Origin of the sequence: Bradyrhizobium sp. 613_E4_N2_2 (assembly GCF_052075995.1) — a bacterium.
In the GTDB taxonomy this organism is placed as follows: domain Bacteria; phylum Pseudomonadota; class Alphaproteobacteria; order Rhizobiales; family Xanthobacteraceae; genus Bradyrhizobium; species Bradyrhizobium barranii.
In genome coordinates this window covers 8165001-8221527 of record NZ_CP197234.1, presented here as the reverse complement: position 1 = coordinate 8221527, position 56527 = coordinate 8165001, and the positions used below count along the sequence as shown (strand labels likewise).

General features: G+C 64.7%; 49 protein-coding genes, 1 tRNA gene, 1 rRNA gene, 1 pseudogene and 1 riboswitch (1 of these 53 running past the window's edge). Of the genes and pseudogenes, 28 read left to right on the top strand and 24 right to left on the bottom strand.

Features of this window, described 5'->3' with window-relative positions; translation table 11 throughout:
• The first annotated feature begins 123 nt into the window (after positions 1 to 123).
• On the top strand, positions 124 to 1125 hold the full coding sequence (locus AB7290_RS38945) for a glycoside hydrolase family 16 protein (protein ID WP_085401919.1): 1002 nt from the start codon (positions 124 to 126) through the stop codon (positions 1123 to 1125).
• A 2-nt stretch (positions 1126 to 1127) separates the two neighbouring features.
• On the top strand, positions 1128 to 2621 hold the full coding sequence (locus AB7290_RS38940; protein ID WP_085401920.1) for a GH1 family beta-glucosidase: 1494 nt from the start codon (positions 1128 to 1130) through the stop codon (positions 2619 to 2621).
• A gap of 42 nt (positions 2622 to 2663) precedes the next feature.
• Here the strand turns inward: AB7290_RS38940 and AB7290_RS38935 are convergent, their stop codons facing one another.
• Positions 2664 to 4805, bottom strand: a complete 2142-nt coding sequence (locus tag AB7290_RS38935) for a WG repeat-containing protein (protein ID WP_085401921.1) — start codon at positions 4803 to 4805, stop codon at positions 2664 to 2666.
• 56 nt (positions 4806 to 4861) lie between these two features.
• Here AB7290_RS38935 and AB7290_RS38930 point away from each other — a divergent pair, with 56 nt between their 5' ends.
• Positions 4862 to 6253, top strand: coding sequence for an FAD-dependent oxidoreductase (locus AB7290_RS38930; protein ID WP_244623343.1), 1392 nt, complete (start codon positions 4862 to 4864; stop codon positions 6251 to 6253).
• 90 nt (positions 6254 to 6343) lie between these two features.
• Here AB7290_RS38930 and AB7290_RS38925 read toward each other — a convergent pair whose 3' ends face one another.
• The 7 genes from AB7290_RS38925 to AB7290_RS38895 all read right to left on the bottom strand — a co-directional run bounded on the left by AB7290_RS38925 (position 6344) and on the right by AB7290_RS38895 (position 15005).
• On the bottom strand, positions 6344 to 6901 hold the full coding sequence (locus tag AB7290_RS38925; RefSeq protein ID WP_063985805.1) for an HNH endonuclease: 558 nt from the start codon (positions 6899 to 6901) through the stop codon (positions 6344 to 6346).
• A gap of 221 nt (positions 6902 to 7122) precedes the next feature.
• Complete coding sequence (locus AB7290_RS38920) at positions 7123 to 8100, bottom strand: peptidyl-alpha-hydroxyglycine alpha-amidating lyase family protein (protein WP_085401923.1); 978 nt, start codon at positions 8098 to 8100, stop codon at positions 7123 to 7125.
• A gap of 129 nt (positions 8101 to 8229) precedes the next feature.
• Complete coding sequence (locus AB7290_RS38915) at positions 8230 to 10005, bottom strand: flavin-containing monooxygenase (RefSeq protein ID WP_085401924.1); 1776 nt, start codon at positions 10003 to 10005, stop codon at positions 8230 to 8232.
• Between the two features lie 77 nt (positions 10006 to 10082).
• A complete protein-coding gene (locus AB7290_RS38910; protein WP_085401925.1) occupies positions 10083 to 11168 on the bottom strand; it encodes a DUF2855 family protein in 1086 nt (361 codons plus the stop codon).
• Between the two features lie 98 nt (positions 11169 to 11266).
• A complete protein-coding gene (locus AB7290_RS38905) occupies positions 11267 to 12793 on the bottom strand; it encodes an acyl-CoA synthetase (protein WP_085401926.1) in 1527 nt (508 codons plus the stop codon).
• A 10-nt stretch (positions 12794 to 12803) separates the two neighbouring features.
• A complete protein-coding gene (locus tag AB7290_RS38900; RefSeq protein WP_085401927.1) occupies positions 12804 to 13979 on the bottom strand; it encodes an ABC transporter substrate-binding protein in 1176 nt (391 codons plus the stop codon).
• A gap of 51 nt (positions 13980 to 14030) precedes the next feature.
• Positions 14031 to 15005: an NAD(P)H-dependent flavin oxidoreductase gene (locus AB7290_RS38895; protein ID WP_085401928.1), complete on the bottom strand. Its 975-nt coding sequence runs from the start codon at positions 15003 to 15005 to the stop codon at positions 14031 to 14033.
• 180 nt (positions 15006 to 15185) lie between these two features.
• On the opposite strand from AB7290_RS38895, the gene AB7290_RS38890 reads away from it, so the two are divergent.
• Positions 15186 to 16073 carry a LysR family transcriptional regulator gene (locus AB7290_RS38890; RefSeq protein ID WP_085401929.1) on the top strand — a complete coding sequence of 296 codons (888 nt, stop codon included), beginning with the start codon at positions 15186 to 15188 and terminating at the stop codon, positions 16071 to 16073.
• A 149-nt stretch (positions 16074 to 16222) separates the two neighbouring features.
• Here AB7290_RS38890 and AB7290_RS38885 read toward each other — a convergent pair whose 3' ends face one another.
• Positions 16223 to 16876 (bottom strand): DNA-3-methyladenine glycosylase family protein, encoded by a 654-nt coding sequence (locus AB7290_RS38885; protein WP_085401930.1) that lies wholly within the window; start codon positions 16874 to 16876, stop codon positions 16223 to 16225.
• Positions 16877 to 17100: 224 nt separating this feature from the next.
• Here AB7290_RS38885 and gluQRS point away from each other — a divergent pair, with 224 nt between their 5' ends.
• Positions 17101 to 17973 (top strand): tRNA glutamyl-Q(34) synthetase GluQRS, encoded by an 873-nt coding sequence (gluQRS, locus tag AB7290_RS38880; protein WP_085401959.1) that lies wholly within the window; start codon positions 17101 to 17103, stop codon positions 17971 to 17973.
• 103 nt (positions 17974 to 18076) lie between these two features.
• Positions 18077 to 19351 (top strand): ATP-binding protein, encoded by a 1275-nt coding sequence (locus AB7290_RS38875; protein WP_085401931.1) that lies wholly within the window; start codon positions 18077 to 18079, stop codon positions 19349 to 19351.
• On the opposite strand, the gene AB7290_RS38870 is transcribed toward AB7290_RS38875, so the two are convergent.
• Positions 19278 to 20171, bottom strand: a complete 894-nt coding sequence (locus tag AB7290_RS38870; RefSeq protein WP_085401932.1) for a YihY/virulence factor BrkB family protein — start codon at positions 20169 to 20171, stop codon at positions 19278 to 19280. The two genes, AB7290_RS38875 and AB7290_RS38870, sit on opposite strands and share 74 nt — an antisense overlap.
• A gap of 241 nt (positions 20172 to 20412) precedes the next feature.
• Here AB7290_RS38870 and AB7290_RS38865 point away from each other — a divergent pair, with 241 nt between their 5' ends.
• From AB7290_RS38865 to AB7290_RS38840, 6 genes are all read left to right on the top strand, one after another.
• Positions 20413 to 20607 carry a twin transmembrane helix small protein gene (locus tag AB7290_RS38865; RefSeq protein WP_085401933.1) on the top strand — a complete coding sequence of 65 codons (195 nt, stop codon included), beginning with the start codon at positions 20413 to 20415 and terminating at the stop codon, positions 20605 to 20607.
• 2 nt (positions 20608 to 20609) lie between these two features.
• Positions 20610 to 21182, top strand: coding sequence for a cob(I)yrinic acid a,c-diamide adenosyltransferase (locus AB7290_RS38860; protein WP_085401934.1), 573 nt, complete (start codon positions 20610 to 20612; stop codon positions 21180 to 21182).
• Between the two features lie 125 nt (positions 21183 to 21307).
• A complete protein-coding gene (locus AB7290_RS38855; protein WP_071909337.1) occupies positions 21308 to 22057 on the top strand; it encodes an electron transfer flavoprotein subunit beta/FixA family protein in 750 nt (249 codons plus the stop codon).
• On the top strand, positions 22057 to 23001 hold the full coding sequence (locus AB7290_RS38850) for an electron transfer flavoprotein subunit alpha/FixB family protein (RefSeq protein ID WP_063985793.1): 945 nt from the start codon (positions 22057 to 22059) through the stop codon (positions 22999 to 23001). The genes AB7290_RS38855 and AB7290_RS38850 overlap by 1 nt, the downstream gene beginning before the upstream one ends.
• 210 nt (positions 23002 to 23211) lie before the next feature.
• A complete protein-coding gene (locus AB7290_RS38845) occupies positions 23212 to 24093 on the top strand; it encodes a 3-hydroxybutyryl-CoA dehydrogenase (protein ID WP_063985792.1) in 882 nt (293 codons plus the stop codon).
• Positions 24094 to 24330: 237 nt separating this feature from the next.
• Entirely contained in the window at positions 24331 to 24525 is a 195-nt protein-coding gene (locus tag AB7290_RS38840; RefSeq protein WP_014491648.1) for a hypothetical protein, read from the top strand.
• A 10-nt stretch (positions 24526 to 24535) separates the two neighbouring features.
• Here AB7290_RS38840 and tlpA read toward each other — a convergent pair whose 3' ends face one another.
• Positions 24536 to 25201, bottom strand: a complete 666-nt coding sequence (gene tlpA / locus AB7290_RS38835) for a thiol:disulfide interchange protein TlpA (RefSeq protein ID WP_063985791.1) — start codon at positions 25199 to 25201, stop codon at positions 24536 to 24538.
• A 109-nt stretch (positions 25202 to 25310) separates the two neighbouring features.
• On the opposite strand from tlpA, the gene argH reads away from it, so the two are divergent.
• From argH to lysA, 3 genes are all read left to right on the top strand, one after another.
• A complete protein-coding gene (argH, locus tag AB7290_RS38830; RefSeq protein WP_135216224.1) occupies positions 25311 to 26708 on the top strand; it encodes an argininosuccinate lyase in 1398 nt (465 codons plus the stop codon).
• Between the two features lie 93 nt (positions 26709 to 26801).
• Entirely contained in the window at positions 26802 to 27095 is a 294-nt protein-coding gene (lptM, locus tag AB7290_RS38825; RefSeq protein ID WP_063985789.1) for an LPS translocon maturation chaperone LptM, read from the top strand.
• Positions 27096 to 27118: 23 nt separating this feature from the next.
• Positions 27119 to 28384 (top strand): diaminopimelate decarboxylase, encoded by a 1266-nt coding sequence (gene lysA / locus AB7290_RS38820; RefSeq protein ID WP_085401935.1) that lies wholly within the window; start codon positions 27119 to 27121, stop codon positions 28382 to 28384.
• Positions 28385 to 28593: 209 nt separating this feature from the next.
• On the opposite strand, the gene AB7290_RS38815 is transcribed toward lysA, so the two are convergent.
• Together AB7290_RS38815 and AB7290_RS38810 are read right to left on the bottom strand one after the other, a co-directional pair.
• Complete coding sequence (locus tag AB7290_RS38815) at positions 28594 to 29502, bottom strand: NAD(P)-dependent oxidoreductase (protein ID WP_085401936.1); 909 nt, start codon at positions 29500 to 29502, stop codon at positions 28594 to 28596.
• 117 nt (positions 29503 to 29619) lie between these two features.
• Positions 29620 to 30003 (bottom strand): carboxymuconolactone decarboxylase family protein, encoded by a 384-nt coding sequence (locus AB7290_RS38810; protein WP_014491654.1) that lies wholly within the window; start codon positions 30001 to 30003, stop codon positions 29620 to 29622.
• A 178-nt stretch (positions 30004 to 30181) separates the two neighbouring features.
• On the opposite strand from AB7290_RS38810, the gene AB7290_RS38805 reads away from it, so the two are divergent.
• Together AB7290_RS38805 and AB7290_RS38800 are read left to right on the top strand one after the other, a co-directional pair.
• A complete protein-coding gene (locus AB7290_RS38805; protein ID WP_085401937.1) occupies positions 30182 to 32299 on the top strand; it encodes a TIGR02302 family protein in 2118 nt (705 codons plus the stop codon).
• Between the two features lie 3 nt (positions 32300 to 32302).
• Positions 32303 to 33208, top strand: a complete 906-nt coding sequence (locus AB7290_RS38800; protein ID WP_071909343.1) for a DUF4175 family protein — start codon at positions 32303 to 32305, stop codon at positions 33206 to 33208.
• Positions 33209 to 33342: 134 nt separating this feature from the next.
• Here AB7290_RS38800 and AB7290_RS38795 read toward each other — a convergent pair whose 3' ends face one another.
• Complete coding sequence (locus AB7290_RS38795) at positions 33343 to 33717, bottom strand: response regulator (RefSeq protein ID WP_028147294.1); 375 nt, start codon at positions 33715 to 33717, stop codon at positions 33343 to 33345.
• Between the two features lie 59 nt (positions 33718 to 33776).
• Positions 33777 to 34655, bottom strand: coding sequence for an MJ0042-type zinc finger domain-containing protein (locus AB7290_RS38790; RefSeq protein WP_085401938.1), 879 nt, complete (start codon positions 34653 to 34655; stop codon positions 33777 to 33779).
• A gap of 181 nt (positions 34656 to 34836) precedes the next feature.
• Between AB7290_RS38790 and ftsE the strand changes: the two genes are divergently transcribed.
• The 4 genes from ftsE to AB7290_RS38770 all read left to right on the top strand — a co-directional run bounded on the left by ftsE (position 34837) and on the right by AB7290_RS38770 (position 38019).
• The gene (ftsE, locus tag AB7290_RS38785; protein WP_014491659.1) at positions 34837 to 35496 is read left to right on the top strand and encodes a cell division ATP-binding protein FtsE; all 660 of its coding nucleotides are present in this window, start codon (positions 34837 to 34839) and stop codon (positions 35494 to 35496) included.
• Positions 35489 to 36457, top strand: coding sequence for a cell division protein FtsX (locus tag AB7290_RS38780; protein ID WP_063985782.1), 969 nt, complete (start codon positions 35489 to 35491; stop codon positions 36455 to 36457). Before ftsE ends, AB7290_RS38780 begins: the two co-directional genes overlap by 8 nt.
• 72 nt (positions 36458 to 36529) lie before the next feature.
• On the top strand, positions 36530 to 37234 hold the full coding sequence (locus AB7290_RS38775; RefSeq protein WP_085401939.1) for a YdcF family protein: 705 nt from the start codon (positions 36530 to 36532) through the stop codon (positions 37232 to 37234).
• An 11-nt stretch (positions 37235 to 37245) separates the two neighbouring features.
• Entirely contained in the window at positions 37246 to 38019 is a 774-nt protein-coding gene (locus tag AB7290_RS38770) for a lysophospholipid acyltransferase family protein (RefSeq protein ID WP_085401940.1), read from the top strand.
• Here AB7290_RS38770 and AB7290_RS38765 read toward each other — a convergent pair.
• Positions 38016 to 38627, bottom strand: coding sequence for a gamma-glutamylcyclotransferase (locus AB7290_RS38765; protein WP_028147288.1), 612 nt, complete (start codon positions 38625 to 38627; stop codon positions 38016 to 38018). The two genes, AB7290_RS38770 and AB7290_RS38765, sit on opposite strands and share 4 nt — an antisense overlap.
• A 110-nt stretch (positions 38628 to 38737) precedes the next feature.
• Between AB7290_RS38765 and AB7290_RS38760 the strand changes: the two genes are divergently transcribed.
• Complete coding sequence (locus AB7290_RS38760) at positions 38738 to 39922, top strand: DUF2125 domain-containing protein (RefSeq protein ID WP_085401941.1); 1185 nt, start codon at positions 38738 to 38740, stop codon at positions 39920 to 39922.
• A gap of 108 nt (positions 39923 to 40030) precedes the next feature.
• Here AB7290_RS38760 and AB7290_RS38755 read toward each other — a convergent pair whose 3' ends face one another.
• The 3 genes from AB7290_RS38755 to AB7290_RS38745 are packed head-to-tail and all read right to left on the bottom strand — an operon-like array spanning position 40031 to position 42945.
• Entirely contained in the window at positions 40031 to 40969 is a 939-nt protein-coding gene (locus AB7290_RS38755; protein WP_014491665.1) for a prephenate/arogenate dehydrogenase family protein, read from the bottom strand.
• A complete protein-coding gene (locus AB7290_RS38750; protein ID WP_063986730.1) occupies positions 40966 to 42060 on the bottom strand; it encodes a pyridoxal phosphate-dependent aminotransferase in 1095 nt (364 codons plus the stop codon). Before AB7290_RS38750 ends, AB7290_RS38755 begins: the two co-directional genes overlap by 4 nt.
• A gap of 36 nt (positions 42061 to 42096) precedes the next feature.
• Complete coding sequence (locus tag AB7290_RS38745; RefSeq protein ID WP_085401942.1) at positions 42097 to 42945, bottom strand: chorismate mutase; 849 nt, start codon at positions 42943 to 42945, stop codon at positions 42097 to 42099.
• A 204-nt stretch (positions 42946 to 43149) separates the two neighbouring features.
• A riboswitch (SAM riboswitch) is annotated at positions 43150 to 43229 on the top strand.
• A 91-nt stretch (positions 43230 to 43320) separates the two neighbouring features.
• Between AB7290_RS38745 and metX the strand changes: the two genes are divergently transcribed.
• Together metX and metW are read left to right on the top strand one after the other, a co-directional pair.
• The gene (gene metX / locus AB7290_RS38740) at positions 43321 to 44523 is read left to right on the top strand and encodes a homoserine O-acetyltransferase MetX (RefSeq protein WP_085401943.1); all 1203 of its coding nucleotides are present in this window, start codon (positions 43321 to 43323) and stop codon (positions 44521 to 44523) included.
• Positions 44524 to 44538: 15 nt separating this feature from the next.
• Entirely contained in the window at positions 44539 to 45201 is a 663-nt protein-coding gene (metW, locus tag AB7290_RS38735) for a methionine biosynthesis protein MetW (protein ID WP_014491669.1), read from the top strand.
• A gap of 59 nt (positions 45202 to 45260) precedes the next feature.
• On the opposite strand, the gene AB7290_RS38730 is transcribed toward metW, so the two are convergent.
• Positions 45261 to 46124, bottom strand: coding sequence for an alpha/beta fold hydrolase (locus AB7290_RS38730; RefSeq protein WP_085401944.1), 864 nt, complete (start codon positions 46122 to 46124; stop codon positions 45261 to 45263).
• 215 nt (positions 46125 to 46339) lie between these two features.
• Between AB7290_RS38730 and AB7290_RS38725 the strand changes: the two genes are divergently transcribed.
• Positions 46340 to 47026, top strand: a complete 687-nt coding sequence (locus AB7290_RS38725; RefSeq protein WP_063985774.1) for an NlpC/P60 family protein — start codon at positions 46340 to 46342, stop codon at positions 47024 to 47026.
• Between the two features lie 125 nt (positions 47027 to 47151).
• Here the strand turns inward: AB7290_RS38725 and AB7290_RS38720 are convergent, their stop codons facing one another.
• Complete coding sequence (locus tag AB7290_RS38720; protein WP_085401945.1) at positions 47152 to 47940, bottom strand: MOSC domain-containing protein; 789 nt, start codon at positions 47938 to 47940, stop codon at positions 47152 to 47154.
• Positions 47941 to 48181: 241 nt separating this feature from the next.
• Between AB7290_RS38720 and clpB the strand changes: the two genes are divergently transcribed.
• The gene (gene clpB, locus AB7290_RS38715; protein WP_085401946.1) at positions 48182 to 50821 is read left to right on the top strand and encodes an ATP-dependent chaperone ClpB; all 2640 of its coding nucleotides are present in this window, start codon (positions 48182 to 48184) and stop codon (positions 50819 to 50821) included.
• Between the two features lie 79 nt (positions 50822 to 50900).
• Here the strand turns inward: clpB and AB7290_RS38710 are convergent, their stop codons facing one another.
• The 3 genes and pseudogenes from AB7290_RS38710 to AB7290_RS38700 all read right to left on the bottom strand — a co-directional run bounded on the left by AB7290_RS38710 (position 50901) and on the right by AB7290_RS38700 (position 53664).
• Positions 50901 to 51167, bottom strand: coding sequence for a hypothetical protein (locus AB7290_RS38710; RefSeq protein WP_071909352.1), 267 nt, complete (start codon positions 51165 to 51167; stop codon positions 50901 to 50903).
• A gap of 83 nt (positions 51168 to 51250) precedes the next feature.
• A pseudogene (locus AB7290_RS38705) lies at positions 51251 to 51505 on the bottom strand (hypothetical protein); the annotation flags it as partial.
• A gap of 95 nt (positions 51506 to 51600) precedes the next feature.
• Complete coding sequence (locus AB7290_RS38700; protein ID WP_085401948.1) at positions 51601 to 53664, bottom strand: M23 family metallopeptidase; 2064 nt, start codon at positions 53662 to 53664, stop codon at positions 51601 to 51603.
• A gap of 1133 nt (positions 53665 to 54797) precedes the next feature.
• Between AB7290_RS38700 and AB7290_RS38695 the strand changes: the two genes are divergently transcribed.
• Both AB7290_RS38695 and AB7290_RS38690 read left to right on the top strand, forming a co-directional pair.
• Positions 54798 to 56286 (top strand): 16S ribosomal RNA (locus AB7290_RS38695).
• 188 nt (positions 56287 to 56474) lie between these two features.
• Positions 56475 to 56527 (top strand) — tRNA-Ile (locus AB7290_RS38690); it runs 24 nt beyond the window's last position.

Below are 56527 nucleotides of genomic sequence, written 5' to 3'. Positions count from 1 at the left end.
GATGTCGAGATGACCATTTCGAAATCGCCCGCCGGCACAGATGGCCGTGCTTGCCCGCTCGAAGACAGGCGAGCTAACCTGCGCATATCCTGCGAAGCTTTCTGCCAAGTTCGATGTGCGGTGATGATCGACAGTTGGACGAAGGGCGCTCTGGTTGCGATCGGCCTGTCTGCCGTGCCTGCGCCGGGCGTCGCGCAGGACGATCTCGATGCTGCGCCCGGCACGATGACGCTGCAAGTGACCACCGATCCCTCCATGATCGAGTGCCGCAAGCTTGAGACGGTCAATCCCGCCTTGCTCGCGTTCCTGCCGCTGCGCCGGACTTTCAACGATGACTTTGACGAGCATCCGCTTGCGACAGGTCGCTGGGTGCCGCATTACGCCGGCGGTGCGGCGTGGCCGGAAGCGCGCTATTGGGGCGGTGACGGCTCCGACTTCAAGCGCAAGACCAGCGCCAATGGCGAGCAGCAGATCTACGTCGATCCGCGCTATTCGGGGCGTGCGGGGATGCCGCTTGGGCTCGATCCGTTCAAGGTGAAAGACGGTGTGCTCTCGATCGTCGCCAGCCGCACGCCGCCGGAACTGAAGTCCGTTCTGTTCAACAACGAGTACATCTCGGGAATCCTGACCACGCAGGGCACGTTCGCGCAGAAGCACGGCTATTTCGAAATCCGCGCCAAGGTGCCGGTCGGTCACGCCGTGTGGCCGGCGTTCTGGATGCTGGCGGACGACGGCGGCTGGCCGCCGGAGGTCGACGTGCTGGAAGGCCGGGGCGAACGGCCCGGCGATCTCGTGATGACGACGCATTGGCGGATTCCGTCGACCCAGAAGATTCAGTCCTGCGGCTTTGACTATGCGGTCGGCGATGCCTCCAGCGTGTTCCACAATTACGGTGTGCTGTGGGAGGAGGATCGCCTGGTCTATTTCATCGACCGCAAGCCGGTCTCCGACATCAAGGTGCCGATCGGCTTCGACGATCCCATGTACATGATCGTCAATCTCGCGATCGGATCGAAATTCTTTCTCGGTGTCGGTCCGGTCGATGCGGAATCACCGCCCACCGTCGCATTCGAGATCGACCGGATTTCCGCCTATCAGATCGACATGGAGCAGGCTCGGAGATAGCGATGTCAGCTGATGTCTCGCGGCGCGATCTTGCGAAGCTCGCGGGGCTCGCCGCGCTTGGTGCAGCGGCGGGTGCCAAAGCTGCAGATAACAAGGCTGCGGATAACAAGGCTGCAGATAATGAGACGCCCGCATCGGCCGATCGCCACGCGCCCTTTCCCAAGGACTTTTTGTGGGGCACAGCGACCTCGTCCTACCAGATCGAAGGCGCCGTCGATGAGGACGGCCGCGGCCAATCGATCTGGGATGTCTTCAGCCACACGCCCGGCAAGATCGAGGACGGCTCGACTGGCGACCGCGCCAACGAGCATTATCACCGCTACAAGGACGACGTCGCGCTGATTAAGGCGCTCGGCGTCAAGGCCTACCGCTTCTCGATTGCGTGGCCGCGGGTGTTTCCGGATGGATCGGGCCAGCCCAATCCGAAGGGGCTCGATTTCTACAACCGGCTCGTTGACGAGCTGCTCGCGAACGGCATCGAGCCCTATGCGACGCTCTATCATTGGGACCTGCCACAGGTGCTCCAGGATCGCGTCGGCGGCTGGCAGTCGAGCGACACGTCGAAGGCTTTTGCAGATTACGCCGCCTATGTCGCCGCGCGCCTGACCGATCGCGTCAAAACCATCTTCACCGTGAATGAGGTCGGGCGCTTCGTAAATTTCGGCTATGGCTGGGGCATCGACGCGCCCGGCCTCAAGCTGCCGGCGGCGCAGCTCAACCAGGCGCGCCATCACGTCGCGCTGGCGCATGGGCTTGCCGTGCAGGCGATCCGCGCGTCGGGCCGCGCCGGCACCCGCGTCGGTGCCGCCGAAAACATCGCGGCCTGCGTGCCCGCGATCGCAACGCCGGAAAATATCCGCGCCGCCGAGATCGCGACGCGTGAGCTCAACGCCGGCTTTCTTGGCGTGGTGCTGGAGGGCAAGTACACCGACGGCTTCCTCGCCTATGCCGGCGCGGATGCGCCGAAATTCACCCCTGAGGAATTGAAGATCATCGGCACGCCCAACGATTTCGTCGGGCTCAACATCTACGCGCCGCAATACTACGTCACGGCCTCTGATCGCGCGCCGGGCGTCCGCGTGCTGCCGTTCCCAACCTCGTTCCCGCACATGAACTCGGAATGGCTGCGGGTCGGCCCTGAGGTGATCTACTGGGCCCCGCGTCTCGCCGCAAAAATCTGGAACATCGAGACCATCTATATCAGCGAGAACGGCACCTCGTCCGAGGACAAGATTTCCGCCGACGGCCAGGTCTACGATCTCGACCGCATCATGTTCCTGCGCAATTACCTGACCCAGATGCAGCGTGCGATCGCCGAGGGCGTGCCGATTCGCGGCTATTTCCTGTGGAGCCTGATGGACAATTTCGAGTGGATCTACGGCTACGGCAAGCGCTTCGGCCTCTACCGGGTCGACTTCGAGACCCAAGCGCGCGTGCCGAAGCTGAGCGCGGCGTTCTATCGCGACGTGGTGATGCGGAATGCGATCGGGGTGTGAGCCGAAGGCGACGCTTCTATCGTCGTCTTGCGCACATCGAACTTACGGCTCGATCTTGCATTCGAACGGGGGCGCCAGGGATGGCGCGGGATTGACATCGGAGCATGCGATCCCCGGGACCGAATGGTTGCGCCGGTCGATCGGGCACCATCTACCTTCTTGCCTGGCCCAGGCGATGCCACGATTGCGTGGCGCGAAATAGACGGGTTCGTCATATTGCGGCTCGACCATCACGTGTCCTGCCGTGTCGACCAGCCCCCATTTGCCGTTTCTCAAGAACGTCAGAAGTCCGAAGTCGAGATTGGCGCCGACGCGCTCGGCATCGGCGTCGATCCAAACCTCGCCGGCGGGAGACAGGATCACGCGCTTTCCGCCAGCCTGCGACATGAGCGCGCTGCTGATATCGCACATGACGCCCGGGCGAGGTTGCATGACCCAGGATTGATCCTTGAGCCGCATGATGCCTGTCGCTCCGTCGGTCGAAGCAAAGACGGTGCCGTCTTGTCGGATTCGAACGGCGTCGAATTTGGGCTCGATCAGCCATGTCCCATCCGATTTCATGACGCCGCGCTTACCGTCAATGGACGCGACAAAGGGATCGGGATTGGTCGAAAGGTAGTCGAATCGGGGCTCGACGAGCCAACTCCCGTCGGACCTGATGCGTCCCCATTTGCCATCGACTTTGGCATTCCTGGCATCCCGTCCAATTCGCACGACTGCCTCGAACTGCATCGGCGCGATAGGCTGCAAGCGTGCGTCAACAAGCTGGAACGTGTCTCCGGTTTGCAGGGTGTACGGCGGTGCGGCGCCGCATGTCGCATCGATCAACCGGCTTCCAGGAGGTTGCAGAGGATTTCCGCCTTCCGTGAAATACAGCCATTGCTTGTTCTTGTAGGCGATCAGCCGCTTGTCTTCACAATGCTGGACGGGTTGATCGAACGCTGCGTCGAGCACAGTACGGCCGTCGAGGTCCAGAAGACCCCAGTGGTCCGCCTGCTTGAAGTGCCATCCGTACGGCACCTCGGAGGAGCCTTCGTTACGGGCAATCGCCAGATAAATTTGCTGGTGACTGGTTTGGAATATCCAGGATCCGGACTTGTCAATCACGCCGAAGCTGCCGTCTCGTTCTGCCGATGTGCGCCCAACGCCGAGCCTGAACGGCCAGGCCGTGTCGAAGACGGGCTCGATGGCGAATTTCCCTGTGCCATCAATGAAGCCAACCTTGCTGCTGAGAGTCACGCGCGCCAGGCCGTCACTTAGGGCTTCCGCCCGCTGAAACTTCGGCTCGACCAGCCAGCTTCCATCGGCTTGCAACAACCCCCACAATCCGCCTCTTTCGACCCAGCGAACTGATGGACTTGTCTTGTCGAATTCGCGCGATGGCGGCGCCGCCGGTTCTATCCATTGTCCGGAGAGATCGATCACGCCATTCGTCTTGAATTCGAAGGGGGCGGAGACACTGACGCTGTTTGAGGTGTAGGTGGTCTTTATCCCCGAGAAATCCTCGGCGCCAATGGTTCCGCCGCGTCGCGGAAAATCCGACACGCGGAGGCGGTCGGGACCGATCGCCTCGATGAAGCCGTATGTCGGCGCGAAGATCATCTTGCCGTCACGATCGATCAGGCCCGACTTGCCCCCGACCTCGACTTGCGCAAAGCCAAACTTGTAGTCGTCCACGAGGCCGTATTGCGGTGCGGCGACCTCGTGCCCCTCGTCGTCGACGAAGCCGTACAGTCCTCCGCTGCGAACTGCGGCGCGTTTGTCCGAGAAGTCGCCGACCCAATCGTATCGCGGCGGCACGGCCACCGAACCGTCAGGCCGAACCGCGCCGCACAGGCCGCCCGGGAAGGTGCACACGGCCAACGGAGAGTCCACCGGCTTGCCGGATCCCGAGCGGTCCTTGGCCGCGATCTCGGCTTGAAGGACGGCCTTGCCGACAGGCGTAAGCTCCGACGGCATGTCCTGTGCAGTCGCGCCATTCGTGAACGCGAGAACAAACAATGCGACTCTGAACCAGCTGCATGCACCCATCGCGACTTTCCCGGTATTCCGATTTTGGTCGAATACCGATGATCCGTGGCGAGAACGTGTCAGAACATGGTGTTGCAACCTAAGAGATTGCGCCGCATCGAGTCTGGCGAGTACCGCAGCTGAACGCGGCGTTCTGTCGTAACGCTTGGGCATCGCGGCCGCTCCGTTGCAATCGAAACAAAGATCCCGCGATTGGAAACATTCCCGTAGTGCGGTCCACGCACAGAAAGGTGGTGAATCGAACCAAAGGAATAAGTATGAGCCGTCATTTTGGGCAACGCGCGGTTGTCATCGGAGCGGGGATTGGAGGATTGTCTGCCGCCGGTGCGCTTTCTTCCGCCTTCCAGGAAGTCGTCATTCTCGAACGCGATGTCCTGCCGGCTTCGATCATGTCCCGCGCCGGCGTTCCCCAGGATCGGCATCCGCATCTTCTTCTGGCCGGTGGGCTGCAGGCCCTCGACTCCCTTTTCCCGGGTTTCGCGCAGGATCTTGCCGCCGCCGGTGCAGTTCCCGTGAATGTCTTCAAGGACGTCCAGTACGAGCGGCCAGATGTCGGCGCGCTGCCAAGGCGCGACTGCGGGACGTCGCTGCTGTGCGGCTCGCGGCCGCTGATCGAGCATACGCTGCGCCGAAAGGTGACTGCGATCGCCAATGTCAAAGTGCAATCGCAGAGCCGCGTGATGGAGATTGTGCCGGCTGCAACCCGGCCGATGGTGAAGTTCGAGAACGACGCAGGCGTTGGTGCGGCGATCGAGGCGGATCTCGTGGTGGACGCATCCGGCCGCGGCGCGCCGACGCTCGGCCTGCTCGATGTGCTTGGCTGGGAGCGGCCGCAGGAGACCGTCGTGGGCGTCGACATCAGCTACACCACCGCGGTTCTGCGGCCGGGGCGAACCTCGTTCGACTGGCAAAATCTGGTCACGTTGCCCGATCCCGCCGCGTCGGCGACAGCCGGCTTGATCATTCCTCTCGAAGGCGGGCGCTGGTTTACATCGATCTCCCATCACGGCGCGACGAATTGCCCCGGCACGTGGGAGGACTATCTTGCGGCTGCGCGCCAATTGAAGACGCCGGCGATCTACAACGCAGTCTACAAGCTCTTGCCACCCGGAGGCCTCCGGCATTTCGTGTTTGACGCGAGCCGCTGGCGGCATTTTGAACGGCTCAAGCGGCTGCCGCGCGGGATTCTCCCCGTGGCGGACTCGCTGTGCCGGTTCAATCCGGTCTACGGGCAGGGCATGACGGTCGCCGCGCGAGAGGCAAAGTTGCTGCGCGAGATCCTGGATCGCGTCGCCGGGGAGGCGGACCCGATCGAGGCCCTCCAGGCTGGGTTCATGTCCGAAGTGGGCGCGCTGCTTCAGGCACCCTGGAACATGGGCGTGAACGCTGACTTCGCCTATCCAACCACGCGCGGCGAGCGCCCGGAGCGGTACGAGGAAAGCCGGCAGTTCGAAGCCGCTCTATTCCGGGCTGTCGTGGCCGATCCGGTGGTCCAGCGCGCGTTCTCGGATGTCGTGCAACTCATGGAGCCGTTCGACCTGATCAATTCGCCCGATATCCGCCAACGAATCGAGGCTCATTCGCTGGCGCAGAATGCGTGACGTTCGATAAAACGAACCGAGGACCCGACGGGTCCTCGATCTTTCGATTTCAGCAGGTCGCACGAACGGCCGAGCGCGAACAGCGTCGCCCTACGGATCCAGCTCCGTATCCCAGTAGAGATAATCCAGCCAGCTGTCGTGCAGATAGTTCGGCGGGAACAGGCGGCCGTTGCGGTGGAGCTGGTGCACGGTCGGCGCGAACGCGCTCTGGCGCGGAAACATTTTTGCCTGCGCCGGCGTCAGATTACCCTTGCGCAGATTACAGGGCGAGCACGCCGCGACCACGTTCTCCCAGGTGGTCTGGCCGCCTTTGCTGCGCGGGACGATGTGGTCGAAGGTGAGGTCTTCGGGCGAGCCGCAATATTGGCAGGCAAAACGATCGCGCAGGAAGACGTTGAATCGGGTGAACGCGGGATGCGTGGTCGGCTTGACGAAGGATTTGAGCGAGACGACGCTGGGCAGCTGCATTTGCAGCGTGGGACTGTGGACCGCCTGATCGTAATGCGCGACGATGTTGACGCGGTCGAGGAACACCGCCTTGATCGCGTCCTGCCACGACCAGAGAGACAGCGGGTAGTAACTCAGCGGCCGGAAGTCCGCATTCAGCACCAACACCGGCCAACTGCCTTGCGAGACATGTGCGTTCAAGTAACGCTCCTGGCCTCCAATATACGCTGCGAAGCAGCATGTACTGACATACTACATGCAGCGTGACGGGATTGTGAAGCCCGTTGAGCGACTTATTCAGATGCACGCAATGCGGCGGCGGGGTGGCAAAGCGCTCAAAACCGCCGTGATTTGGGGGGCGAGGACGACGCCGGGGGGAGGCAGGGTCGGCCCGACAGCGCATCGCGGCTTCGCCCGCCCAACTATTCCCGCACCCGCTCCAGCTTCTGCAAGCACCGCGTGGCGCGCACCACGGCCGGCATCTCCTGGTCCGGAAAACTCGTCTTCCAGTCGGTGACGCCGACCTCGCCGACATAGATGTCGCCCTTCGAATCCAGCGCGATGCCGTGCGGAGCCAGGAATTTTCCGCTGGCGACACCCGGCCCTTCTTCGCCGCCGAGCCGCGCGATGCGTTTGCCTTGTGCGTCCACGATCGACAGCCGCGGGCCGAGATTGGGCACCTTGCGGTTGACGGCGAGGCCCGGGCCGAGCTCGCCGATTACGAATGTCGGGCTCTTGCCGCCACCACAGCAGCACAGTGCGCAGGGCCGGTGCAGGTTGTTCCACTGCGTCTCGTACCTGCCCTCCCCATCGAACACCTGCACGCGATGGTTCTCGCGGTCGGCGACATAGACAAAACCGTCGGCGTCGGCGGCGATGTTGTGCACGATGTTGAACTGGCCGGGATCGGTGCCGGGCTCGCCCCAGCTCTTGAGCAGCTTGCCGTCCGGCGTGAACTTGTGCACGCGCGCATTGCCATAGCCGTCGGAGACGTAGATATCGCCCTTCGGCGACAGCGCGGTATGGGTGCAGCGATGGAACGGATCGCCGCTCATGAACGGCGACGGCTTCTCGGGGATGCCGATCGTCAGCAGGACCTTGCCGTCGGTGGTGCATTTGCGCACGGTGTGGTCGCCGTCATCGGTGCAGTAGAGATTGTCGTCGGCATCGATGTGCAGGCCGTGCGCGCGGGAGAACAGGCCTTCACCCCAGCTTCGGAGGAAATTGCCCTCGCGATCCAGCACCACCATCGGATGGCCCCCCCGGTTGAAGACGTAGACGCGGTCCTTGCTGTCGACGGCGACCGAGGCGACGTCGGTCAGCGTCCAGCCGTCGGGCAGCTTCGCAAAATTGTCGACGACGCGGTAGCGGTGCTCGCCGGTGCCGAGAATGGCAGGCATTTGTTTTTCCTCTTCTTCGTTTCAGCGGCGCGATCGTCTCTACACTGTCATTGCGAGCGCAGCGAAGCAATCCAGACTGTCTTCGCGGAAAGATCCTGGATTGCTTCGCTGCGCTCGCAATGACGAGGCTTAAGCGGCGCCCGCCTCACGCCCCAAAATCCCTTCCTCGATCGCCTTGATCTGGAGCGCGAGATATTTCGAGTTGATCCGGCACTGCGCGAGGCTGCCGGCGATGAACCACAGGCCGGGCTGCTTCGTCCGCGCGTACATGTTGCGCAGCTCCAGGCCGTCGCCAAAGCCCCAGACCGGGCCGACGCGGTCGGCGACGCCGTCGCCGAACAGTTTTCGCACCAGATATTCCTGCGGCTTGTAGCCGGTGGAGAGCACGATGAGGTCGGCCGGAATGGTCGCGCCGTCCTTCATCCGTGCGCCTTCGGCCGTGAAGCTCTCGACGTCTGCAAACTGCCTGAGCCCGATCGCGCCCTCGACGATCAGGTTGGAGCAGCCGACATTGAAATAATAGCCACCACCGCGGGTGAGGTATTTGAACTGCCAGCCGGTGCCGGCCTCGCCGAAGTCGAGCTTGAATCCGACTTTGCGCAGGCCGTCGAGCAGCTCCTTGTCGAGCTCCTTCGACTGCTCGGTCAGCATCACATGGGTTTTCTTCGCGAGCGGCGTCGGCATCGAGGTCGCGATCAGGTCGTTGTCCTCGAGCGTGCCTTCGTTGTAGGTCGCATAGGCGAGCTGGGCCGACGGCTCGATATTGGTGACCAGCGTCGGCGAGCGCTGCACCAGTGTCACCTCGGCGCCGCTGGAGCAGAGATCCTGCGCGATGTCATGGCCGCTGTTGCCGGTGCCGATCACGATGGCGCGCTTGCCGGTCCAGTTCTCGCCGTCCTCGTAGCGGCTCGAATGCAGCAGCGTGCCTTTGAAATTGGCGAGGGTCGGAATATCAGGCACATTCGCGATGCCGCTGACGCCAGTCGCCATCACCACATGGCGCGGCCGCATGGTGCGCTTGCTGCCGTCGGCGCGCCGCAGCGTGACGGTCCAGCAGCCCTTCGCGTCGTCATAGCTGCCGCCCTCGAACTCGGCGCCGGTCCAGAAATCCAGCTCCATCGCGTCGACATAGGCTTCGAACCAGTTGGCGAGCTTGTCCTTCGGGATGTAGGTCGGCCAGTTCGGCGGGAACGGCATGTAGGGCAAATGATTGACCTGCACCTGGTTATGCAGGGTCAGCGCGTGATAGCGCTTGCGCCAATTGTCGCCGATCCGCGTCTCGCGATCGACGATCAGCGTGTCGATCTTCAATTGCTTCAGCCGTGCTGCAATCGCAAGGCCGGCCTGGCCGCCGCCGACCACCAGCACGGCAGGATCGCGATCGGCGTAGTCGCGGGCTGCGTTACGCAAATCGAGCCAGTTCGGCCCGCGGAAATCGCGTGAATAGGCCTGCCCCCGCGGACGCGACGTGCCGAGTTGCTCCTCGAAGCCTTTGAGCTCATCGAGCGCGGTGAGCAGCGTCCACGCCTTCAGCCGGTCGCCATCGGCGGTATCGGGCACGAGCCGGACGATGCCGCTGCCGCGACCGATCACGGTCTCGAAATTGAAGATGATCTCGATATTGCTGGTGCCGGCGCGCGTAACCCAGCGCGGCGCCGCGCGGTTGGGCGCGATCGTGAAGCTGGTCGGCGCCGCCCGTGGCGCGAGCGCCCTCAGCGCTTGGGCAATCCGGTCGTGGCCCGCGATCGTTTGCAGGTTCCAGCTCAGCGCCAGCACATCGCGCCAAAAACTGTCGGCGAGGAAGAGATGGTCCAGTGCGGCCGGATCAGGCTTGCCGAGCGAGCGCTCGAACTCATCGAGCCAGGCTTGCGCCGAGACGGAAATATCCTTCGTCTTGTCCAGCATGCGCGACCTCGTGGCCGTCTTCGCGGCGTTTCCTCTGAGGTTGACGCTATACCGGTTCGAGGAGCCTCGAAAGCGGTTTACCCGAGCAGAGAGAGCATGTGGCCCTGCTCCGGCGGAATACGCCCTTTCAGCGTATCGAGAAACACCTGCCGCACCGCGTCGGGTCCGCGGCTCTCGACCACGGTCAGGCTTCTCTCCAGGAGCGGCGCAAAGCCGGACCATGCCGCGCCAAAGCGCTGCTCGATGCCGCCCGGGCCCCATTCCTTGGCGCGCTTGCGGATCTGGTCGGGCGCGAAGAACCAGCGCGGCTTTGCACCGGGCAGCTCGCCTTCGTCGGGCTCGGTGGCGCGATGCGTCAATCCGACGCGTACGGAGCATTTCATCCGGTCGCCGAAGTGCCGATGCAATCCGGCGCGCAGCGCACTGTTGCCGGCCATGTCAACGAAGGCGATCGGCGCGCCCGATGGCAACGACGCAATGCGGTCATAGGTGACGACCTCGTCACAGCAACCGAGCGACGAGACAAAGTCGACATTGCCGGCGGACGTCAGCCCGATCACCTTGCGGCCGCGCGCGTGCAACAGATGCGCAAGGCCGAACGCGGTCTTGCTCGAGGCGCTGGAGAGCAGCACGGTGCGGGCGCCGAAATCGTCGTTCTCGGCCAGAAAGTCGTCGACCAGGAACGACAGCATGAATAGCGGCCGCAGCAGCGCCTGGTAATCGCCCTTCCGGCCGGCGTAAGCGGGATCGCCGCTGACGCGGGCATAGGCGTTGTAGACCGGCGCCACGCCCTGCCGGTGTGCGGCACCGTCGCGAAGGCCGCGCTTGCTCACGTCGGTCGCCTCGATGACGAGATGCGTCGCCATCGGGAAATAGCCGAACAGGCGCTCGCCCACGGCGATGTTCGGATGACTGGACGCGAGCACCTCGCCAAAGCCCCATACCGGAATGTTGCCAAAACCGTTCGGCGCGGGAAAGAGCTGCCAGTATTTCAACTCGTCGCCCATCACCGCATAGGTGATGTTGTTGGCGGTGAAGGCGAAGCGGTCGACCTTCACGAGCAGGGCGTCAGGCGGCAGCGTATCCGCGCCGGGAAGCTCGGTCGTGACCACCTTGCACTGGTCGAGGTTATCTTTCGCAACGACGAAGTCGATCGATGTCATGGCTTTGATCCGGGCTCTGTCTGCGCCGGCATTTCATCGTTCACCCATGATCTTTTTGCAACAGCAACATAGTTTAAAACGCCGTTCGCAGCCGTTCGTTACGCGCCGGCGCGTGCGTGGCCCGCCCAATAGGGCTCACGCAGCTTGCGCTTGAAGATCTTTCCCGTCGCCTCGCGCGGCAGCGCGTCGCGGAATTCGACGTCCTTCGGCACCTTGAAATTGGCAAGCCGCTCGCGCAGGAACGACTGGACCGCCGCGGACGAGAGCGCTGCGCCCGGCTCCGGCTCGACATAGGCGCAGAGCCGCTCGCCAAATTCCGCGTCGGGAATACCGAACACCGCGCAATCGCGCACGCCGGGCATTCCGATCAGCGCATTCTCGATCTCCGCCGGATAGATGTTGACGCCGCCGGAGATCACCATGTCGCGCTTGCGGTCGCACAGGAACAGATAGCCGTCCTCGTCGAGATAGCCGACGTCGCCGACGCTGACGAGACCGTCGCGGCCCGCCTCGGCGCGGGCCTCGGCCTTGCCGTGATAGTCGAAATCCGGCACCGAGGCCTGCCGCATGTAGATTTCACCGGGTTCGTTGACGTCGCACGGGCTGCCGTCGGCGCGGAAGATCTTGACGACACCGCCCTCGATGGCGCGGCCGACGGTGCCGGGCTTCTTCAGCGCCTCCGCCGCGGAGTGCCACACCGGAATTCCGGTCTCGGTCGAGCCGAAATATTCGTTGATGACGCCACCCCACCAATCGATCATCGCCTTCTTCACGTCGGGCGGGCAGGGCGCCGCGCCATGAACGACAAAGCGCAGCGACGACAGGTCGTAACGCCGCTTCACGTCGTCGGGCAGCCGCAGCAAGCGGACGAACATCGTCGGAACCATATGCATGTGCGTGACGCGATGGCGCTCGATCAGTTGCAGCAGGTCTTCGGGATCGAAGCGCGGCTCCAGCACGATGGTGCAGCCACTGCGATAGGCTAGCATGCCGTAGGAGTGCGGAGCGGAATGGTACATCGGGCCGTTCATCAGCACGACCTGATCCTCGTTCGGCTTCACACCGTAGGCGATCGCCCCGACGCGCTCGGAGGCTGCGACCTGCTCGGGGCGCATCGGCATGCGCCGCACCCCCTTCGGCATGCCCGTCGTGCCCGACGTGTAGAACATCGGCGCGCTGCGGCGTGGCGGCTGGGTGAGTTCCGCCTGGCTGTCCCGCCATTTGTCCCAATCGGTCAATCCGTCCGGCACCTTTGCGAGTGCAGCGGGGATGTCGAACGCGCCGGCGATCTCCGGCGGCGTCGGCACGACCATCAGCGCCAGTTCCTCCGGCAGGCCGTCGCGAATCTGCGGCAGCAGGTCGGCATGGCAGATCAGGATGTCGGCGCCGCTGTCGGCCAGGATATAGCGGACTTCGGCAGCCTTCAGATGCCAGTTGATCGGCACCACCGGTCGGCCGAGCGCGGCGGAAGCCGCGACCACCTCGAACAGGGCGAAGTCATTGCGCAGCATCATGGCGACCGGCGTGCCCTCGCGCCCGCCGAGCGCGCTGATCCCGCCTGCGGCCCGCCTGATCCGCGCATGGAGTTCTGCATAATCGATCCTGCGCTCGCCGCTGATGATCATGGGATGTCCTCTACCGGTCATCGAGAATGCCGCCGAACGGCACCCAGCTCTTGCCGTTGAAGCGGCGGAGCTGCAGCTGCTGGAACGGCAGATAGTCGTCCGGACCGGTCGACACGCTCATTCCGGGCAACAGCAGCGGCAGCTTCACCTCTTTCAGCGACGCGGCCTGCTTCAAGATGTTGTCGCGGCTGACATCGTCCTTGCAGGCGTTCAGCACCGTCATCAGCAGCGTGGCATAGTGATAGCCCGCGGCGTAGTTGGAGTTCGAGAGATCCGCGGTCGGCATGTATTGCTTCATGAACGCGAAATATGACTTCACGCCGGGATCGTCGGCCCATTGCGGGTCCATCGTGTCCTTCTGGTTGCTCGACGAGATCAGCCCGACCGCATTGTCCAGTCCCGCCGGCTCCAGGAACGAGATCGAGGAGGCCGAGGTCGGCACGAACAACAGCTCCGGCTTCCAGCCGATCTCGGCTACACCCTTGACCATCTGCGAGGTGAACTTGCCGAGCACCACGCCAAACAGCACGTTGGCGCCTGACGCTTTCAGCGTCGAGAGCTGCGAGCTGATCGTCGGCGCGCTGGTCTCGTAGCTCGCCTCCGCGATGATCATGCTTGCGGCCTTGGGCCCGAGCGCGCGCTTGAAGCCCGCGACATAGTCGCGGCCGAAATCGTCGTTCTGGGACAGGATCGCGATCTTCGCGTCGGGCTTGGCCTGCAAGATATACTTGGCATAGACGACGCCCTCGGATTCGTAGGCCGCCATGCCTGGCATCGTCCAGGGATTCTTCTGCGGATCGGCCCATTTGGTGGCGCCCGAGAGCACGAACAGCTGCGGCACCTTCTTGGCGTTGAGGTAACGCTGCACGGCGCTGTTGGTGGCGGTGCCGAGCGAGCCGAACATCATCAGCACCTCGTCCTGCTCCACCAGCTTGCGGGTCTGCTCGACCGTCTTCGGCGGCGAGTAGGCGTCGTCCAGCGTGATGAACTTGACCTTGCGGCCGTTGATGCCGCCCTCCGCGTTGACCTTCTCGAAGAACGCCTCCTGCGTCCGTCCGATCGCGCCGAAGCCGGATGCCGGACCGCTATAGGGCAGGGTCTGCCCGATCCGGATCTCGTCCGCACCGGCGCTGCCGGCGGCAAGCGTCAGCAAAGACAGGCCTGTCAGCGCGGCTGTCAGCTTCATGATGTCCTCCCGTTTGTCTTGTCAGTCCAATTTTCTTGTCGGACCAAGCCGTCAGGCGCTGGCGCGCATCAGGAAATCCTGCCGGGCCTGATCGAATTCGCCCTTCATCCGGTCGACCAGCTCGGCCACCGGCGGCGCATCCAGGATCTGGCCGATGCCCTGGCCCGAGCCCCAGATGTCGCGCCACGCCTTGGATTTCATGTTGCCGCCGGAGCCGAAGTTCATTTTCGTCTTGTCGGCAACCGGGAGATTGTCCGGATCGAGCCCGGCGGCGGCAATCGAGGGGCCGAGATAGTTGCCGTGCACGCCGGTGAACAGGTTGGTGTAGACGATGTCGTGCGCGGCGTGCTGCGTCAGCGCGGACTTGTAGGCTTCGTCGGCATTGGCTTCCTGTGTCGCGATGAAGCGCGTGCCCATATAGGCGAGGTCAGCGCCCAGCGTCAGCGCGGAGGCGATACCAAAACCGTCGCTGATTGCGCCCGACAGCAGGATCGCGCCGTCGAACCATTGCTTGACCTCGCGCACCAGCGCGAAAGGCGACAGCATGCCGGCATGCCCACCCGCGCCGGCGCAGACCAGGATCAGGCCGTCGACGCCCTGCTCGGCGGCTTTCCGCGCGTGCTTGACGTTGATGACATCGTGGAACACCAGCCCGCCATAGGAGTGCGCGGCCTCGACGATCTCGGCGGGCGGCCGCAGCGAGGTGATGATGATGGGCGCCCTGTGCTTCACACAGGTTTCCATGTCCTTCATCAAGCGGTCGTTGGAGGCATGGCAGATCTGGTTGACGGCGTAGGGCGCGACCTTCTTGCCGGGATTGCGCGATTTGTATTCGCCGAGCTCGTCCTCGATGCGGCTCAGCCACTCGTCGAGCTTTTCCACCGGACGGGCGTTGAGCGCCGGAAACGAGCCGACGACACCGGCCTTGCATTGGGCGATCACCAGCTCCGGCCCGGAGACGATGAAGAGGGGCGAGCCGACCACGGGCAGCTCCAGATTGTTCTTGAGCAGAGCGGGCAGTGCCATCCGATCCTCCTGACGACGCGCGTCAACGGCCTGCCGGCCGGGGTGAGCGCTTCCATGTCGATTGTCGCGCCGGCGGGGTGTCCGCCGCTTGCGTGTTTGACCCCACTATAGGGTTGGACGGCGCGCAGGGGATCGTTCAATATTGAACAAGCGGATATTCAGATTTGTACGGAGCCGGCGGTGGATTGGGATCTCTGCAAGACCTTCGTCGCGGTCGCCGACACCGGCAGCTTCACCGCGGCGGCAAAGCGCCTGCACGCCAGCCATCCGACCGTCAGCCGCAAGATCGCGGCGCTGGAGGCGCAGCTCGGCACCAAGCTGCTGGCGCGGGCCGCCGATGGCTTCGTGCTTACCGCCGATGGACGTACGCTGCGAGAGCATGCCGAGGCGATGGCGGCTGCCGCGCTCCGCGCCGAAGCCGCCGTAGGCGCCGGCGGGCGTAAGGCGCGCGGCACGGTCAAGCTGTCGATCGGCGCAACGCTGGCCTCGCACTGGCTGATGCCGCGGCTGCGCTCTTTTCTCAGCGCACATGATCACATTCGGCTCGAGATCATCACCCATCCGTTTCCGGCCAGCGTGCGCCGCCGGGAAGCCGACGTCGTGCTGCGCCCGGTCGACAGCGGTGAGGAAAATCTGGTCGGTCGCAGGGTCGGCCGCCTCGGCACCGGCTTCTATGCCTCGCGCGACTATGCCGCGGGCCGGTCCATGCCGGAGCGGAGCAGCGAGTGGAAGGGGCACAGCGTCATCGGCTTCGCCGACCAGGATTCGAACGCGCAGCTGGCGCGCTGGAGCGATGCGATCACCCGGCAAGGCACCATGGTGATGCGCTGCTCGTCGCAGGGCGACATGCTGGCGGCGGTGCGCGCCGGAATCGGAATCTCTGCGCTGTCCTGCTTCGTCGCGGAGAGCTATCCGGACCTCGTGCGCGTCGCGCCGCAGAAACTCGTCAGCGTCGCCGATCTCTGGCTGCTCGCCCATCCCGATCTGGTCGAGTTGTCCGCGGTGCGGGCCGTCGTCGACTTCGTGGCCGAATGCGCCCGCGCCGATCGCGAGCGGCTGCGAGGCTAGGGGGCCTGGTGCCCCGGACGCAGCGCAGCACGCAGTGATGCGCTGCTGAGCCGGGGCCCATGCTCCAACTCGCCAAGCCCATGGGTCCCGGCTCTGCGGTGCGTCACTTCGTGCCGCACCGCGTCCGGGACACGACCTATCTGTCGTCGTCAGGCCTGACCTGCGATGACACCTTCGCGCTTCTTGATCACGCGATAATAGCTCCACCACAGATGCGCGGCTGCTCCGCGCAGGGGACGCCAGGGTTCGGCGAGTGGCGCCATCTGCTTTTCCGTCGGCCGCGCCTTGAGCCCCAGGCCAACTTTGATCCCCTCCTGCACGGCGATGTCGCCGGCCGGCCAGGCATCGCCGTGTCCAAGGCAGAACAGCAGATAGACATCGGCCGTCCACGGACCGATGCCGGGCAGCGCGATCAGCGTATGGTGCGCGGCCTCGGCGTCTTCCTCGGCGAGCACGTCGAGGTTCAGCCGCTGCGCATTGATCTCGCGCGCGAGATGTTTCAGCGTCTTGATCTTGGCGGCGGACAGGCCGAGCCGTCCCAGCCGGTCGGTGCGGGCGCGGCTCACGGCCTCATGGTCGAACGGATCGAACGCGGCCGACAGCCGCCCCCAGATCGCTGCGGCGCTCGCGGTCGAAAGCTGCTGCCCGCAAACGATGTGGGCGAGCCCCGTAAAACCCGGCTCACGCCGCCGCAAGGCGGGCATGCCGGCGATCTCGAGCACGGGCTTGAGGCGCGGGTCGCGCTTGATCAGCGCGTGGACGGCCTCTTCGAGATCGGACTGGGTTTCGAGGTGGATGGTCATTTGGGTCGGCAAACTCTCTCCGGCGTCAGGGCCGGGCTTGACCCGGCCATCCACGTCTCTCTAACCACACGACATGTCTAGCATGGGTGACAGTGTTCGTATCTGTCCACGACTTGACACGATCGCTGTATCGCACCGAAGAACGTGGATGGCCGGGACATAGGCGAGCGGAAGCGACGCCGTCCCTTCGGACGGCTATGCCCGGCCATGACGAGTTTCACCGCATGGCGCCACCCGTTTTCCGTTTTGCCCCCAGTCCGAATGGCCTCTTGCATCTCGGCCACGCCTATTCGGCGCTGCTCAATTTCGACCGCGCGCGCGAGACCGGCGGGCGGCTGTTGCTGCGGATCGAGGACATCGACGCGACGCGCTGCCGGCCGGAATATGAGACGGCGATCTACGACGACCTCGCCTGGCTCGGCATCGCCTGGGAAACGCCGGTGCGGCGGCAGTCGGAGCATCTCGCGGTTTATCGCGCCGCGCTCGAAAAACTCTCTGCACTTGGTCTCGTCTATCCCGCGTTCGAAAGCCGCGCGGAGATCGCCAGGCTCGTGACCGCGCGCGAGGCCGCCGGGCCATGGCCGCGCGATCCCGATGGCGCGCCGCTTTATCCGGGTGACGCCAGATCGCTGTCGGCCGGCGAGCGCGACCGGCTCATTGCATCTGGCGTGCCTTACGCGCTCCGGCTCGACATGGCGGCCGCCTGCCGACACGTTGCCGGTCTGACCTGGAACGAGCTTGGCGAGGGGCCCGATGGCGAGCGCGGCATCGTCGCGGCGCGACCGGAGGCCTGGGGCGACGTCATCCTGGCCCGCAAGGAGACGCCGACCAGCTACCATTTGTCCGTCGTCGTCGACGACGCGCTCCAGGGCATCAGCGAGGTCGTGCGGGGGCAGGACCTGTTTCACGCCACCTCGGTTCACCGCCTGCTCCAGGTCCTGCTCGATCTGCCGGAACCCGCCTATCGCCACCACGCGCTGATTCTGGACGAGGCGGGCCGGAAGTTGTCGAAATCGGGTCGCTCGACCGGCCTGCGCGAGCTGCGCGCTGCCGGCGCCACGCCCGCCGGCATCCGCCGGTTGGTGGGATTAGGTTAAGTTTCTCTGGGGGTTAGCGAAACACCGCCGTGACTCCAGGGGTTCCGCCGTGCGATGCTTGCTTGAGAGCCTGGGGATCGAAGGGGACCCTTCGAAGGGATTCATGGCGGCGAAAACGCGCTCAGCGCGCACCACGCGAACGTCCAGGCGACCGCCTCGGAAGCGGTCCGGGGCGACCGGCCGGTTGCGCAAGCGCAGCGCCAAGGCCGTGGCGCCGGACGTGGTCCAGGCCGCGCTCGCCGCCTTCGCCCATGAGGTCCGTACCCCCCTGACCGGCATTCTCGCGATCAGCGACCTGCTCGCCACCTCCGATCTCGGCGAGCGGGAGCGGCGCTGGGCCGACACCATCAAGGCCGGTGCCGAGCATCTGGCGAGCCTTGCCACCCTGTTCGTCGATGCCGCCAGGACCGGCAAGGGGGCGGGCAAGGGTGGAAGTGCCTTGCGGCAGGACTTGTTCGATCTGCGCGCGCTCGCCCGCAGCGCCGGCGATTCGCTCGCCGGACGCGCCGCGGCCAAGGGCCTCCAGGCCCAGGTCGATATCTCCGAGAAGCTGCCGGGGCTGGTGGTCGGCGATTCCGTCCGCCTGCGCGCCGCGCTCGAGAACCTGATCGACAATGCCGTCAAATTTACCGAGCAGGGCGGTGTCGCGCTCGCGGTCGCGCCTTGGCGTCCCGCCAAAGGCAAGGCCAGAGACAAGGCGAAGGGCAAGGTCGGCGTCGCCTTCGCGGTGTCCGACAGCGGCATCGGCCTGACCATGGCCGAGATCAAGCGGCTGTTCCGCCCCTTCACCCAGGCCAATGTCACCATCGCCTCGCGCTTCGGCGGCGCCGGCTTGGGCCTTTCCTCGGTCAAGCAACTGGCGCGCGCGATGGGCGGCGACATCACGGTCGCACCGCGGCGCGGCGGCGGCGCCACCTTCACGTTGACGATGTCGCTCGACGCGACGGAATCGCGCAAGTCCCGCAAGTCGAAGGGCGAAGCCGAGGCGGATGCGATAGCCGCGCTGCGCGTGCTCAGTGTCGAGGACAATCCGTTCGGCCGCGTCGTGCTCAACACCATCCTGACCGAGCTCGGCCACCATGCCGAGTTCATCGGGCGCGGCGAGGACGCGGTGAACCGGCTCGCGCAGGGCGCGTTCGATGCGGTGCTGATGGACATGGTGCTGCCTGGCATCGACGGCGTCGAGGCCATCAGGCGGATCCGGACCATGCCGGCGCCGCTGGCTCAGATCCCCATCATCGGCGTGTCCGGCCGTGGCGAGGACGAGGCGGCCTCGCGCGAGGCCGGCGCCGACGCCTTCCTGGTCAAGCCTGTGTCTCCGCGCGCTTTAGCGACTGCGCTGCTTGAAGCGAAACGCCGTGAGGAAGCTGCGACTTGATGATCGCGGCGTTGAGTTCGCCGCCGTAGACGAATATCGCGGCGATGAAATACAGGAACACCAGCGCGATGATCACCGAGGCGAGCCCCGCATACATCGTCACGTAGTTGTTGGCGAAGCGCGCCAGATATTGGCCGAACACGATGCCCGAGATCAGCGACGCCACGATGGTGAAGACGATGCCGGGCAGGATCTGGAGGAAGGTGCGCCGTCCCGCCGGCAGCCAGGCATGCAGGATGATCAGCGCCACCACCAGCGCACCCACGGTGATGCCGTAGCGCAGCCAGGTGAGGATGCTCTCGTTCGACTCGACGACCAGCGGGATATGGCGCCGCGCCGCCTCGATGAAGAGCGGGCCAAGCACGATCAGGAACGCCATGGCGAGCGCGGTGAAGGCCGCGACCAGCGTGTAGCCGATCGATTCAAGGCGCAGCCAGTACCAGCGCCGCATCTCCACCACCGCATAGGCGCGGTTCAGCGCGACGCGCAGCGCCTCGACGCCGTTGGAGGCGAAATACACCGACAGCGCTGCGCCGATCGTCAGCACGCCGGTGCGGGTCGTGGTCAAAACGTCGTGGACTTCCCCCGAGATCGAATCGGCGACCTGCTTGGGCCAGACCTGAAGCATCAGGCTTGCGGCCTGATCGGCAAGTTCCTTGGAGCCGAAGAAGCCGGCGAGCGAGGTCAGCACGATCAGGAACGGGAACAGCGCCATCAGCGTCGACAGCGCGATATGGCTCGCGATCGCCCAGCCGTCGTCGGCGAGGAAGGTGTAGAAGGCGTCTTCCACGACGACGTAGATGGTGCGGATTGCCCTCACGCGCCCACCTACACGACAGGTGCCGCTCGCTCGCCCCGTGCGCGGGGAGAGGCGAAAAAGCCGGGCAATTGGCGCAGACCAGAAATCATCGCACTACCATCTGATATTATTGACCTAAAAGCCAGATCGCGAAGCGCCCCCGCCGTCATTCCGGGCTCGATGCTTCGCATCGCCCCGGAATGACGGCGGCGGCTGCCGCGGCACCATGGCGCATCCGCAAGCACGGTGTTATCTACCCCAAATGGCATCTCTCCTGAGTACTTTCATCCTGCCGGTAGCGGCCGGCGCCGTGGCGGTGGTGCTGCTGCTCGGTCTCGTCAACATGATGCGCGGCGGCTCGCCAAACACCTCGCAGAAGCTGATGCGCTGGCGCGTGCTGCTTCAGTTCGTGGCGATCGTGATTGCCATGCTCTCGGTCTGGGCGATGGGGCGTTAAAAATGGTCACGCTGAATCGCATCTATACGAAGACCGGTGACGACGGCACGACGGCGCTCGGAACGGGCGAGCGCCGTCCGAAATACGATCTGCGCATCGAAGCCTATGGCACCGTGGACGAGACCAATGCCGCGATCGGCGTTGTCAGGCTCCACACCCATGACATGTCCGAGTTCGACGCGATGCTCGGCCGCATCCAGAATGATCTGTTCGACCTCGGCGCGGACCTCGCGGTGCCCGAGCGTGAAGGCAAGGCCGAGCGGCTGCGGGTGGTGGCAAGCCAGGTCGAGCGGCTCGAACGCGACATCGACGCGCTCAACGACAAGCTGGCGCCGCTCACCTCCTTCGTGCTGCCGGGCGGCACGCCGGCCGCCGCCTACCTCCACGTTGCCCGTACGATTTGCCGCAGGGCGGAACGCGTGATGGTGGAACTGGCGGCCCGGCCCGGCGAGCCCGTGGGCGCTGCTGGCATCCAGTATATGAACCGCCTGTCGGACTTCCTGTTCGTTGCCAGCCGTGCCGCCAACGATAATGGTGCCGGCGACGTGCTCTGGGTTCCGGGCCAGAATCGCTGACCCATTGAGGTCGATATTTCTAAGGTCTAAAATTTGGCCCTGTCGCGCGTTGACCGGGCCGGATCAGGCCTTTAGGTTCCGCGCCAGTTGATAACCCCCCTCCCAAATTGAGTGAAAGAGGATCGATGAAGGTCTTGGTGCCGGTAAAGCGGGTGGTTGATTACAACGTCAAGGTCCGCGTCAAGGGCGATGGATCGGGCGTTGAACTCGCCAACGTGAAGATGTCGATGAACCCGTTCGACGAAATCGCGGTCGAGGAAGCGTTGCGCCTGAAGGAAGGCGGCAAGGCCACCGAGGTCGTCGTGGTTTCCATTGGACCGGCGCAGGCCTCGGAGACGATCCGCACCGGTCTCGCCATGGGCGCCGACCGCGGCATCCTGGTGAAGGTTGATGGCACCGTCGAGCCGCTCGCGGTCGCGAAGATTCTGAAGAAGATCGCCGACGAAGAGCAGCCCGGCCTGATCATTCTCGGCAAGCAGGCGATCGATGACGACAGCAACCAGACCGGTCAGATGCTGGCCGCGCTGCTCGGCTGGTCGCAGGCGACGTTTGCTTCGAAGCTCGAGGTCGAAGGTTCTGACTTCAAGGTCACCCGCGAAGTCGACGGCGGTCTGCAGACCGTCAAGCTGAAGGGACCGGCGATCGTCACCACGGATCTCCGTCTCAACGAGCCGCGCTATGCCTCGCTGCCCAACATCATGAAGGCCAAGAAGAAGCCGATCGCGGAGAAGACCGTCGCCGATTACGGCGTCGACGTCGCCGCGCGTCTCGAGGTTCTCAAGACGACGGAGCCGGCGGGCCGCAAGGCGGGCGTCAAGGTCAAGGACGTCGCCGAGCTGGTGTCGAAACTCAAGAACGAAGCCGGGGTGCTCTGATGACGACGCTTCTGATTGCCGAACACGACAATGCGTCGCTGAAGGACGCGACCAACAAGGCCCTGACCGCGGCTGCCGCACTCGGCGCGGATGTCGACGTGCTGGTGGCCGGCCAGAACGCCAAGGCTGCGGCGGATGCCGCCGCCAAGCTTGCCGGCGTGAAGAAGGTGCTGCTTGCCGAGGGCGAGACCTACGCCCACGATCTTGCCGAGCCGCTGGCCGCGCTGATCGTCTCGCTGGCTTCCGGCTATGACGCGATCGTCGCGCCCGCGACCTCGCGCTTCAAGAACGTGATGCCGCGTGTCGCAGCCCTGCTCGACGTCATGCAGGTCTCCGAGATCACCAAGGTGGTCGCCCCCGACACCTATGAGCGCCCGATCTATGCCGGCAACGCCATCCAGACGGTGAAGTCGAAGGACGCCAAGAAGGTCATCACGGTGCGCACCTCGACCTTTGCGGCGGCGGGTGAAGGCGGCAGCGCCGCCGTCGAGAACGTCGCTGCGGCGGCCGATCCGGGCCTGTCGTCCTTCGTCGGCGAGGAAGTCGCCAAGAGCGACCGCCCCGAGCTGACCTCGGCCAAGATCATCGTCTCCGGTGGCCGTGCCATGCAGAGCCGCGAGAACTTCGCCAAGTACATCGAGCCGCTCGCCGACAAGCTCGGTGCCGGCGTCGGTGCCTCGCGCGCGGCGGTGGATGCCGGCTATGCGCCGAACGACTGGCAGGTCGGCCAGACCGGCAAGGTGGTGGCCCCCGAGCTCTATGTCGCGGTGGGCATTTCCGGCGCGATCCAGCATCTGGCCGGCATGAAGGACTCCAAGGTGATCGTCGCGATCAACAAGGACGAGGACGCGCCGATCTTCCAGGTCGCCGATTACGGCCTGGTCGCCGACCTCTACCAGGCGGTTCCTGAGCTCACCGAAGCGCTCGCCAAGCTCGGCAAGTAAAAACGCGCTAAAAACACCGGCCGGAGTGGTACACTCCGGCCGGTTTTTCTTTTTCAAGGCGTTTTCTTTGGCGTGGGGCACGCCGGGGAAGCGATCCAATCTAGGTTTCGAGCCAGGATTCTGATCTAATCGAGTTTCTGATTAAATCGGACCTCCCGGCTCGGGGGATGAGGCAGGCGCGATCTGCGCGCCGTTCCGGTGGATGACATTATGGCGGCAGTGATCAAGAAGGTCGGCGTGATCGGCGCGGGTCAGATGGGCAATGGCATCGCGCATGTCGCGGCGCTGGCCGGTTTCGACGTGGTGCTCAACGACGTCTCGGCCGACCGGCTCAAGTCGGGCATGGCCACCATCAATGGCAATCTGGCGCGCCAGGTCTCCAAGAAGGCCGTCAGCGAGGACGACAAGACCAAGGCGATGGCGCGCATCAAGCTCGCCGAGAAGCTCGACGACCTCGCCGATTGCGACCTCGTGATCGAGACCGCGGTCGAGAAGGAAGAGGTCAAGCGCAAGATCTTCCACGAGCTCTGCGCGGTGCTGAAGCCGGAGGCGATCGTCGCCTCCGATACCTCCTCGATCTCGATCACGCGGCTAGCCGCCGCCACCGACCGGCCCGAGCGCTTCATCGGCATTCACTTCATGAATCCGGTGCCGCTGATGGAGCTGGTCGAGCTGATCCGCGGCATCGCCACCGACGACCAGACCTTCGAGGCGTCCAAGGAATTCGTCTCCAAGCTCGGCAAGCAGGTCGCGGTCTCCGAGGATTTCCCGGCCTTCATCGTCAATCGTATCCTGCTGCCGATGATCAACGAGGCGATCTACACGCTGTATGAAGGCGTCGGCAATGTCGAGGCCATCGACGCGGCGATGAAGCTTGGCGCGCATCATCCGATGGGCCCGCTCGAGCTCGCCGATTTCATCGGCCTCGATACCTGCCTGTCGATCATGCAGGTGCTGCATGAGGGCCTCGCCGACTCCAAATATCGCCCGTGCCCGCTGCTGGTGAAATACGTCGAGGCCGGCTGGCTCGGTCGCAAGACCCAGCGCGGCTTCTACGACTACCGCGGCGCCAAGCCGGTTCCGACGCGCTGATCCAATTTCCGGTGCCGTAGGGTGGGCAAAGGCGCAAAGCGCCGTGCCCACCATCTCTCCAATGATGCGGTGGAAATTGGTGGGCACGCTTCCGCCTTCGCTCTTCGAGCTACGGCGGACAAGCCGCTTTGCCCACCCTACGGCGCTCTCGCCCTCCGGCCGCGCATCCGCACCGTGACAATTCATGTCGCATTAACCCATCGCCCCTAGGCTGCGCCCGGTAAGAGGGTTTGCGTAATGGACATGATGGCGATGGTCAGCACCATGCTGGCCGCTCAGCAAGGCGCGCTGCAGTCGAATATCACGGCGACGCTGATGAAGCAGAATGCGGACGCGGAAAAATCCACCGTCCTGACGCTGCTCGGCGCTGGTCAGCCCTCGCTCGCCAATGTCGGCGCCGGCGTCGGCGGCAACCTCAACGTCACCGCTTAAGACACACCGCCTAGAGCGACGCGGCGGCCTTGCCCGTCGCAGCCCGGATCAGCTTGAGCGCGTCCTCGCTCGCCCATTCCGCCGGCCCCGCGATCGTCGCGATCTCGCAGCCCTGCGGGTCGACCAGCACCGAGGTCGGCATGCCCAGGGCCCGGCCTATGGCTTTAAGATCCTGGAAAACCTTGGCTTTCTGATCGCTAAAATAGCCGAGCCGGGTCAGATTGGCCTCTTTCAGGAACGTCTTGGGCTTCTCGGCGTCGCGGGTGTCGATGTTGATCGCCACCACCTCGAAATTCGGGCCCGAAAGCTTGCCCTGGAGCTCGTCCAGCGCCGGCATTTCCTTGCGGCAGGGCACGCACCAGGTGGCCCAGAGGTTGACCAGCAGCGTCTTGCCGCGGAAATCGGACAGCTTCTTCGGCTTGCCGTCAGCGTCCTCGAAGACCAGGTCGGGCAGTTTTAGCGGCGCGCTCGCCACGGTCAGGGCGGCCAATTCTCCATGGGCGAGGGGAGCGATTTTTTGCGCCGTTGCCACCGCGGCCCGGCAGGCCGGATCGCCTGAGGGCGCCCGGTTCAGGCCCAGCCCGTACAGCGCGGCGAAGCCGGCCAGCCCCCCGATCGCCACAGTGGCGATGACGAGGGGGATCCGGCGCGTGGCGGAGGGCGTCTTGTCGAGCATATCGTTTGTCATCCGGTCGCAGATATGGCTATCAGGGGCCTCTTAATACGGCTGGCTCCGGCCAGCAAACGTGCGGCAGCAGCGGCAAGCAAGGCGTGAGCAGGGGATCATGAGCAACAAGATGTGGGGCGGCCGGTTCTCGGAGCGCCCCGATGAGATCATGGAAGAGATCAACGTCTCCATCGACGTCGATCGTCACCTCTTTGCCCAGGACATTGCCGCATCCAAGGCGCACGCCGCGATGCTTGCCGCGCAGGGCATCATCACGGGCTCTGATGCGAAAAATATCGGCAAGGGTCTAGACACGATTTTGTCAGAGATCGGCAAGGGCGGCTTCACGTTCAAGCGCGCGCTCGAAGATATCCATATGAACGTCGAGAGCCGCCTGTCCGAGCTGATCGGCCCCGCCGCCGGCCGGCTGCACACCGCGCGTTCGCGCAACGACCAGGTTGCGACCGATTTCCGTCTCTATGTCCGCGACGTTCTCGACGAGACCGATGCCGCGCTCGCCGCATTCCAGGCCGCGCTCGTCAATCGCGCGCTCGAACATGCCGCGACCGTCATGCCCGGCTTCACGCATCTGCAGACCGCGCAGCCCGTGACCTTCGGCCATCATCTGCTTGCCTATGTCGAGATGGCCGCGCGCGACCGCGGTCGTTTCCAGGACGCCCGCAAGCGGCTCAATGAATCGCCGCTCGGCGCCGCCGCGCTCGCCGGCACCTCGTTCCCGATCGATCGCCACGCCACCGCGAAGGCGCTCGGTTTCGACCGCCCGATGGCGAATTCCCTCGATGCGGTCTCCGATCGCGACTTCGTGCTGGAGACGCTGTCGGCGGCCTCGATCTGCGCCGTGCACATGTCGCGCTTTGCCGAGGAGATCGTGATCTGGACCTCGCCGCTGGTCGGTCTCATCCGCCTCAGCGACAAGTTCACCACGGGATCCTCGATCATGCCGCAGAAGCGCAACCCGGATGCCGCCGAGCTCGTGCGCGCCAAGACCGGCCGCGTCATCGGCGCGCTCAACGGCCTCCTGATCGTGATGAAGGGCCTGCCGCTCGCCTATCAAAAGGACATGCAGGAGGACAAGCAGGGCGCGATGGAGGGCTTTGCTGCCCTGTCGCTCGCGATCCGCGCCATGACCGGCATGGTCCGCGATCTCGTGCCCGACGAAGCGAAGATGAGGGCGGCGGCGGGCGAGGGCTATGCCACCGCGACCGACCTTGCCGACTGGCTGGTGCGGACGCTGAAGATGCCGTTCCGCGACGCCCACCACGTCACCGGCCGTATCGTGGCGAAGGCCGCCGAGGGCGGCGTGGCGCTACACGAGCTGCCACTGAAGGAGATGCAGGCGATCGAGCCAAAAATCACCAAGGACGTGCTCGGCGTGCTCTCGGTCGAATCGTCGGTGAAGAGCCGGACCAGCTACGGCGGCACCGCGCCGAAGAACGTGGCGTCGCAGGCCAAGGCCTGGGCGAAGCGGCTGGAAAAAGAGCGAAAATTGGGCTGAGGGCAAAATTTCGCTTATGTTTCATGGTCATCCGGCTCTCGCCAGAGCGTGCCAATCTCTGTATGGTGCGGCCCGCGTAGTGGGGATTTCGTCGTGACGTCAAAGTTTCGCCCGGCCGGCTCGGGGTGGGCCATCATTGTCTTGAGCCTGACGGCGCTCGCGCTTGCCGGCTGCGGCCGCAAGGGCCCGCTGGATCTGCCGCCGACCGCCTCCAGTGCATCCACGGCCAATGTCGCAGCTCCAACCGACACCGAGACCGAAGCCCAGAGGACGCCGAGCGTGTTCAATCCCGGCTACGGTGCGGACGCAGCGCCTGCCGCCGCCAAGGGCAAGAAGAAATCGTTTATCCTCGACCCGCTCCTGGACGAACCTCCCGGCAAAAAATGAGCCGGGATAGCTGAGCCGACGCCATGAACCATTTTGACTATCGCAACGGCGTGCTGCACGCCGAGGCCGTGAACCTGTCCGAGCTGGCCGCAACCGTCGGTACGCCGTTCTATTGCTATTCGACCGCGACGCTCGAGCGGCACTACCGCGTCTTCGCCGACGCCTTCGCCGGCGAGAAGGTGCTGGTCTGCTACGCCATGAAGGCGAATTCCAACCAGTCGGTGCTGCGCACGCTGGCCAAGCTCGGGGCCGGCGCCGACGTGGTCTCCGGCGGCGAATTGAAGCGCGCGCTGGCCGCCGGCATCCCCGCCAGCAAGATCCTGTTCTCCGGCGTCGGCAAGACCGAAACCGAATTACGTGCCGCGCTGGCCACCGACATCCTCTGCCTCAACGTCGAATCCGAGCCCGAGCTCGAGCTGTTGTCGCGGCTTGCGACCGAGATGGGCAAGACCGCGCGCATCTCTGTGCGCGTCAATCCCGACGTCGATGCCGGCACGCATGCCAAGATCTCGACCGGCAAGTCCGAGAACAAGTTCGGTATTCCGATCGCCTATGCCCGCGAGGTCTATGCGCGCGCTGCAAAACTTCCGGGCATCGAGGTCACAGGCACCGACGTGCATATCGGCAGCCAGATCACCGATCTCTCCAAGATGGAGACCGCGTTCCGTATCCTCTCCGAATTCGTGCAGACGCTGCGCAGCGACGGCCACAACATCTCGCATGTCGATTTCGGCGGCGGCCTCGGCATTCCCTATTACATGGACCGCGAGGCGCCGCCGGCGCCCGACGCCTATGCCGCCATGGTCAAGCGCGTCAGCCACAATCTCGGCTGCACGCTGATGTTCGAGCCGGGCCGCATGATCGTCGGCAATGCCGGCATCCTGGTCGCCAGGGTGATCTATGTGAAGCACGGCGACGGCAAGAATTTCGTCATCATCGACGCCGCCATGAACGATTTGATCCGCCCGACGCTGTACGAGGCGCATCACGACATTCTGCCGGTGACGCAGCCGGCCGCGGGCGCCGCCACGATCATGGCCGACGTCGTCGGCCCGGTCTGCGAGACCGGCGACTATCTCGCACTGGATCGCACGCTGCCGACGCCGAAGCCTGGCGATCTCATCGCCATCATGACCGCGGGCGCCTATGGCGCGGTGCAGGCCGGCACCTACAACACGCGGGCGCTGGTGCCGGAAGTGCTGGTGAAGGGCGATCAATACGCCGTGGTGCGCCCGCGTATCGAGGTCGAGCAGCTGATCGCGATGGACACGCCGGCGCCGTGGTTGTGAGGGATTGAGGGGCGGTAAGGCCGCGCCTCATCCTCGCTGTCGTCCCCGCCTAGTGCGCAATTGCGCACGGGGGGCGGGGACCCATAACCACAAGAAGTGGTTGTTTGGCTAAGCTGTAACTCCGAGTCCCCGTTACCATATCAGCCTGTGGTTATGGGTCCCGGGCTCGCGCTTCGCGCGCCCCGGGACGACGAGCTGAGTGTGTGGCGCTACTTCCCGGCCAATCCACCTTTCGCGCCGCCAACCACAACCCCCGCCTTCTTCTCGATCGGCTTGATCGCCGCGGTGAAATCGGACTCGGCGCCTTCCGCGCTGATTACGGTCTCCCATAGCCGTCCGACCGCGTCCGCGACCTCCATCGACAGGCCGAGCGACTTCATCTCCTCCAGCGCCAGCCGCACGTCCTTCACCATCAATCCGGTGGCGAAGCCGAAGTCGAACGTTCGCGGCAAAACCGAGCGCGGAAACTTGTCGCGGCTCGCGGTGTTCATGCCGGAGCCGGCATTGATGACGTCGATCATCACGGCGGGATCGAGCCCCGCCTTGACGCCCATCACCACCGCTTCCGAGGTCGCCACGATCGCGGTCGCCGACAGGAAATTGTTGGCGAGCTTCATGGTCTGCGCCGCGCCCGGCTTCTCGCCGATGAAGAACACTTTTCCGATCACGTCGAGCGCGGGCTTGAGCAGCTCGAACTCGGCTTTGGGCCCTGAGACCATCACCGCCAGGGTGCCCTTCTCGGCGCCGCCGACGCCGCCGGAGACGGGGCAGTCGATCTGCACGATGTCGCGTTTTGCCAGCAGGCCGTGGATCTTCGCCGCCATCGTCGAGCCGACGGTGGAGAGATCGATGAAGCGTCTGGCGCGGCTCCCTTCGATCACGCCGTTTGCTCCCGTGGCGACCTCGAGCGACGCCTGCAGCGAGGGCAGGCTCGCCATGACCGTCTCGACCTGGTCGGCAACGTCCTTCGGCGAGGTTGCAGCGGTGGCACCGCGCGCCACGAGCTTGTCGACGACCTCCTTGCGCGTGTCGAACACGACGAGCTTGTGCCCCGCCTCGATCAGCCGCCGCGCCATCGGGAAACCCATGTTTCCGAGGCCGATGAATCCGATGTGCATGGTGTTTCCTTCTTTCTTCTTCGTTGTTCGTTGGATGTGAAACGGCGATCATTCTCCGCTCGTCGTCCCGGGCTCGCGCTCGGCACCCCCCGGGACGACGGCGGAGAGAGGTCGGCCTCACGCCTTGCCGTCGATCTCCGCGAACACCTCGCGCGCGATGCGAAAGCTGTCGACTGCGGCCGGCATGCCGCCATAGATCGCGACCTGCATCAGGATCTCGCGGATCTCGTCGCGGGAGACGCCGTTGGTCAGCGCGCCCTTGAGATGCGCGCGAAACTCGTGCTGGCGGTTGAGGATCGCGATCATGGCGATGTTGAGCATGCTGCGGGTCTTGCGCGGCAGCTCCTCGCGGCCCCACACGGTGCCCCAGCAATATTCGTTGAGCATCTCCTGGAACGGACGGTTGAAATCGTCGACGTTCTTCAGGGCATTGTTGACATAGGCCTCGCCCAGCACCGCTTTGCGGACTTCCAGGCCCTTGTCGTGCATCTTCTTGTCCATGGCGTTCCCTCTATTTCCCTTGCGTTTCCCTTGGGAATGGCGCGTGGAAATTACGGGGTTGCGCCCGGCCAGTCACGTCCTCGTGTTATGCGGGAAAAGGGGTCTCTCCCGTACCGGAACGGATGCCTCAGTGCTGCCGTTGTGATACGCTTCTCTACCGGGCAACCTGGAGAATTGATTGAACGGCGTCACCCCCGACCCGTCAGACCCGATCCGCGATGGCGACGCTCTGTCGCGGCTGAAGCTGACGCAGGCCCTCGATCGGGCTATTTATGCCATCGCGTGGGAACGTGCCTGGCCACATCTGGCGCGGGTGTTGACTGTCGTTGGCCTGTTCCTTGTGGTGTCGTGGGCCGGCCTCTGGCTGGCGCTGCCGTCCGTCATCCGTGCCATCGGTCTCGTGGTTTTTGCCGGCGCCGCAATCGCCGCTCTGGTCCCGCTGCTTCGTTTCCGCTGGCCGGGCCGCGACGAGGCTCTGAGCCGGCTCGACCGTGGCTCCGGTATCCGTCACCGCCCGGCGACGACGCTGACGGACACGCTGAGCTCGAAAGACCCGGTTGCGCTGGCGCTGTGGCAGGCGCAGCGCGAGCGCACGCTGGCTTCGCTCAAGCGCATCCGTGCCGGCTTGCCGCATCCGCGCCTCGCCCTGCACGATCCCTGGGCGCTACGCGCGCTGGTCATGGTGATGCTGGTCGCGACCTTCTTCGCCGCCGGCGACGAACGCGCGATGCGGTTGGGTGCCGCGTTCGACTGGAACGGCGTGCTGGCGCCGACCAACGTCCGCGTCGATGCCTGGATCACCCCGCCGCTCTACACCGGCAAGCCGCCGGTCATCCTGTCGGCCGCCAACAAGGAGGCCGCAGCGCTGCCTGCCAGCGGCCCACTCGCAGTTCCGGCCGGCTCGACCCTGATCGTGCGCTCCTCCGGTAGCAGCCTCGATGTCGTCACCTCCGGCGGCCTCAAGGAGGTTGCGCCCAGCGAGGCCGCGCCGAAGGGTACCAACGAGAAGCATTTTACCATCACCGGCGACGGCACCGCGCATGTCCGCGCGCCCTCCGGCCAGCCGCAATGGGCCTTCGCGGCGACGCCCGACCGCCCGCCGACGATCGCGCTCGCCAAGGATCCCGAGCGTCAGGCCTACGGCGCGTTGCAGCTCTCCTACAAGATCGAGGACGATTACGGCGTCACGGGCGCCGCCGCGCAATTCGTTCCGCGCGCAACCGAAGACAAGGACGGAACCAAGGACGCGGACGGCAAGGCCGCGCGGCCGCTGTTCCAGCCGCCGCAATTCGCGCTGACCCTGCCCAATGCGCGGACCCGCAACGGCGTCGGCCAGACCGTGAAGGACCTCAGCGAGGATCCTTATTCCGGTGCGGACGTGACGCTGACGCTCACCGCCAAGGACGAGGCCGGCAACGAGGCGAAGAGCGAGCCCTTCAACATGCGCTTGCCGGGCCGGCTGTTCACCAAGCCGCTCGCCCGCGCGCTGATCGAGCAGCGCCGCATCCTCGCGCTCGACGCCAACAAGAATTCCGACGTCTACGCCGCGCTCGACGCGCTGATGATCGCGCCCGAGATGTTCACGCCGGAAGCCGGGCAGTATCTCGGTCTGCACAGCGTCGCACGCCAGCTCGAGGCGGCGCGCACCGACGATTCCCTGCGTGAGGTCGTGGCGAGCCTGTGGGCGCTTGCGGTGACGATCGAGGACGGCAACATCAGCGACGTCGCCAAGGCGTTGCGCGCGGCGCAGGACGCACTCAAGCAGGCGCTTCAGCGCGGCGCCAGCGACGAAGAGCTCAAGAAGCTCATGGACAATCTGCGGACCGCGCTCGACAATTACATGCGCCAGTACGCGCAGCAGATGCGCAGCAATCCGCTGGCGCGGCCGGCCATCGGCCTCGACGACCAGATGAAGCGCATCGAGCGGCTGATCCAGCGCGGCAATCGCGAAGCGGCGGCGCGCGAGCTGGACCGCCTGGCCCGCGCGCTGGAAAATCCTCCGGGGCCGCCCAGCGCCGAGCAGAAAGAGATGGACGAGATTGCGCGCGAGCTGAACGACCTGCTCCGGGAGCAGAACGCGCTTCGCGACGAAACCGACCGGCAGAGCAAGGACTCCAAGCGCGGCCAACGTACCAAGCCTCTGCCGCCCAAGGTTGCGGAGATCCTGCGCAAATCGAGAGAGCTGCGGCAGAAGACGCGCGGCGCGACCAGCGATCAGCTGGAGGACCTGGCAAGGCAGCAGGACGCCTTGCGCGAAGAGCTCAGGACCTGGCGTGAATCCCAGGGAGCGAGATAGCTCATGAAACACACCTCAATCTGGCAGAACGGCAAGGTCGCGCGCGGAAGGCTCGCCACGGCTTGTCTCGTGCTTATGCTGTCCTGTTCCACGGCTTCGATTGGCCTCGCCCAGTCGTCGCGCGCCGACCAAAAGAGTCTGGATGCACTGCTCGACAGCGCCGAGCGGTCGATGAAGCAATCCGCCGACAACCTGAAGGACAAGAACTCGGACGAGAGCATTGGCCAGCAGTCCCGGGCGATCCGGGACATGGAGAAGTATCTCTATCCCGATCCGAACGATCCCTCGGCGTCGCGCGAAGGGTCGCAGGATACGCAGGGCCGGCAGGAGCAATTGAAGAAGCGGCTGGAGGCCCTCAAGAAGAAGCTCGCCGAGATGGGCTTGCAGCAGGATGGCCAGAAAGGCCAGCGCGGGCAGAAACAGCCGGGGCAGCAGGGCCAACAAGGTCAGCAGGGCCAAGGTCAGGGTCAGGACGGCGACCAGGATGGCGATGACGGCTTCGACGCCGCCGAGAACGCCATGGGAGATGCCGGCAATCAGATCGGCGAGGGCGATGCCGACGGTGCGACGGCATCGCAGGGCAAGGCCATCGACGCCCTGCGCAAGGGCATGCAGGATCTCGCCGACGCGCTCGGCGGGCAGCAGAACGGCGAAGGCCAGGATCCGGGCGACGGTGACGGCCCCGGTCAGGCTGTCGGCCGCCAGCAGAGCGGCGGCGAACGGACCGACCCGCTGGGCCGGCCACTGCGCGGCAAGGAATACAGCGACGACTACACGGTCAAGATTCCCGGCGAGATCGATGCCCAGCGCGCGCGCCGCATCCTCGAAGAGCTCCGCCGCCGCCTGAGCGATCCCGCGCGTCCGCAGATCGAGCTCGATTACCTCGAGCGTCTGCTGAAGGATTTTTGACGTCACACTCGGTGTCATCGCCCGCGCAGGCGGGCGATCCAGTATTCCAGAAACGGTTGTGATTGAATGAGAGGCCGCGGCGTACTGGATGCCCCGGTCAAGGCCGGGGCATGACAGCGGAATACGCCGTGCCGCTACGCTTTCTTCGCTGCCAGCGCGTCCGCGACCGCCGTACGGATGTCGGCCACCGAGAACGGCTTGGTCACGACGTCATGCACCAGCGCATTCAAATTCGAGGCGCGCTCGCGCTGGTCGGCAAAGCCGGTCATCAGCAAAATGGTCAGGTCGGGGAAATCGCGCGCGGCGGAGAGCGCCAGCGCGATGCCGTCCATCACCGGCATCTGGATGTCGGTGAGCAGGAGATCGAACGCGCCGTTCTCGCGGGTCAGGATTTCCAGCGCCTCGGCGCCGTCCTGCGCGGTGACGGTCTCGTGGCCGTCCATGGCGATAGCGCGCGCAACCAGCTGGCGCATCGAGTCCTCGTCGTCGGCGATCAGGATTTTCGGCATGAGACCAACCTTGAGACCAATCTTGGGACCAGCCTCCCGTGCGGGATATGCAAAATCGATTATACGCTGCCGCCGGCAATGTCGCGCCGGTTGAAGAAGCGAACGTCGATATTGCGACCCTCCGGCGGCGGCGAGGCCAGGCGCGAGCGGAAGAAGGCGCGCTCACCCGGCTGCAGCACGGTCTGCTCCAGCACGGTGTTCCAGGCGTAGATTTCCGCTCCCTGCGCGTCGCGCACCGCAAAGCGCAGCCGCGGGATATCGAGCGGCTTCTTGCTTTGACCCACGATCACGCCCTCGATCACCAGCACCTGCTTACCGTCCACGGTCTCGCTGGAGAGCTTGACGTCCTTGAACGCCAGCCCGCGCAAATTAACTTCGAGTCCGACCATCTTGTAGAACGCCGCCGTCTGCGGCAGCAGTCGGACCATGTCGCCGCGCCAGATGACCAGCGCCAGCACCAGCGCGCCCATGGCGGCGCAGGCGGTCGGCAGACCGAAATGGGATTTTCGCGGAGCCTCGGTGGGGGCCTGACGCCTCACCCGCGCCCCGCGGCGGCTGAACAGGCTGCGGAACCAAGACTGGTGCTGCGCGCCGACGACGTCATCCTCGGCGGCGCGGGCCGCCGCTGACCATTCGTCCTCGGTCGCCTGGGCGTCCTCGGCCGGCCAGTCGCTGGCGATCGAGGGGCTGTCGACGACAGGCGTGTCAGCGGCGCCGTCGTCCCTGGCGTAGGAGTTCCACTGATCGGCGAGGTCGGACTGGTCGTCGGCCTGGCTGGCGGCCGCCATGGCCGGGACGGACGCCTCCTCGATGGCATCCTCGGCATAGGCGACCCAGGTCTCCTTGCAGCGGGAGCAGCGGACCGTTCGTCCGTTCGCCCCCAGGCTCGCGGGCTTGATGGCGTAGGATGTCGTACAATGGGGGCAGACGATATGCATGGACACGAGCCTTGATGCACGGACTGGTCTTGACGATGCTTCGGTCGCGGAGAACCGGGCATCCCAGATGCTACAGAGCGACCGTTAACGAACCGGAAACCATAACGGTCGCAAAACCCGTTGATCGCGTGTGGCGGAGCGCAGCAGCGCGGCCCGCGCCCCCTCTCGAACGGAGCTGAGCTTGGTTCGGTTCGAAAATGTCGGATTGCGTTACGGACTGGGGCCGGAGATTCTGCGCGACCTCAGTTTCGAGATTCCGGCGCATTCCTTCCAGTTTCTCACCGGCCCGTCCGGCGCCGGCAAGACCTCGCTGCTGCGTTTGCTGTTCCTGTCGCACCGGCCGACGCGCGGCCTCGTCAACCTGTTCGGCCACGACATCTCGCAGCTCGGCAAGGACGAGATCGCGGATTTGCGCAAGCGCATCGGAATCGTGCTCCAGGACTTCCGCCTGCTCGACCACATGACGACCTATGAGAACGTCGCCTTGCCGTTCCGCGTCATGGGCCGCAGCGAGTCGAGCTATCGCAAGGAGGTGATCGACCTGTTGCGCTGGGTCGGCCTCGGTGACCGCATGGACGCGCTGCCGCCGATCCTGTCCGGCGGCGAGAAGCAGCGCGCGGCGATCGCGCGCGCCGTGATCTCGCGGCCGCAACTCCTGCTCGCCGACGAGCCGACCGGCAGCGTCGATCCGACGCTCGGCCGCCGGCTGCTGAGGCTGTTCATCGAGCTCAACAAATCAGGCACCGCCGTCATCATCGCCACCCACGACATCGGCCTGATGGACCAGTACGAGGCGCGACGCTTCGTGCTGCACCAGGGGCGGCTGCACGTCTATGAGTAGGCCCGACGACCGCGGCGTGCTGGTAGATCTCGGACAGGAGCGTCCGCAGCTTCCGCCCAAGGCGCGCAACATGTCGCCGATCGTGCCGCGCGCCTCGATCCACGGCCGCGCGCTGGTTGCCGTCGTCGCCATCATGACCTTCCTCGCCTCGATGACCACGGGCACGGTGCTGCTCGTCAGTGCCTCCGCCGCGGAATGGCAGTCGGACGTTGCAAGCGAAATCACCATCCAGGTCCGCCCGCAGACCGGCCGCGATCTCGATCGCGACACGGCGGCAGTGACGGAGGCCATCCGCGCGCAGGCCGGCATCATCGAGGTCAAGCCGTTCACCAAGGACGAGAGCGGCAAGCTGCTCGAGCCCTGGCTCGGCACCGGCCTGTCGATGGACGATTTGCCGGTGCCGCGGATGATCATCGCGCGCGTGCAGCCCGGCACGCCGCTCGATCTCGGCGCCTTGCGCGCGCGCGTGACCCAGGCCGCCCCAAGCGCCAGCGTCGACGATCACCGCGCCTGGATCGAGCGGATGCGCTCGATGACCAACGCCACCGTGCTCGCCGGCATCGGTATCCTCGCCCTCGTCATCATCGCGACCATCATCTCGGTCTCGTTCGCGACCCGCGGCGCCATGGCGGCGAACCAACCGATCGTCGAGGTCCTGCATTTCGTCGGTGCCGGCGACCGTTACATCGCCAACCGCTTCCTGCGTCACTTCCTCAGGCTGGGCCTGGAGGGTGGCGTGATCGGCGGCGGCGCCGCCATGCTGGTGTTCGGCTTCTCCGAGTCGATCGCCGGCTGGTTTTCCGGGACCCCCGTCGGCGACCAGTTCGCAGCTCTGCTCGGCACCTTTTCGCTGCGGCCGTCGGGCTACATCGTGCTCGCGGTGCAGGCGGTGCTGATCGGCGCCATCACCGCGGTTGCTTCGCGCCAGACGCTGTTCGCGACGCTGAATGATGTCGATTGAGCCCGATAAACCGGACTCCACTTCGCCTCAAAACGTCCTAAAATCATCCGGGGAAGGGATCACCGACATCATATGACCTTGCCGACCGACGATCGATCGCCGAAATTGCCGCGCGGCTGGCTGCGCGCGGCATTGGTATCGACGATCGCGTTCGTCTTCGTCGGCGCGGCGGCGGGCTTCATCGCCTTCCTGGCGCAATTGCGCGGCGCCGAGATCGCGCCGGACCGCAAGGCGGACGGCATCGTGGTCCTGACCGGCGGCTCCTCGCGGGTGTCGGATGCGATGGAGCTCCTGGCGGCCGGCTACGGCAAGCGGCTCCTGATCTCCGGCGTGCACCCGACCTCGACGGCGAGCGACATTTCCCGGACGCTGCCGGAGAACCAGTCCTTCATGCATTGCTGTGTCGATCTCGACCGCACTGCGGTCTCGACCCGCGGCAACGCGGCGGAAGCGCGGCGCTGGGCCGAGGGGCGCGGCTTCAGATCGCTGATCGTCGTCACCTCGAACTATCACATGCCGCGCGCGCTGGTGGAGTTCTCGCATGCGATGCCCGAGACCACGCTGATCCCGTTCGCGGTGGTCGGCGAAAAATGGCGTGAGGAGCCGTGGTGGACCTCGGCCTCCACCTTGCGGCTGCTCTTGTCCGAATACGTCAAGTACATCGCCGCCGAGCTGAGGGTGCGGCTGGAGGATTTCGGGATTGACCTTTCCCCCGAGATGTCGGAGCAGCCTGCTGGCGTGGCGCCGAAGCGGCCCGCCACGGCACAGGCCAATTGATCGGACCATCGATGTTTTTGATTTTCCTGCGCTCGCTCCTGTTCAACGTGCTGTTCTACGCCGTGCTCGTATGCCTCGCGATCGTGGCGCTGCCGACCTTCGCATTGCCGCCGCGCGCCATGCTGACGATCGCGCAATGGTGGGCGAAGGCGACGCTGTTCCTGATGCGCGTGATCTGCAACATCAAGGTCGAATTCCGTGGGCTGGAGAAGATTCCGGCAGGGCCACTGGTGATCGCGGCGAAGCATCAGTCGTTCTGGGAGACGTTCGTGCTGCCGGGCTTCTTCAACCGTCCGATCTTCATCCTCAAGCGTCAGCTCATGCAGATCCCGGTCTTCGGCCAGTTCCTGGTCAAGACCGGAATGATCGCGATCGACCGCAAGGCCGGCGTGAAGGCGCTGCTGGACATGACGCGGCGGGCGCGCGACGCGGTGCGCGCAGGCGGGCAGCTCGTGATCTTTCCGGAAGGCACACGCCGGGCGCCCGGCGCCGCGCCCGATTACAAGACCGGCTTTGCGCAGATCTATTCGTCCTGCGGCGTGCGGTGCCTGCCGATCGCGCTCAATTCCGGCCTGTTCTGGCCGCGCCGCACCTTCATGCGCTATCCCGGCACGCTGGTGGTCGAGTTCCTCGATCCGCTGCCATCAGGCCTTCCGAAAGACGAGTTTCTCTCGCGCGTGCAAACCGCCATCGAAGACGCGACCGGCCGCCTCGTCGAAGCGGGCCGGAAAGAGCAGGAGCAGTTGATCGGCTCGTCGCCGAGCTACGCGCCGTCGCAGAGCTAGCGGTTCTCTCGATCTTCTGCGGGAGCCGGCGCGTGCAGCGAATGCGCATCACCGTGCAGCATGGTCGCGAGCTGATGCAATTGCGTGTCGCGAAAACCTTCGGCCTCGATCGCCTTCACCGTTGCCGTCACGTAGTCGCGGTTGGCGCCGGACTGGCCATGACCCTGGACGACATGGCGATGCTGGTCGGCGAGCGACAGCCGGCCGGCATACTGGACGTGGCCGCGATCGACGACATAGGCGAGCGCGGAGACGCGCTGTCGCGCATCGTTCTCAAGCCACACCGAGCGCATCACCTCGCGATAGACGGAGGTGACCTGCTCGCGCGCCCGCAGATAGGCGACGACGTCGGCGCGGTCCTTCTCGGCGACGCGAAAAGCAATGCCGCGGCAGGCGCCGCCGCGGTCGAGCCCGAGCACCAGGCCCGGCTGCTCCGGCGTGCCGCGATGCACGAAGGAATAGACGCACAGCGCGCGGTGCTCGCCGACCAGCCGCGCCGGGACGCGTTCCCTGAATTCGAAGCCCGGCCGCCACATGAGCGAGCCATAGCCGAACACCCAGAGGTCGCCCTTGGCTGTGGTGACGGAGGGGAGGGTGATTTCCGACATTTCGGGCACGGCTACCAGAACGACGCCCCCAAGCGAAGCGAATTCTCGGCCTTTCGGCGCGGCCGAACCCCGCTTACATTTGACAAAATCTGGGGTCAAAGGGTCGCCGCATGTCAGATATGACCGTTGCCACAGGCCGCCGCCCCCGTTGGGGCCTTTTCATCGCCCCCATTATCCTCCTGATCCTCGCCGTCGCGTGGAGCTGTTTCTGGTTCTATGCGGCCTCGCAGGCCGAAATCGCCGCAGACGCCTGGCGGGCGCAGGAGGCCAAGTCCGGCCGCATCTATGATTGCGCCAAGCGCTCGATCGCCGGCTTCCCGTTCCGCTTCGAGGTCCAGTGCTCCGGCGCCAGCGTCGCCCTGGTGTCGCAGAACGCCAGCAAGACGCCGTTCACGGCGAAGCTCGACAACATCCTGGTCGTCGCCCAGGTCTACGATCCCAAGCGCGTCATCGCCGAATTCTCCGCGCCGGCGACGCTCACCGACGGCGTCACGCAAAACACCTTCGTGGTGAATTGGAGCAAGGGCCGCAGCAGCGTGTTCGGCCTGCCGGCGGTGCCGGATCGCGCCTCCATCGTGTTCGACGATCCCGTCATCAATCGTCTCGACGGCAGCGTGCAGGTGCCGCTCGCGCGCGCCAAGCAGGTCGAGCTGCACGGTCGCCTCGCAGACGGGTCGCGGTCGGATCATCCTGTGATCGAGACCGTGCTGCACGTCGCGCAGGGCAGCATCCAGGGCGTTCATCCCTTGCTCGCCGAGCCGTTCGAGGCGGATACGCGTGCGAAGATCACGGGCCTCTCCGACCTCACCCCAAAGCCGTGGCCGCAACGCTTCCGCGAGATCCAGGCCGCCGGCGGTCACATCGAGATCGTGCAGTCGCGCGTCCAGCAGGGCGAGATGATCGCGGTTGCGGCCGGCACGCTCGGCCTCTCGGCCAATGGCCGACTCGACGGCGAATTGCAGATGACCGTGACCGGCCTCGAGCGCGTGATCCCGGCGCTCGGCATCGAGAAGATGCTGGAGGAGGGGGTGCCGCAGGCAACCCTCGACCGCGTTGCGCCGGGCGTGAAGTCGCAGGACCTCAACAATCTGTTCGGCGCCCTCGACCGCGCCGTTCCCGGCCTCGGCAAGGTCATCAAGCAGAACGCCAATGCCGGCGTTGCGGCCGGCATCAATTCGATCGGCACCGAGAGCACGCTTGAAGGCAAGAAGGCGAGGAGCTTCCCGCTGAAGTTCGTCGACGGTGCCGTGCTGCTCGGCCCGGTCAAGGTCGGGCAGATCCCGCCGCTGTATTGATCCCCGTCATTGCGAGCGAAGCGAAGCAATCCAGACTTTCTCTTCCTCTTCGGAAACAGTCTGGATTGCTTCGTCGCTACGCTCCTCGCAATGACGAAGGCGAGAGGGCTACGGCTTCTTGCCGAGCTGCGCATGCGGCCGGCCGAAATCCGGCGCTGCCGAATCCTGGCCGATCTCGACGATGCCGCGGCGGATGGCGCGCGTGCGCGTGAAGTGGTCGAACAGCGCCTCGCCGTCGCCGCGCCGGATCGCGCGGGTGAGCTTGGCGAGATCCTCGGTGAAGGTGCCGAGCATCTCCAGCACGGCTTCCTTGTTGGCGAGGAAGACGTCGCGCCACATCGTCGGGTCGGACGCTGCGATGCGGGTGAAGTCGCGGAAGCCGCCGGCCGAGAACTTGATGACCTCGGACTCCGTCACCTGCGCCAGCTCGTCGGCGGTGCCGACGATGGTGTAGGCGATCAGATGCGGCAGGTGGCTGGTGATCGCGAGCACGAGATCATGATGATCCGGCGTCATGATCTCGACCTTGGCGCCCATCGCCGCCCAGAACGCGCGCAGACGATCGGTGGCCGCCGCATCGACGCCTTCCGGCGGCGTCAGGATGCACCAGCGGTTGATGAAGAGCTCGGCGAAACCGGAATCGGGACCCGAATGCTCGGTGCCGGCGACGGGATGCGCGGGCACGAAATGAATGGTCTTCGGCAGATGCGGCGCCATGTCCCTGACGATCGCGCCCTTGACCGAGCCGACGTCGGAGACGATCGCGCCCGGCTTGAGATGCGCAGCGATCTCCTGCGCCACCGGCCCGCAGGCGCCGACGGGAATGCAGAGGATGACGAGATCGGCATCCTTCACCGCTTCCGCATTGGTCGCCACGACCTGGTCGACGATGCCGAGCTCCAGCACCCGCGCGCGCGTCTTCTCCGAGCGCGCGGTGGTGACGATCTCGGAGGCCAAGCCCTGGAGCTTCGCAGCGCGCGCGATCGAGCCGCCGATCAGGCCGAAGCCGATCAGCGCAACGCGCTGGAAGTGCGGTGTGGTGCTCATTTGCCGGCCATGAAGTCGCGCAGGCCCTCGACGACGAGGCGGTTGGCCTCCTCGGTGCCGATGGTCATGCGCAGCGAATGCGGCAGGCGGTAGTTCTTCAGCGCGCGCAACACCAGCCCGCGCTTGGTAAGATACGCGTCGGCCTCGTCCGCGGTCTTGCCATTTTCCGGGAAGTGGATCAGCACGAAATTGGCGACGCCGGGCGTCACCTTCAGTCCGAGCTTGCCGATCTCCTCGGAGAGCCAGTTGCGCCAGGTCTCGGTGAACTGCTTCGACATCGCCTGGTGCGCAGTGTCCTCGATCGCTGCGACCGCGGCATACATCGCCGGTGTCGACACGTTGAAGGGACCGCGGATGCGGTTGACCGCGTCGATGATGTGCTCCGGACCGAACATCCAGCCGACGCGCAGCGCGGCGAGGCCGTGGATCTTGGAGAAGGTGTGCGTCACCACGGTGTTCTCGGTGGTGGCGACGAGCTCGATCCCCATCTCGTAGTCGTTGCGCGAGACGTAATCGGAATAGGCGGCATCGAGCACCAGCAGCACGTGCGACGGCAGGCCGGCGCGCAGCCGCTTGACCTCGTCGAACGGCACATAGGTGCCGGTCGGATTGTTGGGATTGGCGAGCCAGACCAGCTTTGTCTTCGGCGTCACCGCCTTGAGGATGGCGTCGACATTGCAGGTGAGGTTGGTCTCCTGCGCGACCACGTTCTTGGCGCCGACCGCCATGGTCGCGATCGGGTAGACCAGGAAGCCGTGCGTGGTCGAGATCGCCTCGTCGCCGTGGCTGAGATAGGTGTGGGCGAGCAGATTGAGGATCTCGTCCGAGCCGGCGCCGCAGATGATGCGGTTGGGGTCGAGCCCGAAAGAGCGCCCGATCGCTTCGCGCAGCACGCGCGAGGTTCCTTCCGGATAGTCTTCCAGATGCGCCGCCACGTTCCTGAACGCCTCGATCGCCTTGGGCGAGGGCCCGAACGGCGTCTCGTTGGCCGAGAGCTTGAACACCTTGCGGCCCGGCTCAGCCACCGGGCTCTTGCCGGGCGTGTAGGGCGCAATATCGAGAATGCCGGGATTCGGCACGGGGCGGGACATCTTCAACTCCGGAAGTAGCTTTAGGCGGTTCGCGATCTACGATTTCGACCCGGTCGAGGGCACCGTATAGCGCGTTGCGTGGCTGCCGACGAGGGCCGTGGAGCGCACCGAGGCCCCCGCTTCGATCAGGGCAGCCTTGATCTTGTCGATGCTGGTCGCGCTCGTGACCGAGACCAGCAGCGCTGCGCCGTCGAAGGCGGTATCGGGCACTGCCACGATCTCGGCGAGCGGCGACAGCGCCCGCGCGACCTCGGCGTTCCACCCGGACACGCGCACGCTGAAGGTCTCGACCTCCGTCACCACGGCGCTGTCGGCGACGCGGGAGATCGCGAACACCGGCAGCGCGGCCGGATGGTCGGCGCGCTCGACGAAGGGCATCCGCGCGATGATCTTCGGTGCGCCGTCCGCTTCCAGCTCCAGCCACCATGGCGTGCGGCTCGAGGTCGCCGAGACCAGCGCCAGATCGCCCTTGGACTTCGCCACCGCTTCGACCGCGGCCTGCGCGCTGAAATGCGCGACGTAAGGCACCGTGAAGCCGAAATGGAAGCGCACGGAATCGCGCATCGCCGGCTCGCTCACCGAGATGTCGGCATGCACGGAGAACGGCGCTTGGACGTAAGTGAACGTCGAGATGATGACGCGCCAGATGCTCTCGACCGTGTCGAGCGGCAGGATGCCGCGATGACGCTGGACGATGTCACGCATCATGGCGGCCTCGCGCGCCGGGCGGAACGCCGAGCCGACCTCCTGGGTCTGCTTTACCTGGATCAGGCGGTCGATGATGTCGCCGCGCTGCATCAGGAGACGATGCATGCCCTCGTCGATCGCGTCGATCTCCTTGCGCAATTCCTGGAGCGATGGTGGCGCGGGCGGACGGTGGGACATATCTGACTGGACTGTTGAGAGGCGTTCCAATGCGGATCGGCCAGGCAAGCTGGTAGGTTCGGATCCGCTGCGATCGATATCCTGATTAGGCAGTCGGGGCGGCGAAAGCAAAGAGAAATGACGTCCTTTTGGGCTGATGTGACAGAGACGAATTTGGCTAATCCGGACCGCGACTTGACGAAAACCGCCCAAGACAGTAGGTTTTGCCTGTTCCGTGGTCATTTGAGCCGGCCGGCTTGCAGCCACGTTAAAAAACTCGCTAAACAGGCCGGGGACCCTTTCGATCCCGGCCGAACCTATCGTTCAGGCCGGGTTTTTCATGGCCTGATGTCACTGCGATCGAACGTCTGATCGCAAACGAGGGCGATGTCAGAGATGGGTGGCGTCAAGTCTGTGCCGAGTCCCGCGATCAGTGCCGACGACCGGTCGCATGAGGCGGATCATCCGAATTCGCAGGTCGCGCAGTTCGGCGCCGAGCAGCCGCTGCGGCTCGATTGCGGCATCGATCTCACCCCGTTCCAGATCGCCTACCAGACCTATGGCGAGCTCAACGCTGATCGCTCCAACGCGGTGCTGATCTGCCATGCGCTGACCGGCGATCAGCATGTCGCCAACGTGCATCCCGTCACCGGCAAGTCGGGTTGGTGGGAGACGCTGGTCGGTCCCGGCCGACCTCTTGATCCTCAGCACTACTTCATCATTTGCGCCAACGTGATCGGCGGCTGCATGGGCTCGACCGGGCCGGCCTCGATCAATCCCGCGACCGGCAAGGTGTGGGGCCTGGATTTCCCCGTCATCACCATTCCCGACATGGTGCGCGCGCAGGCGATGCTGATCGACCGGCTCGGCATCGACACGTTGTTCGCGGTGGTCGGCGGCTCGATGGGCGGCATGCAGGTGCTGCAATGGACCGCGGCCTATCCCAAGCGCGTGTACTCCGCGCTGGCGATTGCCTGTTCGACACGGCACTCGGCGCAGAACATCGCCTTCCACGAGCTCGGCCGCCAGGCCGTGATGGCCGATCCCGACTGGCACAACGGCCGCTACACGGATCAGGGCATCCATCCGCATCGCGGACTTGCGGTGGCACGGATGGCCGCGCACATCACTTATCTCTCCGACGCCGCGCTGCATCGCAAGTTCGGCCGCCGCATGCAGGACCGCGAGCTGCCGACGTTCTCGTTCGACGCCGACTTCCAGGTCGAGAGCTATCTGCGCTACCAGGGCTCGTCCTTCGTCGAGCGGTTCGACGCCAACTCCTATCTCTATCTGACCCGTGCGATGGACTATTTCGACATCGCCGGCGACCATGGCGGCGTGCTGGCGAAGGCGTTCGCGGGCATCGAGACGCGCTTCTGCGTGGTCTCCTTCACCAGCGACTGGCTGTTCCCGACCGCGGAATCGCGCGCACTGGTGCATGCGCTGAACGCGTCGAGCGCGCGGGTGTCGTTCGCCGAGATCGAGACCGATCGCGGCCATGACGCCTTCCTGCTCGACGTGCCAGAATTCTTCGATATCGCCCGTGCTTTCCTGCAATCGGCAGGGAAGGCGCGCGGGCTCACCGGCAGGATTGACTGACAAGGACGGCTAGCGATGTCTGTGCAGGAAGTGCTGCCGCTGGGCGGCGTTGCGACGGAGCAGTCAGGCCAGTTTCGCGCCGATCATCTGCTGGTCGCCGAGATGGTCAAGCCCGGCTCGAAAGTGCTCGACGTCGGCTGCGGCGAGGGCGATTTGCTCCAGCTTCTGGAGACCCGCGGCATCGACGGGCGCGGCATCGAGCTGTCGCGCGAGGGCGTCAATCGCTGCGTCGCCAAGGGCCTCGCGGTGGTGCAGGGCGATGCCGACACCGATCTCGTCAATTATCCCGACGACGCCTTCGATTACGTCATCCTGTCGCAGACGCTGCAGGCGACGCGGCAGCCGCGGGTCGTGCTGGAGAATCTGCTGCGCATCGGCCGCCGCGCCATCGTGTCGTTCCCGAATTTCGGCTTCTGGAAGATGCGGCTCCAGCTCCTGGTCGGCGGCCACATGCCGCGCACCGAGAATCTGCCGGCGACCTGGTACGACACCGCCAACATCCATTTCTGCACCATCAAGGATTTCGTCGAGCTCTGCGACGCGATCGACGTCAAGATGGAGCGCGCCGAGGCGCTGGATCTCTACGGCCGTCCATTGCGGCTGCGGTTGCCGTGGTGGGTGTGGAACATGTTCGGCGAGCAGGGTGTGTTCTTGCTCACGCGCGGGCAGGGGAAGTAGCTGCCGTCATTCCGGGCCTGCGCCTGTCGGCGCATCCCGGAATGACAGCGGCTGGCAGTCTAATGCGCCGCCAGCGACCGCGGATCGCGCACCGGCCAGCGCCCGGCTTCCACCAGCGTCACGAACCGCTCCACGCTCTCGTTGAACAGCGCGGGCTCTTCGAGATTGAGCACGTGGCCGGATTTCGGAAACATCGCGAGGCCCGCCGCGGGCAGGTGCTTCTTCAGGAACAGGCTTGCTCCGACGCAGGGATCGTCTTCGTCGCCGCAGATGATCAGCGCCGGTGTCGCTACGCCTCTGATCGCGTCGGTCATCGCAAAGATCGATGGCCTGCCGCCCTGGAAGCCGCGCATCGTGTTCGCGGAGCCCTTGGCATCGTGGCGCGCCAGTGCGGCGTAGAAATCGGCATGGCCGCGCGGATCCTTGACCAGGAAGGGAATCCGGCTCGGCGCCTCGCGCGTGACCTTTGCGACCTCGGCGGAGCCGAGCGTCTCGAACTGCTCGGCGTTGGCGCGGCACTGCTTGCGCCAGTTGTCGAGATTCTCGATCTCCGATCCTGAGCCCACGCCGGCCAGCGTCATCGACAGCGCGCGCTGCGGCGCGTTCAACCCGATCTGGAGTGACGAATAGGCGCCCATCGACAGGCCGACGAGATGCGCGCGCTCGATCTTGAGATGATCGAGTACCGCGAGCGCGTCGGTGTAGAAATGCTTGTAGGTGTAGACCTCGCCATCAGGCACGTCCGACGGCGTGTAGCCGCGCGCGGAATAGGTGATGCAGCGATGGCTGCGCGAGAAGTAGCGCATCTGCGGCTCCCAATTGGTGTAGTCGGCCGCGAACTCATGCAGAAAAATAATCGGCGTTCCCTGACCCGCTTCTTCGAAATAGATGCGGACGTCGTCTCTGGTCGTGGCGTGGGGCATTAACTGTTTCCCTCTCTTCAAGCCGCCTTTGGAGAATTGCAGTTAACGTTGTTGTCCGCAATGCGGCAGCCTCAAGCCAGCACCGGCACAAAATCATCGCAGCTATTCGCGGGCGTGGCGTCTTTTTCTCGCCACATCCGGCGGCTTAACGGCCAGACGGATGCCGGCCATCGCACGGGCCGATTGGGGAAGTGGGGTGTCAAGAAGGATGAAGTATGTTGGAGTTGTTTGCGTCTCGCCTGTCGCGTTGTGTTGTCGCGCTGGCGATTTTCTTCGCGGCGGTTGCCGCGTTCGTTTCTCCGGCCTCAGCGCGGCCGCATCATCGTCATAGCGCAGAGCGGCACGCTTACGTGCATCACGCCAGACATCATCATTACCGTCATTATCGCCACCATGCCCGCAGCTCGCGCTTCGAGCGCGGCGCGGCGCAGTTGCAGGCGAGCGGCTTCGCCGACACCCAGGCGAGCTACAATCCGAACGCCAATGTCGGCGGCATGGCCAACAACGGAATGACCAATCCTGGAATGGCCAATAGCGGTGGCGGCTTCGGCGGCGGATCCGGCCTCGTGTCCGAGGCGCGTCGCTATATCGGCGGCAATCCGACCGGGCGCGGCAGCCTGTGGTGCGCGCGCTTCATGAACATGGTGCTGCAGCACACCGGCCATCAGGGCACCGGCTCCGACATGGCGAGCTCGTTCGCGCGCTACGGCACGCGTGTCTCCGGTCCGCAGGTCGGCGCCATCGCGGTCATGTCGCGCGGTCGCCGGGGCGGCCATGTCGGCATCATCACCGGCGTGGACGCGCAGGGCAATCCGATCATGATTTCCGGCAACAACGGCAATCGTGTTCGCGAGGCGCCGGTCTCGCGCGGCCGGATCTATGCGTATGTGATGCCGAACTGACGACGGAGCCGTAGGGTGGGCAAAGGCGCGCAAGCGTCGTGCCCACCGGCGGTGCAACGGAGTTAGATGGACCGGAGTGGTGGGCACGCTTTCGCTTTGCCCACACTACGGCAGCGGCGGACGGCTCACACCAGCTTCGGCGCTTCCACCGCGATCGCGTCACCGACGCCGATCTCGCCATCGGCGATGACCTCGGCATAGATGCCGCAATCCATGTGGCCGAGATTGCGCGACAGCGTCGGCGGTATCTCGAGATCGCGCTGCGCGGTCTTGGGATCGACGTTGACCGCCGGGCAGCGGACGATGCGCTTGACCACCTTGAGCCGGGCCTCGCCGATCGCCAGCGTCTCGCCGACGAGCTCGAGCTCGGACCAGGCCGGCCAGCCCTTCACGTAGAGATTGGCGCGGAAGCGCAGCGGATTGACTGCGGCGCCGCCGAGCATGGTCTCGATCGCCCGGACACTGCCGAGGTTGATGATCGACACGACCTTGCGGGCGACGTCGGAAAAGCTGTGGTCGCGGCCGGACAGAACTTTTGGCGGGCCCTTCAGCTCCGGCTGAAAATTCTCCGTGAAATAATCCTCGATGGCGGCGCGCCCGGCAGTGGTCTCGAGGTTCCCGCTGGCGACGATCTGGCCGTCCTTGCGGATGGTCAGGCGGTTGGTCGCGTCCTCGAACCGGCTGTCGAGGGACGCCAGCCGCTCATTGCGTGCCAACATCAGGAACTGGATTTTCGGCTTCCAGGCCGGCGCCTCCGGATCGAAGCCGCTCGGTCCGTTCTCGATGGCGTAGCGGCGGTCGGCGGGCAGGGTCTGGCCGGTCCGCAGGGGGACCCGGGGCAGGGATTCCGGCGTCAGGCCTTTGATCGGGTAACGGTAAAGGCCGGTGATTTCGGCGGTCTGGCTGGCTGTCATGTCGCTACTTAAGGGATTCGACCTGCTGGCGCCAAGCAGGCGGACCCGTGCACGAAATTGTGAACGCGCCTCTTCCGATCCGAGGCCAAGCTTCCCACATCTGGGTCAGGCCGGCGCCAGCGCCGGCTGATAACGACCGCTGCCGGTTGAGGAACGTCAACGCGTCCAGCGGAAACCCAATGAAGATGCCGTTTGGAGTGCCTTAGAGGGCTCCAGGGGCAGGCCGAGGGAAAGAAAAGACATGAACATCGACAAGTACACCGAACGCTCCAGGGGCTTCGTTCAGTCCGCGCAATCGCTTGCGGTACGCGAGGGGCATCAGCAGTTTTCGACCCTGCACGTCCTGAAGGTTCTGCTGGACGACAATGAGGGCCTCGCTGCCGGGCTGATCGACCGCGCCGGCGGCAATTCCCGCGCCATCCTGAAGGCGACCGAGGACGCCCTCAACAAGGTGCCGAAGGTCTCCGGCGGCGGCGCCGGCCAGATCTATCTGGCGCCCGAGCTCGCCCGCACTTTCGACGCCGCCGAAAAGGCCGGCGAGAAGGCCGGCGACAGCTTTGTCACCGTCGAGCGGCTGCTGCTCGGCCTTGCGCTGGAAAAGACCAGCGAGGCCGGCACGATCCTGGCCAAGGGCGGCGTCACCCCGCAAAATCTCAATGCTGCGATCGAGGCGCTGCGCAAGGGCCGCACGGCGGACTCCGCGACCGCCGAGAACGCCTATGACGCGCTGAAGAAATATGCCCGCGACCTGACCCAGGCTGCGCGCGACGGCAAGCTCGACCCGGTCATCGGCCGCGACGAGGAGATCCGCCGCACCATCCAGGTGCTGTCGCGCCGGACCAAGAACAATCCCGTGCTGATCGGTGAGCCCGGCGTCGGCAAGACCGCCATCGCCGAGGGCCTCGCGCTGCGCATCGTCAACGGCGACGTGCCCGAGACCCTCCAGGACAAGAAGCTGCTCTCGCTCGATCTCGGCGCGCTGATTGCGGGTGCGAAGTACCGCGGCGAGTTCGAGGAGCGGCTGAAGGCCGTGCTCCAGGAAGTCACCGCGAGCGAGGGCAATTTCATCCTGTTCATCGACGAGATGCATACGCTGATCGGCGCCGGCAAGGGTGACGGCGCGATGGACGCATCCAACCTGCTCAAGCCCGCGCTCGCGCGCGGCGAGCTGCACTGCATCGGCGCCACCACGCTCGACGAGTACCGCAAGCACGTCGAAAAGGATGCGGCGCTGGCGCGGCGCTTCCAGCCGATCTTCGTCAGCGAGCCCTCCGTCGAGGACACCATCTCGATCCTCCGCGGGTTGAAAGATAAGTACGAGCAGCACCATGGCGTGCGGATCACCGATTCCGCGCTCGTGGCGGCGACGACGCTGTCCAACCGCTACATCACCGACCGCTTCCTGCCGGACAAGGCGATCGACCTCATGGACGAGGCGGCCGCGCGGCTGAAGATGCAGGTCGATTCCAAGCCGGAAGAGCTGGATTCGCTCGACCGCGAGATCATCCGGCTCAAGATCGAGCAGGAAGCTCTCAAGAAGGAGAGCGATCTCGGCTCCAAGACCCGTCTCGAGGGGCTTCAGAAGGAGCTCATCGAACTCGAAGAGAAATCCGCGGCCCTGACGTCGCGCTGGAGCGCGGAGAAGAACAAGCTCTCCAACGCCCAGAAGCTGAAGTCAGAGCTGGACGCGCTGCGTGTCGATCTCGCCGACGCACAGCGACGCGGCGAATTCCAGAAGGCCGGCGAGCTGGCCTATGGCCGGATCCCGCAGCTCGAGAAGCAGCTCGCGGACATCGAGGCGCGTGAGGGCTCCGGCGATATGATGGAGGAGGCGGTCACCGCCAACCACATCGCGCAGGTGGTGTCGCGCTGGACCGGCGTGCCCGTCGACAAGATGCTGGAGGGCGAGAAGGAGAAGCTCCTGAAGATGGAGGAGCAGCTCGGCAAGCGCGTCGTCGGCCAGGCCGAGGCCGTGCGTGCGGTCGCGACCGCCGTGCGCCGCTCGCGTGCGGGCCTGCAGGACCCGAACCGGCCGACCGGCTCGTTCATGTTCCTGGGGCCGACCGGCGTCGGCAAGACCGAGCTGACCAAGGCGCTGGCGGAGTACCTGTTCAACGACGAGACCGCGATGGTCCGCCTCGACATGTCCGAGTACATGGAGAAGCACTCGGTCTCGCGGCTGATCGGTGCGCCTCCCGGCTATGTCGGCTATGACGAGGGCGGCGCGCTCACCGAAGCGGTGCGGCGCCGGCCCTATCAGGTGGTGCTGTTCGACGAGATCGAGAAGGCGCATCCTGACGTCTTCAACGTCCTGTTGCAGGTGCTCGACGACGGCCGCCTGACCGATGGCCAGGGTCGCACCGTCGATTTCCGCAACACGCTGATCATCATGACCTCGAACCTCGGTTCGGAGTATTTGGTGAATCAACCGGAGGGCGAAGACACCTCAGCGGTGCGTGAACAGGTGATGGGAATGGTGCGTGGGCATTTCCGGCCCGAGTTCCTGAACCGTGTCGACGAGATCATCCTGTTCCACCGCCTGCAGAGGAGCGAGATGGGCCGGATCGTCGAGATCCAGTTCGCCCGGCTGCAAAAGCTCCTGACCGATCGCAAGATCGTGCTGACGCTCGATGCCGCCGGCCGCGACTGGCTCGCTGCCAAAGGCTGGGATCCCGCCTACGGCGCAAGGCCGCTGAAGCGGGTGGTCCAGCGCTACGTGCAGGATCCGCTCGCCGAAATGATTCTGGCTGGCGATATCAGGGACGGCGACACGGTCGCGATCTCCGCCGCAGGCAACGTGCTGACCTTCAACGGCAACGCGCCGCAGACCGCGGAGATCGCCCAGTTCGAGGCGCCGGTGTCGAAGCGGAAATTGAACTGATCGTCGCGCTCACTGCAAAACGAAAAATCGCCCCGGAGAGGCCAACTCTCCGGGGCGAATTGCTTTGACGAGGTTCGCTCTAGTTGACCGCGGATGTTGAGCCGGGTTCGGCTGGACCTTGCTCGTCGCTGTCCTCATCGAGCTCCGACAGGATGTCGACAAGCTCGCGCACGCGTCCGTGCGCCAGCGGGCGCAAATCATTGATCATCGGCTCGTCATTGGCGAGCCAGGCCTGGGCTTCGGCGAGTTCCTCGACCGTCGCGCCGGTTCCGATGATCTGGGCGATGGTGACTTCGTCGGCTCGATCCACGGTCTTGACGACATCGTCGCGTGAGAGGCGCCGCATGGGGATCCTCCTGTTGGTCGGCTTCCGTCAGCATTTAACCGGGAAACGCGTGTGCCGGTTCCACCGGGCTGGTTTCCTCCGCGCTACTTCCTGGTGACCTTGTAGATCGCGTTCTCGATATCGGAGGAGAAGTAGATGACGCCGGAGGCGCCGATGGCGACGCCAGTCGGGATGTTGCTGGGCAGGCCCCCGGGTGCGCCCATCAGCCCGATCGGAAGATTGGCAGCGATCTCGGTGACCTTGCCGCTGTCCGGCGCGATCTCGATTAGTCGCCTGGCGCCCACTTCCGCCACGATCAGCCTGCCGTCGCTCCCGCGCGCGATGCCTTGATGCCGCTTTGGCAAACGAAACTTGACGTTGTAACGCCGTGAAACGACGTCGCATCCAGATCATGTTTTCCAGAGATGTCCGGTCGATTTCGGCCGGTTAGGGATCAGCGGTTGGTGACCTGCAACGGGCCGCCGGTTGCGTCCGAAATGCGGGCGATGGCGCCGTTGCGGCCGCTCATCATGGCGTCGAGCCGGTCGCGTTCCTTCTCGAAGCCCGCGAGCACCGTGCCTTCCAGCGAACGGCCGCGCGGCAGTTTCACGCGCAGCGGATCGACGAAGCGGCCGTTGACCAGGATTTCGTAGTGGACGTGAGGGCCGGTCGACTGGCCGGTCGAACCGACGAAGCCGATCACCTGACCCTGCCGCACCTTCTTGCCGATCTCCATGCCCTTGGCGAAGGCCGACATGTGGCCGTAGGCGGTCTCGTAGCCGTTGGAGTGCTTGATGCGGATATATTTGCCGTAGCCGCCTTCGGGGCCGACCTTCTCGAGCACGCCGTTGCCGGAAGCGAAGATCGGCGTGCCGTAGGAGGTGGCCCAGTCAACGCCGGTGTGCATCTTCACATAGCCCAGGATCGGATGGCGGCGGCCGCCGAAGCCGGAGCGCATGATCGCGTTGTTGACGGGCTTCCTGACCAGGAATTTTTTCGCGCTCTTGCCGGTCTCGTCATAGTAGTCGACGACGCCGTCGTCGGGGCTCTGGTAGCGGTAGTATTTCTTGGTCTCGCCGCCGACCGTGAGGGAGGCGAACAGCACGTCGTTCTTTTCGTTCGACGTCGTGCCCTCTTCTTCGCCGGCGTAGAACACGTCGAATGAATCGCCCGGCGCGACCTTGCGCTGGAAATCGACGTCGTAGGAGTAGATCTTGATCATGTCCTCGATGACCGGCATCGGGACTTTGTTGCGCATCGCGGTCTCGTAGATGCTCTGGTAGAGCCGCACGCCGGTGCCGTCATCGTCGTCATCGTCGTCGCTGTTGGCGCTGGCCGCGGCATCGGCGACGGTGTTCATGCTGGAGACGTCGACCGCGACGTATTTGCCGAGATCGGACAGCGCCGCGATCGCCTCGACCATGGTGTCGTTTGCAACCACGACGCGATAGGGTTGGAGGCGGGCGCCGGGGCTTGCGGGCGCCATCAGGATGCGGAGCTTTTCGCCTTCCTTCAGGCCGCCGTCGCGGCCGCGCGGACCGAGCGTCGCGGTGATCGCCTTGATCTCCTCGGCCGTCGCGCCGAGATCGCGCAGGACGGAGCCGACGCTGTCGCCCTTCTTGACCACGTGGACGCGTTCGCCGTTGGGATTGCCGCCGGTGATCTGCTCCTTGGTCTTCGGCAGCAGCGTGACGTTTTCCGGCACCACGCGCGTCTCGAAGCCGGCATAGGGATCGGACGCCGACGCTTCGGTGGCGTAGGCCATCTTCATGTCGGAGGGGCCGGTCGCGCCGGAGACGTCGGCGGTGGCATTGGCGAGCGAGGCGTAGCGCACCCCGCCATTGCCGCGCCAGTTGGCGGCGTCGCGCACCCGCATCAGGATGTCGTCGAGCGCCACCACGGCGGAAATCTTGGCCTTCGGCAGCACCGGCGACAGGTCCTTGGTGACGAAGGAGACTTCGGCATCGGGCTCGACGGCTTCGGGATTGTTCGGATCTTCCGCCGCGGTCTTCGGATCGGAGCCGACATCGGTGAGCAGGCGCTGGGCGTTGAACGGCGGGATTTTCGCCGACAGATCGCTCGTCGTCATCGACAGATTGCCGGCGATCCGGACGAACGGGCGCACTCGCATCACGTCGCGGTTGCCGACGCGGGCGACGGTGGAGACGCGCACGATGTTGCGCGAGGCCGTGGATTCGTTCGGCGGCGGCAGGCGGTCGCTCTTGTGCAGCGTGGCGGCGCGATCGGCCGCGCCGAATGCGCCGCGCAGCGCGCCTTCGACGCGCTCAGGCACCTTGGCGAAGGTCATCTCACCGTCGAGAGAAGCGAAAACGGCGCCGCCGATCAGGGCTGCGCCGCAGAGTCCGGTCAGAATTGTCCCGCTGAACCATTGCACGGAAACGCGGCGGCGATCGATGACGGCGGCCTCGGAACCATCGACGGACAGCGGCGGCTCGTGGCCGAGATCGATGATCCCGGTCTCACGCCCGTAAGCGCCGCGCGACGTCCTGTGGTTCAAACCAAGTCCCCCAATCAACGACCCAAGATGCCTGCTTTCGAACCCTTCCTGGCCGCCCTCTTGAAGGGGGATCGCCGGAAAAGGCAAGCCGCACAGGCGCCCGCGCTCAGAAGGCCCTCGATGGGGCCGGCCGAAATTACGAACAGCTGGACGGGTAAAGGTCTCTCGATGTCTCTCGAATGTCGAAGGAAGGCCGCGTCATCTGCAAGATGCCTTCCTCTGACCCCATGAAAATCGCCGGCAGCCCCCACTGGCATCCCGCGATTCAAGCTTGTCTGTACCAGAACGCCGCGGGATTGTGGCTCTAGTACGGCGCCTAATATGGAAAAAGTTTCCTGAACGGCCGGGCGCAAGAAGCCCGTCTGGCCGGGTCCGGGGGACTAGGTTTGGCCTGGGGTGGAGCTCGGTCCAGCCTTGGATGGGGCTCGTCTGCCATGGACGAGGGCTCGGTCCGGCCTGGATGGGCCTCCGCCTGTCCGGCCCCGGGGGCGTCTGGAAGGACGCAGGGGGGGGTGCCTGGAGAGGCGTCCAAAGCCCCCTCCGGAGCCGGCCGGCGGGCAAACTTTTTTCGAGATTTTTTGCGGTGCAGCTTTGATCCGGCCATTGGCGGCCCTTCTAATTGACTGGAATCGCGGGATTTTTTTTCGATGATCCACCGTGCGACGATTTGTTGACAATGGGCGTTGACAATCCCGGGCGGGGGGGCCTATAACCCGACCACTGAGCGCGGCGCCGCCGGGTCACTGACCGAGGCGAGCGAACGCGCCACTGATGCTCCTCACCTTGTTGAGTGACACAACAGTCGACGTAAGTCGATTGGAGTTCATTCATCGTCGGTAAGGGTGTCGGAACCCTTCCACTCTGGAAGGTTGGGGCCTCGTGGTCCCGGGCTGTTTGACAAGTGAAGATGAAGAAAGAGAAACGTGGACGGCGGAGTCCTTGCGCCTCTCGGACACTGAAGAGCTTCGGCTTTTGAGTTCTGAGAGGGGACGAAAGACTTCGGCGGTACACGTTTTAAAGGAAACACCATCGCTGCCAGCGATGTGAATCGCGGGCAGCTCGGCGACTTCGGTTGTCGAAATAATGGTGGGACCTCGTCAAACGTTGTGATCAGCCGGTTCAAAGTTCAAGTCCAACTTGAGAGTTTGATCCTGGCTCAGAGCGAACGCTGGCGGCAGGCTTAACACATGCAAGTCGAGCGGGCGTAGCAATACGTCAGCGGCAGACGGGTGAGTAACGCGTGGGAACGTACCTTTTGGTTCGGAACAACACAGGGAAACTTGTGCTAATACCGGATAAGCCCTTACGGGGAAAGATTTATCGCCGAAAGATCGGCCCGCGTCTGATTAGCTAGTTGGTGAGGTAATGGCTCACCAAGGCGACGATCAGTAGCTGGTCTGAGAGGATGATCAGCCACATTGGGACTGAGACACGGCCCAAACTCCTACGGGAGGCAGCAGTGGGGAATATTGGACAATGGGGGCAACCCTGATCCAGCCATGCCGCGTGAGTGATGAAGGCCCTAGGGTTGTAAAGCTCTTTTGTGCGGGAAGATAATGACGGTACCGCAAGAATAAGCCCCGGCTAACTTCGTGCCAGCAGCCGCGGTAATACGAAGGGGGCTAGCGTTGCTCGGAATCACTGGGCGTAAAGGGTGCGTAGGCGGGTCTTTAAGTCAGGGGTGAAATCCTGGAGCTCAACTCCAGAACTGCCTTTGATACTGAAGATCTTGAGTTCGGGAGAGGTGAGTGGAACTGCGAGTGTAGAGGTGAAATTCGTAGATATTCGCAAGAACACCAGTGGCGAAGGCGGCTCACTGGCCCGATACTGACGCTGAGGCACGAAAGCGTGGGGAGCAAACAGGATTAGATACCCTGGTAGTCCACGCCGTAAACGATGAATGCCAGCCGTTAGTGGGTTTACTCACTAGTGGCGCAGCTAACGCTTTAAGCATTCCGCCTGGGGAGTACGGTCGCAAGATTAAAACTCAAAGGAATTGACGGGGGCCCGCACAAGCGGTGGAGCATGTGGTTTAATTCGACGCAACGCGCAGAACCTTACCAGCCCTTGACATGTCCAGGACCGGTCGCAGAGATGTGACCTTCTCTTCGGAGCCTGGAACACAGGTGCTGCATGGCTGTCGTCAGCTCGTGTCGTGAGATGTTGGGTTAAGTCCCGCAACGAGCGCAACCCCCGTCCTTAGTTGCTACCATTTAGTTGAGCACTCTAAGGAGACTGCCGGTGATAAGCCGCGAGGAAGGTGGGGATGACGTCAAGTCCTCATGGCCCTTACGGGCTGGGCTACACACGTGCTACAATGGCGGTGACAATGGGATGCTAAGGGGCGACCCTTCGCAAATCTCAAAAAGCCGTCTCAGTTCGGATTGGGCTCTGCAACTCGAGCCCATGAAGTTGGAATCGCTAGTAATCGTGGATCAGCACGCCACGGTGAATACGTTCCCGGGCCTTGTACACACCGCCCGTCACACCATGGGAGTTGGTTTTACCTGAAGACGGTGCGCTAACCAGCAATGGAGGCAGCCGGCCACGGTAGGGTCAGCGACTGGGGTGAAGTCGTAACAAGGTAGCCGTAGGGGAACCTGCGGCTGGATCACCTCCTTTCTAAGGATGGTTCTTCAGAAGCTTGCTTCTATCGAACCGTTTTAGAAACATCAGTGGCCAACGATCGTCAGGATTGTTGAGCTGCATTGGCGGGATTTCGCCGTCTTCGTTTCTCTTTCTTCGCGGACGAACACGCGCTGGGGCTGCAGGCTTGCAGAATCCCTGGTCCTTGACTGGATATGCGTTAGGGGCTTGTAGCTCAGTTGGTTAGAGCGCGCGCTTGATAAGCGTGAGGTCGGAA

What these genes read in the sequence shown, in the direction of transcription:
- AB7290_RS38815 (WP_085401936.1), bottom strand. Translation starts at nt 29,502, where the DNA reads ATGCACATCGGATTCATCGGCCTCGGAAACATGGGTTTCCCGATGGCG.
- AB7290_RS38860 (WP_085401934.1), top strand. Translation starts at nt 20,610, where the DNA reads ATGGTCACGCTGAATCGCATCTATACGAAGACCGGTGACGACGGCACG.
- AB7290_RS38945 (WP_085401919.1), top strand. Translation starts at nt 124, where the DNA reads ATGATCGACAGTTGGACGAAGGGCGCTCTGGTTGCGATCGGCCTGTCT.
- AB7290_RS38845 (WP_063985792.1), top strand. Translation starts at nt 23,212, where the DNA reads ATGGCGGCAGTGATCAAGAAGGTCGGCGTGATCGGCGCGGGTCAGATG.
- AB7290_RS38900 (WP_085401927.1), bottom strand. Translation starts at nt 13,979, where the DNA reads ATGAAGCTGACAGCCGCGCTGACAGGCCTGTCTTTGCTGACGCTTGCC.
- AB7290_RS38885 (WP_085401930.1), bottom strand. Translation starts at nt 16,876, where the DNA reads ATGACCATCCACCTCGAAACCCAGTCCGATCTCGAAGAGGCCGTCCAC.
- AB7290_RS38905 (WP_085401926.1), bottom strand. Translation starts at nt 12,793, where the DNA reads ATGATCATCAGCGGCGAGCGCAGGATCGATTATGCAGAACTCCATGCG.
- AB7290_RS38865 (WP_085401933.1), top strand. Translation starts at nt 20,413, where the DNA reads ATGGCATCTCTCCTGAGTACTTTCATCCTGCCGGTAGCGGCCGGCGCC.
- AB7290_RS38725 (WP_063985774.1), top strand. Translation starts at nt 46,340, where the DNA reads ATGTTGGAGTTGTTTGCGTCTCGCCTGTCGCGTTGTGTTGTCGCGCTG.
- tlpA (WP_063985791.1), bottom strand. Translation starts at nt 25,201, where the DNA reads ATGCTCGACAAGACGCCCTCCGCCACGCGCCGGATCCCCCTCGTCATC.
- AB7290_RS38875 (WP_085401931.1), top strand. Translation starts at nt 18,077, where the DNA reads ATGGCGGCGAAAACGCGCTCAGCGCGCACCACGCGAACGTCCAGGCGA.
- AB7290_RS38810 (WP_014491654.1), bottom strand. Translation starts at nt 30,003, where the DNA reads ATGGACAAGAAGATGCACGACAAGGGCCTGGAAGTCCGCAAAGCGGTG.
- AB7290_RS38895 (WP_085401928.1), bottom strand. Translation starts at nt 15,005, where the DNA reads ATGGCACTGCCCGCTCTGCTCAAGAACAATCTGGAGCTGCCCGTGGTC.
- AB7290_RS38840 (WP_014491648.1), top strand. Translation starts at nt 24,331, where the DNA reads ATGGACATGATGGCGATGGTCAGCACCATGCTGGCCGCTCAGCAAGGC.
- argH (WP_135216224.1), top strand. Translation starts at nt 25,311, where the DNA reads ATGAGCAACAAGATGTGGGGCGGCCGGTTCTCGGAGCGCCCCGATGAG.
- clpB (WP_085401946.1), top strand. Translation starts at nt 48,182, where the DNA reads ATGAACATCGACAAGTACACCGAACGCTCCAGGGGCTTCGTTCAGTCC.
- AB7290_RS38755 (WP_014491665.1), bottom strand. Translation starts at nt 40,969, where the DNA reads ATGAGCACCACACCGCACTTCCAGCGCGTTGCGCTGATCGGCTTCGGC.
- AB7290_RS38720 (WP_085401945.1), bottom strand. Translation starts at nt 47,940, where the DNA reads ATGACAGCCAGCCAGACCGCCGAAATCACCGGCCTTTACCGTTACCCG.
- AB7290_RS38775 (WP_085401939.1), top strand. Translation starts at nt 36,530, where the DNA reads ATGACCTTGCCGACCGACGATCGATCGCCGAAATTGCCGCGCGGCTGG.
- AB7290_RS38730 (WP_085401944.1), bottom strand. Translation starts at nt 46,124, where the DNA reads ATGCCCCACGCCACGACCAGAGACGACGTCCGCATCTATTTCGAAGAA.
- AB7290_RS38750 (WP_063986730.1), bottom strand. Translation starts at nt 42,060, where the DNA reads ATGTCCCGCCCCGTGCCGAATCCCGGCATTCTCGATATTGCGCCCTAC.
- AB7290_RS38940 (WP_085401920.1), top strand. Translation starts at nt 1,128, where the DNA reads ATGTCAGCTGATGTCTCGCGGCGCGATCTTGCGAAGCTCGCGGGGCTC.
- gluQRS (WP_085401959.1), top strand. Translation starts at nt 17,101, where the DNA reads ATGGCGCCACCCGTTTTCCGTTTTGCCCCCAGTCCGAATGGCCTCTTG.
- AB7290_RS38915 (WP_085401924.1), bottom strand. Translation starts at nt 10,005, where the DNA reads ATGCTGGACAAGACGAAGGATATTTCCGTCTCGGCGCAAGCCTGGCTC.
- metX (WP_085401943.1), top strand. Translation starts at nt 43,321, where the DNA reads ATGGGTGGCGTCAAGTCTGTGCCGAGTCCCGCGATCAGTGCCGACGAC.
- AB7290_RS38770 (WP_085401940.1), top strand. Translation starts at nt 37,246, where the DNA reads ATGTTTTTGATTTTCCTGCGCTCGCTCCTGTTCAACGTGCTGTTCTAC.
- AB7290_RS38795 (WP_028147294.1), bottom strand. Translation starts at nt 33,717, where the DNA reads ATGCCGAAAATCCTGATCGCCGACGACGAGGACTCGATGCGCCAGCTG.
- lysA (WP_085401935.1), top strand. Translation starts at nt 27,119, where the DNA reads ATGAACCATTTTGACTATCGCAACGGCGTGCTGCACGCCGAGGCCGTG.
- AB7290_RS38790 (WP_085401938.1), bottom strand. Translation starts at nt 34,655, where the DNA reads ATGCATATCGTCTGCCCCCATTGTACGACATCCTACGCCATCAAGCCC.
- AB7290_RS38765 (WP_028147288.1), bottom strand. Translation starts at nt 38,627, where the DNA reads ATGTCGGAAATCACCCTCCCCTCCGTCACCACAGCCAAGGGCGACCTC.
- AB7290_RS38710 (WP_071909352.1), bottom strand. Translation starts at nt 51,167, where the DNA reads ATGCGGCGCCTCTCACGCGACGATGTCGTCAAGACCGTGGATCGAGCC.
- AB7290_RS38800 (WP_071909343.1), top strand. Translation starts at nt 32,303, where the DNA reads ATGAAACACACCTCAATCTGGCAGAACGGCAAGGTCGCGCGCGGAAGG.
- AB7290_RS38855 (WP_071909337.1), top strand. Translation starts at nt 21,308, where the DNA reads ATGAAGGTCTTGGTGCCGGTAAAGCGGGTGGTTGATTACAACGTCAAG.
- AB7290_RS38780 (WP_063985782.1), top strand. Translation starts at nt 35,489, where the DNA reads ATGAGTAGGCCCGACGACCGCGGCGTGCTGGTAGATCTCGGACAGGAG.
- AB7290_RS38935 (WP_085401921.1), bottom strand. Translation starts at nt 4,805, where the DNA reads ATGCCCAAGCGTTACGACAGAACGCCGCGTTCAGCTGCGGTACTCGCC.
- AB7290_RS38760 (WP_085401941.1), top strand. Translation starts at nt 38,738, where the DNA reads ATGTCAGATATGACCGTTGCCACAGGCCGCCGCCCCCGTTGGGGCCTT.
- metW (WP_014491669.1), top strand. Translation starts at nt 44,539, where the DNA reads ATGTCTGTGCAGGAAGTGCTGCCGCTGGGCGGCGTTGCGACGGAGCAG.
- AB7290_RS38920 (WP_085401923.1), bottom strand. Translation starts at nt 8,100, where the DNA reads ATGCCTGCCATTCTCGGCACCGGCGAGCACCGCTACCGCGTCGTCGAC.
- AB7290_RS38745 (WP_085401942.1), bottom strand. Translation starts at nt 42,945, where the DNA reads ATGTCCCACCGTCCGCCCGCGCCACCATCGCTCCAGGAATTGCGCAAG.
- AB7290_RS38910 (WP_085401925.1), bottom strand. Translation starts at nt 11,168, where the DNA reads ATGACATCGATCGACTTCGTCGTTGCGAAAGATAACCTCGACCAGTGC.
- AB7290_RS38850 (WP_063985793.1), top strand. Translation starts at nt 22,057, where the DNA reads ATGACGACGCTTCTGATTGCCGAACACGACAATGCGTCGCTGAAGGAC.